This window comes from Mucilaginibacter sp. GW822-FHT03E02 (assembly GCF_058801545.1).
The window spans coordinates 2,766,766-2,824,436 of the sequence record NZ_JBXANJ010000001.1 but is presented as its reverse complement, the minus strand read 5'-3'; the positions used below and the strand labels follow the sequence as shown (position 1 = coordinate 2,824,436).

Here is a 57,671-nt window from a genome sequence, read left to right as displayed (position 1 = left end):
AGAAACCGATGATCAGCAAGGTCTTGCCCACTTTACCGAGCACATGGCCTTTAACGGCACCCGCGATTTTCCTAAAAACCAAATGGTTGATTACCTGCAAAAATCAGGTGTGAAATTTGGCGCCGATTTAAATGCTTACACCTCATTTAACGAAACCGTTTACCAGCTACCCATTCCTACCGATACGGCAGCTATTTTTAATAATGGCTTTAAAATATTGGCCAACTGGGCAGGCTACGTAAGCTTCGACCCCGCTGAAATTGATAAAGAACGCGGTGTTGTTTTAGAAGAGCAGCGGCTGCGTGGCAAAAATGCCCAGGAGCGTTTGCAACAGCAGGTATTACCCGTGTTGCTTAATAACTCCCGCTACGCCTTGCGTTTACCTATAGGTAAGGAAGATATCCTTAAAAACTTTAAACCCGAGACAATAAAAAGCTTTTACCATGACTGGTACCGTCCCGATTTGCAGGCGGTAATAGCGGTTGGCGATTTTGACCCCAAGCACGTTGAAGAGCTGATAAAGCAAAACTTCTCGGGCCTGCAAAACCCAACTGCCGAAAAACCACGCACAAAGTATACCGTACCTGCTACACCGGGTACTGCTGTTAAAATAGCTACAGATAAGGAATTTCCTTACACGCTGGCCGAAATAATTGTAAAACATCCTGGTACAACGGTTAAAAACACAGTTGACTATATGCAGAGTGTCAGGATACGGTTGTTTAACCAGATGCTGAATGCCCGTTTAGGCGAATTGCTGCAAAAACCAAATCCGCCGTTTTTGTTTGGCCGCTCAAGCTATGGTGGCTTTTTGGGTGAGCAGGATGCCTTTACTTCCATTGCTGTTGCAAAAACGCCTGCCGAGTTAGAAGGCGCCATTAAAGCCGTTGTTGCCGAAACAGAACGCGCCCGCAAGTTTGGCTTTACCCTTACCGAACTGGAGCGCGCCAAACAGGATGCGTTGGTGCAAATGGGCAATGCCTATAAAGAGCGCGATAAAACACGATCAGCAAATTTTGTGCGGGAGTATCAGCAACACTTTTTAGAAGGCGAAGCAATCCCCGGTATTGAGTATGAATACAATTATTATGTAAACAACATTAACAAGATCACGGTAGACCAGATGAATGCTTTGGCCGGTAAATTTATTGGCGACCAAAACAGGGCAGTGATTGTTGAAGCCCCCGAAAAAGACAAAGCTACCTTACCAACCGAAGCCACATTACTGCAATGGATAAGCGCGGCAGGACAAGGTGTTACCGCCTATGTTGACAATGTATCATCAGAGCCTTTGTTGAGTAAATTACCCGAGGGTACAAAAGTTGTGAATGCCGTTGTCGATTCTCTGATCGGTACTACTACATTGACCCTTGGTAATGGGCTTAAAGTAATATTAAAACCAACCGATTATAAAAACGACCAGATCCTGATTAACGGCTATGCCTTTGGTGGCTCGTCGCTGGCAAGCGATGATGATTTTACATCGGCTAATCTGGCTTCGTCTATCATTAGCAGCAGCGGTATTGCCCAGTTTAACCAGGGCATGCTCGATAAAAAAATGGCCGGCAAAAATGTGAGCATTACCCCTTACATCAGCGAATTTGCCCAGGGTATCTCGGGTAGCTCTTCGCCTGCCGATTTTGAAACCGCGCTGCAGTTAATTTACCTGTACTTTACCCAGCCGCGTAAGGATAACGATATCTGGCAATCAACCATTGCCCAAACAAAATCTGTATTGGCCAACAGGGGCCTCGATCCGCCGAGCGTGTTCCAGGACACGGTATCAGCAACATTAAGCAACCACAATTTCAGGGGAATGGTTACCACGCCCGAAAGGCTGAGCAAAGCATCGTTGGATAAAGCCTACAGCTTTTATAAAGCCAGGTTTGCCGATGCAAGCAATTTTACCTTCACCCTGGTGGGTAATTTTGATGTGGAAATGGTAAAACCCTACCTGGAGCATTATTTAGGAGGTTTGCCATCAACCAATAGCAAAGAAACCTACAAGAATTTGAACATTCAACCTCCGGCAGGAGAGATCATCAAAATAGTTAATAAGGGTGAAGCCGAAAAGAGCAGCGTGCAGCTGGTATTTAGCGGAGATTATGAATATAACGATGCCAATAACATCCAAATGGATGCGTTGGAGGAAGTATTAAATATTAAATTGATTGAACGCCTGCGCGAGCAGGAAAGCGGTGTTTACGCTCCAGGCGTAAGGGCCGGTTACCACAAAACGCCAAGCGGCAGGTATAGCATCACCGTTTACTTTGGATGTGCGCCAGCGAATGTAGACAAAATGATTGCTTCTACCCTGGATGAGATAGCCAAGCTTAAACAAAATGGTGCCCTACCAACCGATATCCAAAAATTTGTAGCCGAAGAAGCCCGCAGCACCCGCGAACAAATGAAAGAAAATGTTTTTTGGGCCGGATACCTGGCATCATCGTCACAAAATGGCGAAAACCCGGATCAAATTTTGCAACACGTAGGTAACCTTGAACAGGTAACCGTGCAAAGTACCAAAGATGCCGCCAACAAATACTTAAGCGGCAAAAACTTTATCAAATTGATTTTACTGCCCGAGAAGAAATAATTATTTCTTGCTCATAGTAAAAGCGCCCTGTTGGTTTACCCGGCAGGGCGCTTTTTGTTGACTCATCAATATGGTCTTTTCCTTTAATGCATGTTGATATAAGCAGAAGCCGCCTCATGTGCTTTGTGCACCACAACAGCTACACATTTTTTAGTAACATCGTCTACCTCGAAAGATATGCCCTTATCGGCATCAGTATAAACCTGTACATCGTGGCCATTGGCCTTATAGCTGGTAACAGGTTTTAACGAATAATTTTTTTTAACAGCATCTAAAGCAGTACCAACACCCAAATGACCGGCAGTTTTAAACCACGGCGATGTTACCAGTATTTTTTGGACACGGCTGATAGATTCATCTTTGCCACCCATGTTACGGTGCGAATAAATGCTGGTGCGGTAGCCTTTGGTGTCGTGTTTGGCAAACCATACCATTAATGAGCTGCCCATGGCAGCATCCGAGCTATCGGGCTTGCCTAATTGCTTCAAGGCCAGCTCCAGGTCCTGGTCAATCAGGATATGGCCTATTCCTTTTCCCGGCAAAATGAGGCGGTCGGTGGCAACGGGGCCCATAGTCGACGTATCTGATGATATCAGCTTATCGGCTGCAGAATCATCAACGATAGATTTATCGGTTAGGGTAGTATCAGCCGCCCCGGTTTTGGCGGTATCGGCAGTTGGTTGTTTATGGGCTGGCTGGTTACAGGATAACAGGCCTGTTGCCAGCAATATGATCAGGCTATTTTTTATCATACTATAGCTAACAGGATTTATCACTAATTTGTTGGCGCGTATTTGTTGCATTGGCTAACTAAACGCAAATTCAATTGTTAAGCAAAGGATGATTACAAAGGGCCGGCAGGTTATACAGCATTGGTACAAGCAAAAAAACTGGCAGCAATTCGCCTTTCAGCAGGAAATGGAGGCGGCCTACCTGGGCGGCTACTCCGGCTTGCTTAACGCCCCTACGGGGAGCGGCAAAACCTTTGCTTTGTTTTTGCCCTTCCTGGTCGATTTTATTAACAAGCACCCGGATAGTTACACCACGCAAAAAAACAATGGCTTGCTGATGCTATGGATAACCCCATTGCGTGCGCTCACCAACGATATTCGCAAAGCCATGCAGGAAGCCTGCGACGAAATGGGCCTGCCCTGGCATATAGCCACCCGCACAGGCGATACATCTGCAGCAGAAAAAGCCGCACTGAAACGGAAATTGCCCGAGGTACTGCTTACCACCCCCGAAAGCCTGCACCTGATGCTGGCCCAAAAAGAGTACCCCAAATTATTCAATAGCCTGCAGGTGGTAGTGATTGACGAGTGGCACGAACTCCTGGGCACCAAACGCGGCGTGCAGGTGGAGCTGGGGCTGTCTAAGTTGAAAGCCTTAAGTCCGAAGTCTGAAGTCTTTAGTCAGGTCCCCGACAAAGACTCGGGACTTATGACTCAGAACTTAAGACTCAAAATCTGGGGCATCAGCGCAACAATAGGGAACCTGGAGCAGGCGGCCGAGGTTTTGCTGGGCAATAATTTCCCGGCAGATCAGATCAGGATGGTGCGGGCCAACCTGGAGAAGAAACTGGATATCCAGTCCATCATCCCCGATAATGTGGAGAATTACTCATGGGCAGGCCATATTGGTTTAAAGCTGCTGCCGCAAGTGATGGAGATTGTGGCCAAAAGCAAAACCACGCTGATATTTACCAATACACGGTCGCAATCCGAGATCTGGTATCATGCTATTTTAGATAATTACCCGGAGTATGCCGGCATTATGGCCATGCACCATGGCTCGTTAGATAACGAGCTGCGCAACTGGGTAGAGCAGGCCCTGCATGCCGAGGCCCTGAAACTGGTAGTATGCACATCCAGCCTGGATCTTGGGGTCGATTTTAGGCCGGTTGATTGTGTGATACAGGTGGGCAGCCCCAAAGGTGTTGCCCGTTTTATGCAGCGCGCCGGGCGAAGCGGCCATCATCCGGGTGCGGTATCAAGGGCGTATTTTGTACCCACGCACTCGTTAGAATTGCTGGAAGGGGCCGCACTCAAAGCCGCCATCAAACGCGGCATATTTGAAAGCCGCGACCCTATGCTGCTTACCATGGATGTGCTTATTCAGTACATGGTTACCTTGGCCGTATCAGACGGTTTTAGGGCCGATGAGCTGTTTAACGAGGTAAAGGGTACCTATGCCTTTGCCGACCTTACCCGCAACGAATTTGGACAGTTATTGGAGTTTATAACCACCGGCGGCAAAACACTGGCGCAATACGACGAGTTTTTAAAGGTAGAAATAGAGAACGGCCTGTACAAAGTAAACAGCCGCCGGGTGGCCATGCGGCACCGCCTGAGTATAGGCACCATCACCAGCGAACTGAGCATCCGGGTAAAATGGCTGAGCGGCGGCAGCCTGGGCACTATCGAAGAATCTTTTGTATCGAAGCTTAAGCCAGGCAATACCTTCTGGTTTGCAGGCCGTAGCCTGGAGTTTATCCGGGTAAAGGAAATGACGGCCTTTGTCAAAAAATCAAACTCTACCAAGGGTTTAATACCCAGCTGGAACGGCGGGCGCATGCCCCTGTCGTCACAACTGGCTGCCGTGTTCAGGGATAAACTGGACGAGGTGGCGCACGGTATCGAAAAAGATGTGGAGGTGCTTGCCCTCAAACCTTTATTCAAATTGCAGCAGGAGTTATCGCACCTGCCCCAGAGCCACGAGTTTTTGATCGAGTCGTTTAAATCCCGCGAAGGGCACCACCTGTTGTTTTACCCCTTTGAGGGGCGACTTGTACATGAGGGGATGGCGTCATTGCTGGCCTACAGGATCAGTAAGATCAGGAATGCCAGCTTCAGCATCGCCATGAACGATTATGGTTTCGAACTGCTTACCGACGAGGACGTACCCATTGAGGACGTACTGGAAGATGCCGGCTTTTTTTCGATAGATAACCTCATTGATGACATCCAGCATAGCCTGAATGCCAACGAGATGGCCCGCAGGCGGTTCAGGGATATAGCCCATATTGGCGGGCTGGTATTTACCGGCTATCCCGGGCAGCAGGTGAAAAACAAGCATTTGCAGGCATCAACCTCCTTATTGTTCGAGGTGTTTACCGAGTACGAGCCGGATAACCTGCTGGTGCGCCAGGCTTATAATGAGGCACTGGCCTTCCAGCTGGAGGAGTTTAGGCTGCGTGCGGCTTTGCAGCGGATAGCCACCCAAACCATCATCCTGAAAACCATTGAGCGGCCTACGCCATTTGCCTTCCCGATAATGGTTGACAGCCTTGGCAGGGAAAAACTGACCACCGAAACTATGGAAGAACGTATTGCCAAAATGGCCCGCCGCTACGGCGCCGAAGGCGTTGGCGAAGTTGATGAAACCCGCAAAAACCGCAAGCCCGGCATCACCCGGAAGAAGGGATTTTAAAGTGCCTGTAAAACCTGCACTTTACAAATACCCACCTGTAGTTAATTAAACATACCATGTAAATAAAAACTGTTTAGCAGCGCGGTATATCATCCCGTAGTTTTATATTTATAAGCAGTAAATCACCTCAAAAACCTATCGCTATGTCATCAAAAATCAGCTTCAATACCGGTAAAATACCGCGTTTAAACACCTTTATTCCACAGGCTGTAATAGCAGGCGGCTTAATATACGTTTCGGGCATGGCGGGGCTTAATCCCAAAACCGGCAAATTGATCGACGATACTTTTGAAGGGCAGGCCCGGCAGGCTTTTGCAAACATCCAAACCATACTGCAGGAAGCCGGCAGCAATATGAATAACATTGTAAAAACCACCATCTGGATGGTTAGCGGACAGGACCCAAGCTTTGCAGCCATTAATAAAGTTTATGCCGAGTTCTTCCCCGAAAACCCACCGGCACGCAGCGCCCCGCAGGTAATGCCTTTTCCGGGTGGTATCTTGGTTTCGGTGGAGTGTGTGGCGCTGGTGTAAGGGAGATTGCAGCACATCACGTTATAATTTGCAGCGCAAATGTTTGGATTGTTTAAAAAGAATAAAAAACGGAGAACCTGGCCGATAACCGAATGGGAAATGTGCATCATGTACAATGCCCTAAACCAGTTGCCGGCCGGGTTTGCGCACCTGAAACAGCAACTTGAATACCCGCTGTTTACAGTAGCTTCTACCGGCAATAGCACATACGATCCTGATTATATATCATTCAGCTTCGACCCGGATATCTACCGCGATTTTGAAAACCGGCGCGTGCAAGATTATATGATCAGCAATATCAAAGTATCCAACATCGATAAAAGGATTTTTGATTATAGCATTCTGGTTGCTGCCGATGTTATTTGCGGCTATACGTTAAAAGGCTTCGACCAGTCGGTTATCGACCTGAATAGCGTTGATGTGAGCGCCTATACCAAGGTTTACTACCCCAATGCCGACTTTGATAAACTGACCTCCCTGTTAAACGCCGATGATATTAAAGAAATTAACCCCAGCGAAGTATACGAAGTAGTTTTAAACGGAAACACCTATTACCACATTAAAGACCTGGAAGACGGCGATTTCATCGGCATTGGCACCGATAAAGTGATTTATACAATTACCCACGATCCGTTTGAGATTGTGCCACTGAATGAAAGTTTGAAAGAGATATTTAATGACGACAAATTCAATCAATAAAGGATTAAACAGGGCAATGCCTGCGGCCCGGGCTCTGCGCTCATACGCGCACAAGGCCTTAGGCGCGGGCCGGTACCCGCTTCTATCCCTATTGCATCTGCCAATAAACTGCAAACAAACAGAATAAAACTTGTTGATGAGGCATATATTTAAAAGACTAATACTACGCCCATGAAAAACGGAATAAACTGGGAAACCTCTTACGCCTTTGATTTTGTTATTCCAACCCTTGTTGAGAAATATAAACTTGATCATTTCAGCTACTCCACAGGTAAATTGCGAGGAATTGAAATTATTGATATCATGCAATTACAGAAGTTTTTGAAGCAAGATCATGAGTATATGTGTTCATGTCCTCAAAATATTGTTAACTTATTTTTTGGTGGAGATGAAGAAATGTTTATTCAAGCGGAAGCTGATGATTATCGATACATTATAAATGTTTTGGATTGCGCGGCGAAATCAATCCATAAAGATGGTAATTTAAGCCTGGCAGACGAGGCTTTTATAAGAACACTTTATTTCCGTAAAGCTACAACCGTATATGATCGTGCGTGGTATTTTTTGAAGAGAGTAAATTTTTCCCGGGAAACACTTTCTTCTGTTCTTCCAAAATTCGCATCTATATTGTATTCCGAAGAGTATATTTCTACCAACGAGTATTTTAAAAGGTTAGAAGTTGTAAATGAGCTTGCCCCCCCTGTGAGTGTGGAGGATATGATCAACCATGATTATCTCAGCTATGACTTTTATTATGCAGATGAGCTCCTTTTAAATGGTATTTCAAATGAAATCCATGATAAAGAAAATTTCGAGGGGTTCGATTTTGAACTGATGCTAAAACAGGCTATCGAAGGTAAAGTCCTTTTGTGCATTTTTAAATAAAACAGTTCTCACCTAATGCACGATGCTCAGGATCAAAAAATAATAAGATGGAAGATATCACGGATATTTATGTAGCTATTGAGTTTCCCAAAAGAAACGAAAGTATAGAGACATTCACCCAAAACTATCTAAATGGCTTTAAGGAGACTAACGGTTACTACGAATACCCACGTTTCAGAGGTGAAACCGAATTTGAAACGGATGATTATAAATTAATGTTATCATATGTTTTACAAAAGGAAAAGAGCAGTTTCTGTTTTTTCTTTAAAAATGAGGCAAATAACGAAGCGCCCTTCGCCATGATGTTTTTTAACGAAGACGGATCGTTGTTTTTAGGCCTCGGAGTTCATGAACAATTTGAGTCGAAATATGAACAGATGCTGAAAAATGATTTTAAATCGTCCTTAATTATGTTTTGTTATAACGTCATGCCGCCAGATAATTTGGCCGAATTTAAATCGATAATAAAAGGTATATGACAATCGTTGCTACCGCCCCGATGGTTAATCGGGGTGATTCGTATGCTAAGTAATGAATATGCAATTCCCGGATGTTAAATTCATCGGGGAGTTTTTGTATTTTTAAACGGGACAAAAAAAGTAATACGAATGCATTAAGGTTAACAACAAACTTTGTTGATTGTCCTAAAGGCCTGAGGTATACTTAGCATGCGGACGCACAAGCCAGGAGGCGGCAGCGGGATTAAAATTCCAAGTGGGATAGCAAGTAAAGAAGCAATTACCCAAATATTAGAAGAGTTACCTAAATTAAATGAGAAACAAATACAAACATTTTATCAGGAAGCATCAAAAATAGTGAAACAAGCCGCAGAAAAATGAAAATAGTTAAATACGATATAGTTATATTGGGAATAGTATCCGCTAAAAGTAACGAGCTCGTCGCTAAGGGTTTTAAAAGGCATTTTGATGAAAGTTCCTCTTTATGTTTGTTTTGTGATTACGCGAGTTATGATATTCCTATTGGAGCCGAGTTTGATTGCCTGGTAAATTTGCAAACACAAAAAGATTATGCTATCAATGCAACCTTAATTGATGTTACTCAGCAAATGGCGATCTCGTTTGATGCAATACCAAATGGATGGAAAACAGTATCGCGCTTCATGTTTTCACAAAAAGATTTAAATTTAATAAAAAGAGAGATGCGCGTTATTGATGTATGGAGGGGCTTTACTGAAAAGTTTAAATTGATTTGTAGAGGATAGTGTGTCTGTGTCCCGTAACTGGCGCAAGCATGCAGTGGTGGCCGTGAGAGGTGGCGTACTTGTGCCTGGATGCAAGATGCAGGTAATTTAAACATACAAAGCGTATGTAGTATATAAGCAAGGCGGATAGGCACAAGTACTCCAGCTCCCGCAAGCGCTTTTCGCTGCCGCCTCCAGGCCTGTGCGCCCGCTGATAAGTAAACGCCATGCTAAGTAATGAATATACAACTCCCGGATAAGTTTATACGCGCCCCTTCCGGTCTTTAATTTATCCCCCAGCCTTACAACATTAACTGTTTTTTAACGTTAGCATTACCTCAACCTTATCAAACGGCAATGAACCGGTCAATTCTGCTATTTTCCCTTTTACTGCTTGTAAGTTGCCGGCAAGCAAAAACTCCTGAGGTTGTTACCGTTTACGATACCATATTTCAAATCCTGCGCGGGCGGGTAAAGCAATTAACCGAATATAGCTACCCTAAATATCACAACGTGGATTCCATAGCAACTATCTTCAACAAAAAGGGAGACGCTATTGAAAGGAAAACATGGGGCAACTGCTCCTGTGCCATTACCATGTTTTACAAATACAACAAACAGGGTAAAAAAGTAGCTATCAATATAAAGCAAGATGGTGAAGAACGCATTTTAAAAACCTTGTATAAGTTTAACCGAAACAACCGTATTGCAGAAGAAATAACGCCCACAAAATTGTTGGATGTAGTAGATAGTACTTTAGCCAAATATGATGCAGCCGGAAATACAATACAGATAGACCACTATCGGGGTACAGACCACAACCAATGGAGGTTCCGCTATAATGACAAGAATTTGCTGATCGAAACAGATCGGTTTGATCATTGTGTTAACGTTAACAATAACCCCATGCCAGGTACCATTGATAAGGCGAAAATACCCAATAGCAGGATAGTTTACCAGTATAAAACTTTTGATGCCATGGGCAACTGGCTAAAACGATTGGCTGTCGACCATCAACACCCTACCTTTTATGTTGGGAACAAACCGGCGGATAGTGTAATAACCATTGTAGAGGTTAGGAAGATAAGTTATTATTAAGCGGAAACGATTTAAACATTAAACTTAAATAGGCATTTTATTTGGACAGCCACCGATATTATTTTATGATGTGAGTTAAAGAACATGGCCGATTATTTATACAAAAACAATGAAACGATGAAAAACAATCTGAAATCCGCAGTATGTGTAATTTTATTACTAATAACCTGCTCTGCCGGGCAGGTTTTGGCCCAAAGGCCCGTTAGGATGGGCCCTGCATCTGATGGAGAAATAAAAAATGCCAGAACAGCACTATTGGCTAACATGGATGATCAGCATGCACATACAGCTTACATATACGCGATGGGTATGAGCAATCCGCTTGTTATAGAACAGTATAAAGAATGGATGAAAAAATATCCGAAGAATGTGAATATTCCACTGGCAATAGGTACAGTTTATTATAATGCTGAAATGTCGGAAGGAAAATATTTTTTGGAAAAAGTTGCTGCAATGGAACCCCAAAACGCTAAGATATGGTTTATGCTTGCGGTAGACGCGGCCAGGAGGGGGCAAGACAATTTGTCGGTTGGGTATATCATAAAAGCAACACTTGCCGATCCGTCAGATGCGGGTTATGCATTTGCTTATCTTTTTTCTTTAAAGGATACTGACCCGGATTATCCTCATAAAGTTTTTGATTTTACAAAGCGCTTCCCGGCAAGTGAAAGCGGTGCCCAGGCCTTATATTGGTTGGCAGAATACGCCAAAAGAAGGAATGACAAGATCACTTATTTCGAGGCACTCCGTAAATTATATCCCGCGCAAAAGTTCAGGTGGTCAGCAGAAGGTATGATTAACTTAGCCGACATATACCTGCAAACAGACCCTGAAAAAGCCTTGGTATTGATCAATGAAATGGCTGATGACAAAGATTGGCAGATGAGGCGACAAATTGCCGAATCGTTGTTGAAAATCAATCAATTGGAGCGGGAGCAAAACTATAACGATGCTATCATTATATTGAACCAGGTAAAACTTCCGGCGTATAATCAAATTAAAGATTTCATTGCATTGAAGAAAGCTGCTTTGCAGGAAAAAGCCGGTGATGTTAAAGCAGCCTACGACAGCTTGTCGGTAAAATTTGCTAAACTACCCACCGACCAGCTTGATACCGCACTTGAATGGTATGGAAAAAAAACAGGTAAGGATAAAGCGGGTATTGCGAACGATATTCAGGCGATCAGGAATAACACAGCCGTTGCTGCTTGTCCATTTGAGTTGGGCCTTTATACCAGTAAAGGCAAATTAAATTTGAAAGACCTTAAGGGCAAAGTAGTATTGCTTACATTCTGGTTCCCGGGTTGCGGCCCCTGTAGAGAAGAATTTCCACATTTCGAGGCGGTTATTAATAAATTTAAGGGAAAAGATGTGGCATATATCGGGATAAATGTATCGCCTGAGCAAGACCCATACGTGATCCCCTTTATGAAAAACAACAAATTTTCGTTTATCCCTTTACGCGGCAGTGCGGAGTTTGCCCTTAAAAATTATGGTGTGCGGGCTGAACCCGGAAATTTACTGATAGACAAGGACGGAAAGATTATTTTTAAGAATTTTCTTATCAATAACGACAATCAGCGCACACTCGAGTTGATGATATCTTCATTATTGCAAAAAGATGGGCAAAGCGAATAATTCGCTTTGCCCTTGCTGCAAGGTACTTTTGCGCCTGCTGACAGGTAAACGCCACGCTAAGTAATAAATATGCAACACCCGGACGATTAATTTCATCCGGGTGTTTTTGTATACCGGCGGTTCGCAATAGGGATAGCAGCGAATACCGGCCTCGCGCTTAATGCCTGAGGCCGTATAAGCGAAAAGCCCGGGCCGCAGGCATTGCCATAATTTTCAAGTCGAAAAAAACACGGAGTCAGAAGACAGTGCCGGGCAAGCGCTGCGCTATTAAAGTGTCACTTTCGCTGTTTCAACCATCGGAGCCACAGCGAAAGGATAACCATGAACTAATATTGCCCTCTTCCTTTGATAATATATAAGCTTTAAGTAACTTGGCTATACCCAACACTTAAATCTGCACCCAATCACCAATTCAAATAAATATGAAAAAGCTGCTTCTATTGTTGCTTACCGCGCTGGCGTTGCCGGGTTACGCTCAAACCAAATCTGTACTTGTATTATCGGATGTGCATGTTAATTTAAGCTTAGGTAATGATAACTCCTATCATTTAGACGCCGACAGTACGCTTTTTCTTTCGGCAATTAACAGTGTTGGCTCTCAAAAATTTCCCTTCATCATTTTGCCCGGTGATATGCTGTGGCACGAGAAAGGACCAGCAAAAAAACATGATACTACCGTTATGAAACAAACATTTAAGTATGTGCTTGACCATTTGAAAAAATTAGATAAAAATGCGGTTATTTTACCTGCCCTGGGCAATAATGACTGCATCGATCATGATAGTAGTGACAGGGCAACCAATGCCTTGTTTTATAACGCAATGTTACGCCCGATAGACCATAACCATGCGATATACAGGGATTTTATGGCCGGTGGCTATTACAAATACAGCAAAGGCGATTGGACGTTCATTATGCTTAACACCGTGATTTTTTTAAGTTCGTCATCCGACCCGGATGGAAAGGCAAAAAAAGAATTATCATGGTTGGGCGCGGCGTTACAGGATGCTAAACGGACGCATAAAAAGGTTTGGATGGTTTATCATGTGCCGCCTGGAATGGACAGGTACGGCAATACACCGTCATGGCACAATAACATCCAAAGCATGTATTTGGATACCATAAAGAAATATGCCCAGGTTATCCGGTTTCAATTGGCCGGACATACCCATATGGACGACTACAGGCTAATAACAAATAAGGGAAGGCTAATTTCTTACATCGATATTGCTCCGGGATTATGTTCAAGAAATGGGAACAATCCCGCTTACCAGGTTATACAATATAATAGCACGAGTAAGGTTGTAAACAAAGTGAATACTTACTACACGGATTCTTTACATCGCGACTGGCATGCCTTCGATTTCAAAGATTTCAGTTTTAAATTCCTGATGTCGGCCTATGATACTGCAAGTGTGGAAGGCAAGCGTTTTGTAGAAAACTATTTCACCAACAGGAAGCAGAAAGCGCCAAAAACCGGCGAGGCAGTAATAGCCTGGGACCCTCGCTTTTATCAGCAATCGACAATTAAAATAAAGTAGTTTTTACGAAGGGGGAGCATCATTTTTCTTGGACTTTGTTGGAGTTGTCTCCATAGGTGTTCGGAAGAAATAAAAAAAAGCGCAGGGAATGCGCGATTCCTTCCCTGGGGAAGGAGGAGGTAGGGGTTAAATCAGGCCGTCTGCTGGGCACTTTACGGTCGTACTGTAAAACCACCTATCACTGCCGCGCCGATAGTTAATCGGGGTTCGCTTATATGCTAAGTATTTTAAGAAAAAGGTTCCATGAAAGTATTAAGAATAGTGCTATGCTTTAATATAGCGTTAAGTTTATCTTCTTGCGCCGCGCAGTCCGATGTAAAAGAATGCCGTGAGAATTTTAGTTTTAAAAAGAAATTCTTCTTCAGCATCTCCGTTTTGGAAAAATATACTACGGAAAGTACAATTGTGCAAAAACATACCATCTCCGAACAAGACTTTTTAAAACATTTGAACTTCGTTTCAAAATGTACCAAAGTACCGGTGGGCAACGTGTACAATTATAATATTGGATACCTGAATTTGGAAGCGTTTAATAAGCAAAAGAAGGAATGGCTCAATTGGTACGAACTTAACAAATGCAATAATATACATTGAGCTTTTGGTTAAAGATAAAACAGCGACTAAAGTAACTTACAGATCAATTTAAGCAGAAATGAAAAAGAGCTTCCTGGTAATATTACTGCTGAATATCGCGCTATCCAAAACTTCTTTTGCACAGTACTTTAAAGTTAAAGAATTTGACTATTGTTACGGCGAGGCGCTTGTACAGGTTAAACATCACTCATTTAAAATCCAGCGTAATGGTCAGGCATATATTAACATGCATTACCCATTGGTAGTGGATAACGGAAAGTTAACCGAAAGGGATACAATTGCAATGATAGGCGAATTATTAAGGTTTAAAGGCGATAGCCGGGTTTGTGTCTTCCCGGTAATGTGTTACGAGCCCTCATGGTCGCAAATTTTCATGGGCGAAACAAAACAGTATTCCTTGCAGGTTGAGGCGTTATTTATAATTAACCAATTATATTTTAAACACCCTTTTAAATATTCCCCTTTTTCGGCATTGGTAAACACCGGTACTGAAACTGTTTCCACAATAAAAGGGAAAGACGTGAAAGAGGCCTATAGGCAATACACAACATGGTTTAAACAAATTGAAAAAATTGGTTTGAATAAAGCCAGGGAACAAGATTTAGTGCCGTTGAATGGTGGTGTGAAGTGGTATTAGGAGGGATGCCGTGCGCATGACAAGCGAAGTATGAAGCAGCTGACAGCATTCAAATAATATTCCAACAGCGGATGACTGTGGACACTCCAACTCCCGGTACAATAGCCGCGCTAAAAATCGGCTTTTGTAAACCTTACCCTAAAGCGCTATCATTTTTTTTACGCCAACGTAATAAAGGTCGAAGCCGCCTTTGCCGCCCGGGCGGTTGGACGAAAAGATCATAAAATCATTGGTAAAGCCGGGCATCGATTTTATAATTGGGCGGTATTCGTCGCTGATGGTGTTAATAGCCGGGCCAAAGTTTACCGGTGCCGACCATTTGCCGTTGACCAGTAACGAATAATACAAATCGAAGCCACCATATCCGCCGGGACGGTTCGAGGTAAAAACCATCACATTGTTAGCTATGTAAGGGCACTTATCGTCGGCCGCCGATGATAATACGGCATCCCTGGTGATTGTTTTTGGGGTGGCATCGTCAAGGTTGGTTATAATATCCTTGCTTTTGTCAAGGTCTGTTTGGTAAATATCAAAGTTGCCATCCCTGTTTGAGCAAAAGTAAACCGACGAAAAATCCTGCGTAAACGTGGGGTAAGCATCATCTTTTAGCGAGTTGAGGAATTTAACAGGCTTGGGCGTGGTGTAGCTTTCCTGGTTAAGGTTTTCGGTGTATTTGATATCCAAATTGCCGCTTTGGTTGGTGGCATATAACAATATATAGCTGTTATAGCGCTTATTCATGTTGGTGCTGCCCGTAAATTTCATGCCCTGGCTTATTAAATACGGCCCCAACTCATCGGCCGGTGTATTGATGGTACCCATGGCATTATTCAGGTTGGCGTTTTCGATAACAATATCCATCAGGTTGCTTGATGTGTTTTCGGCAACGGTTAATTTACCATCAATGCGCGAGGAGTATATATCCAGCATTTTATAAATGATATCAAAATTGCCGCCGCTGCTGTTCCTTTTTGAGGAGAAACATAAAGGCGAGGTTGAACCAATTATAGACAGGGCGGAGTTATAATCATCAAACTCAGAATTAATATCGCCCATGTTTACAGGCGATTCAGGAAAAGTGCCGGATGTGAAGTTGAATTTATGGTCTTGTTGGCATGCTGCAAGCAGGAAGGCAAATAAAACAGGAACAAGGAATTTGTTTTTCATGGTTAGGTTTAGTTGTGATGTTTAGAATAACAAACGTAATATATAGCTATATACGATGAAGATGTTATGTTTATAACACTGCATTTGAAATTTAGGTAAGGAACTAAGGCCAAATTAATATCGAACACCGAATGTCCAATTTCGAATATTGATTGAAAAACTTCAGTGTTGGGTATTCGAAATTCAGTGTTCGATATTATTTTTACTTCTATTTCTCTTAACTTAAATCAGATGCCGGTATACCATGACCATCCTGAAGTAATATCAGGCCCCGGATCAGTGAATTTATCAGTCACCACAATACGCTGCAAAAATTTAACGTTTTTGTAGCCCAGCTGCGTTTCTACCCTCAGCCGTAAAGGGGCGCCGTTACGTGCGGGTATGTCTTCGCCGTTCATGGTATGGGCCAGGATGGTTTGCGGATGAAATGCATCAAGCAGATCAATGCTTTCGGCATAGTTGTCGAAGCCGTATAGGGCTACATAACGTGCGGTCTTTAAAATGCCGGCATCTTTTAGTAGGGCGCTTAGCGGTACGCCTGTCCATTCGGCAATGGCGCTCCAGCCTTCCTCGCAGGTGTGCCGGGTTATTTGGGTTCGCGCACCCAGTTTCTTAAGGTCATCCATCGAATATTTACGCGGTTTGGCCACGCAACCTTCTACAACAAGTGCAAAATCTTTAAAATTATTGAGTTGCAGTTGCTGATAGGCTTTGCTGTAGGCTTTTTTGCTCGCCGGGTCGGCAGGGTCGCCAATATCGGTTACCGGGAAGCTGGTTATCTCGCTTTTTTGATACTCCATAGCCAGGGCCCGCTGCGAAAGCAGGCCGCGCTGGGCAATGTAGGTTAAATCGTCGCCCATGCGCAAAATACTGCCATAGGTGGGCGGCGCTTTTTTAAGGCAACCCGAAAGCAAAAGCGCACCTGCCGAGGTAAGTCCTGTTAAAATGGCCTGGCGGCGGTTCATCAGTAGTTTTCTTTTCATAGCTACCTGCCAAAAGTTATCGCCCAAATATTTCGTTTAAAGCCCGATCTGATAACCATAACCACATGTACCAGTAAAAACAGCAACAGTAAAGCAGCCGCAAAAAAGTGGATGGTGCGTGCCGATTGATGTCCGAAGAATATTTTCAGTAAAAAGGGATAAGATGCGGTAATAGCCGGCGACATGGCAAAGCCGGTTAAAATAACCACCGGAAACAGCAAAAAGATAACTGATAGATAGGTGATCTTTTGCAATAGCCCATATTTGCCCGTATAATGTAGGTGCCTGCGCAGATGCGCGGCAACATCTCGCCAAAGTAGCCTGAAGCTAAATTCGTGGCGGCGCGGCACCAGGTTACGCCAAAAATGCCCGCTGTAAAACCCTGCTATAAAATAGATGATGCCGGTTAATACCATAAACCAGGCGGCCAAAAAGTGCGTACTGCGGCCCCAGCCATTTTCATTAAAAATATCGTAAGTGCGGGCGGCGGTTACCTGGCCGGTTACGTGTTTAAACGGTATGCTTTTATCCCAGCCGCCATGGTGGTAGTTGCGGCTTATCGGGAGCTCAAACAATGCCGGGGTAAGGTCGTTACCTGCCTTGCCCCAGTAAAGCCTGGGGTGCGACATCAGGATAACAAAACCGCTAACTGTAAGCGCCAGAAAACTTAGGGTGATGATAAAGTGCGCGCCTTTAACCCAGGGTTTGTGTGGTACAGCTTCGGTTTTAGGGCTTTGCGATAAGTTCATTCCTGCGGCGGTGATAACTACGTTTATATAAACAGAATAAATATAAAGTTATTCGTTTAAAATATCAAAAAATCAGGGACTTGCCGCAGGGTAAACACATCTAATTGGGTTAACATAACTTAACACATTTCAGATGAAATGTTTATAAGTAATTTATAATGAGAGTTTTGTATTTTATCATGGTTAGCACTAAACTGACCGTATTCGCTGCCTCCAGGCTTGTGTGCCCGCTGATAGTAAACGCTATGCTAAATAATACATATGCAACTCCGGGATGTTTAATTTCATCCGGGAGTTTTTGTATTTTTAAACGGGGCATAAGAGTAATACGAAAGCATTAAGGTTAACAACAAACATTCTTGATTGTCCTAAAAGCATGGCGTGTACTTAGCACGCGGGTCACAAGTGAGGACACTTGCGGTAGCTGGGGAGAAGGGCGAAAAATAAACAAAGCAGATATGCTACATGCTCTCAGGGAAAAATGCACAGTAGCATGAAAGTCGGTTTTGTATAAAATAAAGTCTATTTGGAGTAATTCAGCATGGGAGACTTTATATAGTTTTGTTTTAATCAAATAGCCCGACTGACCAACATATGAGTTATTTGCAAAAGCCTTTAAAAGCCAACCGATAAATTACCACACTTTAAAAACAGCCGCGACCGGTATTGAAACGAAGCCTGTATTAATTGTGCAGGGTTTTTATGGATACCAGCCAGCTCAGTGTTTTCACAACCAGGCCATGCGCCTAAATTTTTCATCGGAGTTGATATGACAATTTTTAACGCTAAGTCAACCAGTTCAACTATAAATAGGCGAAAAGATGGCCGCGTTGGCCAATTATTTAAATAGTTCAAATTTTGAAACCAAAATGGTATACAAACGAAAAATAACGATTAAGGTGACCGGCCTGTTGGTAATGCTATTGAGCCATTCTTTTGCCGTAAAGGGCCAGCAGATGGGCGACGCAGAAAAAAAATCAATGGAGAAAGGAACCATCTACACTGCATTAAAGGGTGCGGGGCAAGGCGTATCGGGTCCGGGTTCCAATCTTCCGCCCGAAAAGATGCAATGGTGGGAAGATCAGAAATTTGGAATGTTCATACATTGGGGCTTATATGCAATTCCGGCCACAGGCGAATGGACCATGTTTAATCAAAAAATACCGGCTGAGGAATATGCCAAACTTGCCGGTCAGTTTGATCCGAAACACTTCAGCGCTGCGGAATGGGCAAGGGTAGCCAAAGAAGCCGGAATGAAATATATGGTAATGGTTTCCAGGCACCATGATGGTTTTGCCCTTTGGAACAGCCCGTCAAGTTACCGGCATTTTGATAGTTGGGAAACTGCCGCCCACCGCGATTTTGTAAAAGAGTACACCGATGCATGCCGTAAGGCGGGCCTCCATGTAGGGATCTATTACTCGCCGCTGGATTGGCGCTTTCCCGGTTATTTCGACCCTAAGGGACTTCCTGACAATGCCGCGCTGCTTAAGAAACAAACCTATGGGCAGGTAGAAGAGCTAATGAAAAATTATGGCAAAATAGATATTTTGTGGTACGATGGCGGCTGGTTGGCACATAAGGGTAGCGATGCGGATGCAGCCTGGTTTTGGGAACCCTTAAAACTTAATGCAATGGTACGTAGCTATAACCCGGATGTGGTTATTAACCCAAGGTCGGGAATGGTTGGAGATTTCCAGACCGACGAAGGCGGCGCGGATGTTAAAGGGCCTATTATCCCGTTTCCATGGGAAAAATGCCTCAACCTTAATTCAACAAGCTGGGGGTATAATAGAGCTCAGCAACTGATGCCCTTGAAACAGATTATAGATATGCTTGTTAATACGGTTGACCGCGGGGGAAATATGTTATTAAATGTTGGACCAGACCCGGATGGTGTCATTCCTCCTACTCATGTGGAGCGCCTGAAAGAAGTGGGGCAGTGGTTAGCCAAAAATGGCGAAGGTATATATCAAACGCGTCCGGGGCCGTTTCAACCCGTTGATGATTTTTATGGAGCTACGTACAGAGGTAATAAAATATATATCCACCTGCTAAAAATTCCTGCAGGAGCTACCAGCATTAAATTACCACCAACCAGGCAGATTATTACAGCGTGTACGGTTCTGCATGGTGAAAAAGTTAAATTTCACCAGGACGCAACAGGCATCACCCTTAACCTGGCTGCAGTACAATTAGATTCACTGGTAACCACCCTGGTATTAAAAACAAAAGACAGATAACTGCCTCCGGCTCCCGCAAGCGTTTTTCGCTGCCGCCTCCGGGCTTGTGTGCCCACTGATAGGTAAACGCCATGCTAAGTAATGAATATGCAACTCCCGGATGTTTAATTTCATCCGGGAGTTTTTGTATTTTTAAACGGGGCATAAGAGTAGTACTAAAGCATTAAGTTAACAACAAACATTGTTGATTGCTCTAAAGGCATGGCGTATACTTAGCACGCGGGCCACAAGTGAGGACACTTGCGGCAGCGGCGGGGGGCCCTCCTGGCTTGTGCGTGCGCTGATAGGTAAATGCTAAGTAATGAATATGCAACACCCGGATGTTTAATTTTCGTCCGCGAGTTTTTGTATTTTTAGATTAAAGTAATGGGATGTAGATAACTTAAAACGATGATCTGTCCTAAAGGCATGGCGTATACTTAGCATGCGGGCGCACAAGCCCGGAGGCAGCGGGTGGGCTTTAAATTTGCAAAAAGAACTTTGAAACAATAATTACACGATGATAGCAGAAGCACCAAATATAAATCGATGTATTGCTAATGACAGATATGCTGAGATTCTCTTTGATAAGCTTAGGGTGACATTTTCTTCAAGTTCGTTGAAAAAAATAAAAGCACTTGGTCTTATTTTGGAAAGTGACGGAATTACATTTATTGTAAAACGGACGACATTATGGCGATGGAAATTAATAATGGAAATTCCTATACTTGCTAAGTATAATGAAGATGAATACCAAAATATACAAGGTAAGTTTTTTTTATTAGCATCCCGTTGTTTTGTACATTTAGTAACCACTCTTTTGATAGGTTGAGGGAGCGTATCAATCCTAGTGCAGATGTCCCCCCGCTGCCGCAAGCGTTCCCTGGCTCCAGCCTTGTGCGCCCGCTAATAGGTAAACGCCATACTAACTAATAAATATGCAACACCCGGATGTTTAATTTCGTCCGGGAGTTTTTGTATTTTTAGATTAAAGTGATGGGATGTAGATAACTTAAAACGACGATCTGTCCTAAAGACATGGCGTATACTTAGCACGCGGGCCACCCCGATTAAGCATCGGGGCGGCAGCGGGGGCTGACATCCAGCGAATCAACTACGTGGTTAACTACACCTACCAGATTATGTTCTTCAATTAACTCATCAAACGAAGGCGGTAATAATAAAATTTGTTGTGGTTGGTAGCTTTTGAATTGTGCTGAACTTTGTATCTTAGTTATATAGTAAATTTCTTTCGCACTTAAATTTACTAAACAGCCGCTGCTTTTTCAAGCAACGGCTGTACTTTTTTTAACCCTTTTTGGTCAACCCCAGCAAAATAGTTTAAGCGTAGACGCTTAAATTTTTGTATTTTACCCTCTTATAATTAATAACCTAAAAATACTACTCCCGGTTTCAAAACCCGAAAGCCTTGCCTGAGAGGTTATTGGAGTTTCCCTTTAAAACAATTATGCGCATGAGAAAATTCGCTCTACTTCTATTTTCGATACCATTTTTGAGTACAACATTGTGTTTAGCACAAAATGATTGTGTGTATACCGCCGGTTTTACAAGTGATGCAAGCGGTCGCCAATATGCAGCGTATTGGAAAAGCGGCCAGATAACAAAACTTACTAATGGCACTACCAGAGACGAAGCCCGTACGATTGCCGTTTCAGGTTATGATGTGTATGCCGGTGGCTTCAAAATTAACGGTGTGGACCGAGTGGCGGCATATTGGAAAAACGGACAGCAAATGCCACTTAATTTGATTGGAAATTATTCGCGTAGAGCTACCGAAGTACATGCAATAAAAACTGTAGGTAGTGATGTTTATATTTTTGTTACACAACCAAACAGGCTGAATGCAAGCGACCCTAATAACTATTATTATTACAAAAATGGAAGCCGTCAAACATTGTTGCTTTCAGACTACCAGGCTGTAAATTACGTCTTAAGTAACAGCGAATCATATTTCGTAACCCGCAGCGGAGATATTTATATAGTAAACCCCACCTTAATTGATGGCAAAGTTACGTACTGGAAAAACGGAAACCGGGTAGCAGGCAGTCAAAGTTATTCTGATCTAAACCGGGTGGACTTCACTGCTATTTTTATTTCAGACAATGGGGATGTGTATATTGCCGGAACCAAAGTTCTTAGGGGGGGTGGCGCAAAGGCTGCGTATTGGAAAAATGGAAATGAAGTCAATCTTTCTTATGATTCCTGGAACACTTATACTACTGGTATATGTGTTGACGGTAGTACCGTATATGTAGCAGGCTCTGAAACTAAAGCATACTCCCGTTTTTCGGCTGTGTACTGGAAAAATGGATATAAAACAGTACTTCACAACTACGATACAGATTCATATGATGCCACTGCAACGTCAATAGCCTCGGTTTATGGTACAGTATATGTGGCTGGTATGCACAAAAATAATTTATATTGGGTAAATGGTAAGGAGGCAAAATTAGACCAGGGGTCTGGCCAGGTTTATGCAATGGCAATAGTAAAAGGTGGAGGGTGTTCTAACAATACACAGGGTGTTAGTGCAACAACCCCAAATTACCAAAGCAGTGGCTATACCAATCAGGTAACACAACCAAAGCAACAATCATTGAGTCAGGATGTTGCACAACTTGCTGTAGGCGTTTCCGGTCTTATTGCATCTTTTAAGGCAGATAAAGAGCGTAGGATAGCCGAAGAAAAGCAAGCCGCACTTGAAAAAAATATTGCCGACCGGCAACGACTAACGGATGCCGACAATGGCATTTACAAAGCACAAATTGAAACGGCTGAAAAATATTTCTCAGAAAGGAGATATTCTCTTGCTGAAAGCTATTACATAAAGGCATTTGAAAATCCCAACGCACCTGCTAATCAAAGAAATGAAGTACTGGATGAATTAATTGGCACTTTAGCATTACAGGAAAAAAAGAAACAGATTTTTGAAATACTTGATTATGTAAAAACAAATAAAATAGAAAATTACAATATAGAAGAGCTATTGCCTGTGCTAAAATTGCATTGTAACGAGTTTTGTGTTGGCTATTTAAATTGTAGCGATAGTATTACGCAGGATGGAATTAATGGACTAAAAAAAATAAAAGATAGAAATGACCCCAAAGCATTATATGCTTATTTTCAGGTAACAGGAAACTATGAAAAGTTTGGAATACCTAAAGATGAAAAACAAGGGTTGAAAACACTTGAAGATATTATAGATGCCAGATACGGTTATTATAAACCAAGTGCCTGTTATTATTTAGGAATGATCTATTTAAATGGTACCGCAACCATTAAAGCAAATGAAAAAAAAGCATTAAACCACTTTAGGAAAGGTTATTATGGCAAAGAAAAACAATATCATTTAGTGCCGGCTTATTCCCATTACGATGCAAATGATGCCTATTTTAATTATGATTTACTCAATTATATAAAAATTGCAATCTTATATTCTAAAAGTGAAGACAAAGATGATAGTGAACTAGGGCAAAAAATGCTTGCTGTCTTTTATAGACGTTATAAGAGCATGATCCCAAATTCTGATAAGGAATATTTTAAAGCGTATTTTTAAAAGTAACTTTAGTTAAATAAGCAAGCCTATATTGGAAATCGCGGATATCAGAGAAGCGGCCAGGACATAGCGCATGAAACGCAATGCACCGGGGCTGACCAAAAAAGATTCCTCCTTTTTGCCCCAGCTACCGCAAGGTCTTTTCCCAACTACCGCAAGGTTTTCGCTGCCGCCCCGATACTTAATCGGGGTGGCCAGCTGATAGGTAAACGCCATGCTAAATAATGAATATGCAACACCCGGATGTTTAATTTCATCCGGGAGTTTTTGTATTTTTAAACGGGGCAAAAGAGTAATGCGAAAGTATTAAGGGGAACCACAAATATGGTTGATTGCCCTATAAGGTATCGTGCGTACTTAACATGGGGGCTACAGACAGCGGGATAAATTTATTATGCATGAACCATGAAACTAATTAAAGAGATCAATATTGTGATATTATTTTCGCTAATATTTTGCTCATTTTCGACAAGCTTATTAGCACAAGCGCCCTCCCTATATGTTAAAGCTTTTAAGTATATTAAAGGCCAATATAAGGGAGAAAGGCTTTATGTTTCGGACACGATTATCCATCCAGCTTTCGCAAATTTTTCAAAAGAGGTGAGTCTCGAGTGGGGGGAAAATGAATATAAAACCCTTAAGTATCTGGATAGTGTTGACCGGGAGCTCGCATTCTTTAAGGAAAAAACAAATGCCTTTAATCATCTTAATACAAATGAAAAAGACCCCTCAAAAATATTTTTCTTCTCAGAGATTTTCAAGAATATGATTATTGTCGAGGTTTTTGAAAGTAGGCCTAATCGCGCATTTACGATAGCAGGTCAAGCAAGTTTTAACACTTCTTCACAATATTTATTAATATTTGATAGCCGAAAGCATGTTAAAAAATGTTACTGCATAGAAGTTCAATACGATTAAATTAAATCTTTCGCTGCCGCAGCCTCCAGGCTTGTGGCCCGCTGATAGATAAACGCCATGCTAAATAATGAATATGCAACACCCGGATGTTTAATTTCATCCGGGTGTTTTTGTATTTTTAAACGGGGCATAAGAGTAATACTAAAGCATTAAGGTTAACAACAAACATTGTTGATTGTCCTAAATGCATGGCGTGTACTTAGCACGTGGGGCGCACCCCGATTAAGCATCGGGGCGGCAGCGGGGGGCAAACGTTATAGCAACAGATTATTAACGAATATTATGAAGGCGATCACATTAAAAGTAAAAGATATTAAAGAATATATAAACGCAGATTTTGGCCAAATGATGGCCGCCGAAGGGTTTGAATATAAAAAGACCAACAACGAATACTATTATAAGAGAGGGGGATATACATACAGGTATAATTTATTGCTAACCGCATGGAGCGCAAGTTATTCCATAACCTTACGATTATATATAAGTCAGAGTCAAATAGAGGGTATTTATGAGTCGGTATTGGGAAAGTCCCGCCATGGGTTGACATTTTATCAGAGTATGATAGAGCGACTTTATTATAGTCCAGACGGCAGGAAAAATGGTAAAGGGGATGGTTTAACTATAGATATTGTTAATAATGAAGATATTTATACAACAATCGAAACGCTGAAGAATTATTATCACCAAATTGCAAAACCCTATTTTGACCGGTTTAAAACCCTGGAAGCCTTTGATGATTTTATAAATAACCCTCCTTTTGAATATAGCCCAGCGTATGTTGGCTGCAATACCAATGAACGTTGCATGAAAGGACTGATTGTAGCCAAGTTGGTAAACAACTCTAATTATGAAAAGTTGACCGCCATTTACGACGAACTTATTAAAGGAACGCTAAGTGATGTACAGTTGGATTCAATAACTAATTATAATAAGGTAAAAGAATATTTAGCTGATAATTTTTAGTGTGATGCTAACAAACACTGTACTCGTCTGGCTAAGTATGCCCGGATGTTCGTAGCGTTCCGCTTTTCGGATGTCTACGACTTTGAACGGCTATGCTTGTAGTTTACAACTACTATATTTTCGCTAAATAAATATGCAAAAACACCCAGATGTTTAATTTCATCCGGGTGTTTTGGTATACCGCAGTTCGCGTAAAGGATTGGCGTGGATACCGGCCAGGTGGCTAAGGCCTGTGTAGTATGAACAGAAAGCCTGACCGCCGCTTCTACCAGCGGGGGGAACGCCCAGTTTTAAGTCAAAAGTGAAAATTCAAAAGTCAAAAAGTTTGTTGGCGTGGGGGCCAGTGCCAAATGCCAATATTTTTGAACCAACCCACCCCCCACCCCCGCGCCCCATTACGGCGCGGTCAACGTTTTCCTTGAAATTGGGTGCACGCTGAAATAGCCCAACGCGCCGCCGGTAACGTTGCTAAGCGGGTTGGCCGGTGCGGCGTTATTGCCGTCGCCGGTAGCGCCTGTGGTAAGGCTGAAAAAGTATTTGTACACAGCCGGATCAATGCTTTGCATCTCGATGGTAACCTGGTTGCCCGGGCGGATGTCGCGGGCCGGGTCGTCATTATTGTTGTCGAAATTAAGGCGGGTGTTTACTTCCTGGCCGTTGGTAAATTCATCGTTATCCAGCAGTACCGATTCTTCTTTGCGGTTGTTTACATATTGCACAAAACGGTAGTAGTTTTTGGTAGCCACCGGGTCGTGGTATTTTACGGTCACGTATTTACGGATTGTGCCATCCTTGTTGTTGCCAAAATCGCTTTTTACCAGGTAAATGCTATCCAGTGGTACCAGCGCGGGCATGGCGCAGGTTGATGTGAACGTTTTGCCCGCAACAAGCACATTCAGTTTATAAATATGGCCATAGGCCCCTGTCAGGGTGCTGTTTTTATAAATACCGCCGCCCGATGCGGTAAGCGGGTACACGGCATTATCGTCGGTAATGGTTACCTGCGCGCCATCAACACCTACTATATCGTTATTATCGGTAAAGTTTTTGGTTTGGCTCAGGGTTACTTTGCACCCGCCGGTTTCGTTGGTGAGCACGCCTTCAACAACGTATTGGGGCGTGGTATCTTTCAGGGTCAGGTTAATGGCCTTTTCGCACGAGCATAGCGCAATGGCAAACAGGGCAGGTATCATATATTTTATAGCGGTGTGCATACAGTTAAAATTTAAAGTTATAGGTGATGGAAGGCACAAAAGTGAACAGAGTAGTCCTCACGGCTTCGGTGCGGCTGGCATCGTCTTTATTATTGCGGAAATAAATGCGGTAAGCGTTGTGGTTACCCAGGGCATTGTACAGGCTAAAAGTTAAATCCGATTCAAATTTGCTGCTCTTTTTTAGCTGGCGGGTGGCGCCAAGATCAAGCCTGTTGTAGGCCGGCATCCTGTCGGCATTGCGGCTGGTGTAGTAATAATAGTTGGCCCCATCTACCTGGTACTTGCCGTTGGGGAAAGTTACGGCATCGCCGGTGTAGTATATGAAATTTGCCGATAGGGTCCACTTTTCGGTGGCTTTGTACATGGCTACAATGGCCAGGTCGTGCGTGCGGTCTTGCCGGGCATTGTACCATTGGTTGTTGTTAATGCCATCAATCTGCCGTTCGGTTTTGGCCAGGGTATAGCTTACCCAGCCGGTTAAGCGTCCGGTTTTCTTTTTAAACAGCAACTCAGCCCCATAAGCGCGGCCTTTGCCATAAAGCAGTTGGGTTTCAATAGGTTGGTTGGTAAAAATATTGGCGCCGTTACGGTAGTCGACCTGGTTTTGCATTTTTTTATAATAAGTTTCAAAGGTGAACTCATATTTATGGTCGCCGAAATCGCGGTAATAGCCGACCGAAAACTGGTCGGCCAGTTCGGGTTTAATAATATTGGTGCTGGCCACCCATTTATCCGTTGGCGAACCCGAGTTGGAGTTGGAGATAAGGTGCAAGTTTTGCGCGTTGCGTGCATACGATGCCTTTACCGAACTATAATCATTGAGCGAATAGGCTGCCGCGATGCGTGGCTCGGGGTTAACATAGGTTTTAACCGCCTGTCCGGTTGAGTAGTGTTTTGTGCCCGTAATATTGCCATCGGCATCAAGGGTATAATAATCGCCCTGCCCCAGGATGGTAAAGGCTGACAGGCGAACGCCGTAAGTAAGGTTAAAACGATCAGACGCTTTCCAGGTATTGGTAGCATATAACGAATTTTCAAGCGCGTACCTGTTTTGCAGGCTCTGCGATATAATACCCGAGTTGCCGGTTGATGAAATTTCGCCGGGCTTAATGGTATGATAAATGGCGTTAAAGCCAAAGCTGATGGTGTTTTTATCGCCGGCATAATATTGCAGGTCTTCCTTCAGGTTAAGGTCTTTTATCTGCGAGAAGATCTGGAACTGGTTTACATCCTCTTTAATATTAATCTTATAATCGTAATCGCTGTAAATAACCGAGGTATTTGAAAATAGCTGGCTGTTAAAAATGTGGTTCCAGCGCAGGGTGCCGGTGGTATTGCCCCAGTTAATGCCTGCTATATCGCTTGCCTTTAGTACATCTTTACCAAAATACCCGGATAAGAAAATCCTGTCCCTATCTCCCAAAATATAATTGGCCTTGGCGTTGATATCATAAAAATACAGCTGACTTTTTTTGGCGATAGAATCCTTAGAAAAAGCCAGGAAAGCATCCGCATAAGTACGGCGGGCCGAGATCAAAAACGATGATTTATTTTTTTGGATGGGACCTTCTACATTAATGCGGGCGGCTATCAGCCCAACGCCGCCGCTTACGCCAAACTTTTGGTTGTTGCCTTCGTTCATTTTAATATCCAGCACGGATGATAGCCTGCCACCGTATTGGGCCGGCATATCGCCTTTATAAATGCTGATGTTTTTGATGGCATCGGAGTTAAAGGTTGAGAAGAAACCCAGCAGGTGCGATGCGTTATAAACAGGCGCTTCATCCAGCAGGATCAGGTTTTGATCGGATGCGCCGCCGCGTACATAAAAGCCGCCGCTGCCTTCGCCGGCCGATTTGATGCCCGGCAACAGCTGTATGGTTTTGATGATATCACGTTCGCCCAGCAAAACAGGGATGTTTTTGGTTTCCTGTACGCTTAAATGTTCAACCCCCATTTGCGGGCTGGCCAAATCGCGGGTGCCGGGTGCTTTGGCACTGATGGTAACCTCCTGCAGGGCATGTTCATTATTATCCATGCTGATGTTGAGCTGTTGGTTGGCTGTCAAATTTACCTGCACAAAAGCGCTTCTTTGGCCAACAGCGCTGATAGCCAGCTGATGGCTGCCGGCCGGCAGGGTAATGGAGTAAAAGCCGTACTCGTTGCTCGAGGTACCCTGGCTTGCGTCGGGCACCCTGATGGTGGCGCCAATAATGGTTTCGCCGCTTTGTTTTGATTTAACGGTACCGCTTAGGGTGAATTTGCCGCCTACCACGGCGGCCGGCAACTTTTTTATTTTAGCCGCATCATATTTAATCATCACATCCTGATCCAACACCGAAAAGCTGAAGGGGGCCGATGCAAAAGCTTGCTTTAGCACATCGCCTAAAGGCTGGTTTTTGGCGTCGATGCTGATTTTTGCGGGGCTTTGCGCAACGGTTTGGTTATAGGTAAACCTAATGCCGCAGGCAGCGGTTATTTTATCTAAGGCCTGCTTAACAGGCTCATTATTTATGCTGATAGTAACGGTTTTGTCCAGGGGGCTTTGAGCGTAAACCTGTTGGCTTGCTATCAATAAAACGATGGCGCAAAGTAACGTTCGGAACAGGATAGGTATTTGCAGTACAGCGCAAATCAACATGGATAACCATGTGGGTTTGGTTTTATTCATTTTGTGTAGGTTTTTTAAATGTGGGTAAGCCGGTAAAAAGCTTCCCTGGTTTGAGTTGATTTTCATGCCCGGCAATTAGCCGGGCTAAAGGTTAATGTTTAGCTATAATTTCCCGGATGTAATACTGGTTGCCCACTTTTTGCCAGCGGGTGTTGTCCATTACGGTACAAAGCACATCAAGCTCGGTGCCGATAAGGCGTGTGGTGTTTAAGTGCCCATAGTACAAACTATTGGCAATGCGCGGGTCAACGTTTATTTGCACGCCATACTGCCGGGCCAGTTCATCGGCAACGGTTTGCATTGATGCACCTTCAAAATCATAATTACCATTGCGCTGGCTAAGGAATTTTGCGGCATCGGGATAGTTTTCTTTCACCAGCAAGCCATCAGTTTTGTTGAATACCGCCCGTTGCCTGGCTGTCATGATCTGCCGCTGGTTTTTGCCGCTTGCCGATGTGAGTACGCCCACCTTCCCGCTTACCACCGTAACTTCGGCAGTTTTTGCATCGGTATAAGCCCTTACGTTAAAGCTGGTACCCAACACAACAGTTTTGATGGCCCCCGATTGAATAACAAAGGGATGCGCGGCGTCGTGCTTTACATCAAAAAAAGCTTCGCCATCCAGTTTTACCAAACGCTGCGCCCCCCTGAAATTATCAGGGTAGCTAATGTGGGTTGAAGGGTTTAGCCACACCAGGGTTCCATCGGGCAAACTGATTTGCCTGTGCTGGCCTGCTTTGCTCAATAAATCCACCTGTTTTACCGGGGCGACAATATCCAGGATGGCGTTTTTGTAAAAGGCGGCAAAGGCAACCAATAACACTATAGCCGCTGCAGCAGCTATGTTACGCCATAAGGAAATTACCTTACGTTTTGGTTGCACCGGCGCTTCCATTTGCGATGCAATACGATTAAAAATACTATCCTTAAGTTCATTGGTGCCGGAGTGCCTGCTGCCCGCAAGCAACACTTCTTCATCATTAAACCCCTGGTACCATTGCTCAAACCAGGCCATTTCTTCGGGAGTAATGGTTCCGTTTTCAAGCTTATGGGCAAGCTCTTTAACATCGTAGGCTTTGTTTTCCATCGTAAAATATGTATACCTTTTGTACATATAGTCAACGGCGGGGGCGGATACCCTTAGTGGGGAATGAAATTTATTTTGAGGGGGGGCAATGTCATTAAGTTAAGGAAAAAGAAAAAACAATATCGAACACTGAATTTCGAATGTCCAACACCGAAGTTTTTCCTTCATTATTCGAAATTGGACATTCGCTGTTCGATATTAAATCGAACTTAAATCCTTAACTCAATAACATGGGAGGACCTAATGCGGAAAGATACCTACCGGCGTTAAAACAACATCAAAGGTCATTGCCTTTAATCGATGCTTCTACTTCTACCAAGGCTTCTTTTGCATTTTGAAGCTTAATTTTACCTTCCTGGTGTAATTTAATTTGTTCAAACGACGCTTTCAGGCTGTTGTAAACACGCAGTTCAACTTTACTTAAAGGAGGTTTAGTCGGGTTGATTTCGGCTCTTTGTTCAAATTCTTTGTTATTGATATCTACAGATGGCTTCGTCATGTCCCGAATATATTAGCTGTTTATCTAAGGTACTAATTTCGCTCTACAAAAACCGGTCTGCATTGAGCAATATGAGAGCCAGTACGGGTGCCGATACACCCAGGGTCTCCCTTAATTCGCGCAGGGCTTTGCTCATGTGCGCTTCTACTGTTTTTTGCGATATGTTCAGTTCGGCGGCAATTTCGGCGTAGGTTTTATTTTCGTCGCGGCTGAGCAGGAAAACAATGCGGCATTTTTCGGGGAGCTGGCTGATGGTTTTCTCTAACAATTGCCGCAATTCTTTTTCATGCAGCCAGTCGGCAGTGCTGTCGGCAACAACCGGCGATGTGATGGTAAGTTCATCATGCTGCAATTGCCGGCGGTGCTGTTTGGCCAGGTGATTAATCACTTTATATTTTACGGCAACAGCAAGGTAAGTGGCTACCGTATGTGTAAGCTGCAGTGTAGCCCGCCGCTGCCAGATGCTTAAAAACACTTCCTGTACCACTTCTTCGGCCTCGTGTTCGTCGTCAAGGCGGTGCAGGGCCACGGCATAGGTTTTATCCCAGTAACGGTTGTACAGTTCGGTAAATGCACCGCGGTTATCCGTCCTGATCAAATCCAGGAGCTGCAGATCGGTATAGGGCTTAGTGAGGGTCAAAATGGGCATGTTTTACTTATAGGATGCCCCAATTTGTTATTGGGTGATGTATTGATAGGACGAAGTTAAACGGCTAAAGTTACACTAAACGTAAATAATGGTAATTTTATATGCGTTACTAAAAAGAAATGTACCCTGGCGATTTAGCGGTATACCAACGGTCGTGGCCCGGGCCATTTATCAAGAGAATAGATAGTGCACGTTAAAAATAAGTGTTATTATAACAATCATTGGAAACATTCTTTATCTTAGTAGCGCTAACCGGTTTCCAATTTTTACCGCCAATATTATAACATGATTAACAGGAGAATTACCCATCCTTTTTTATACTTGTGCTTAATAGCTATGGATTTTATATTGCCGGTGCAAACACAGGCACAATCTTCATTGCATGCATTTAAGCTGCAGCAGGTGGCCTTATTGCCTGGCGTGTTTAAGGACGCACAACAAACAGATATGGCTTATATGTTGGCCTTAGATCCCGACCGCTTGCTGGCCCCTTATCTTACAGAAGCCGGTTTAAAACCTAAAAAGAAAAGCTATGGCAATTGGGAAAACACAGGTTTAGATGGGCATATAGGCGGGCACTACCTCTCGGCATTATCAAACATGTATGCATCTACCCGCAATGCCGAAATGAACAGGCGCCTTGATTATATGCTGGAACAATTGAAACGCTGCCAGGACAAAATAGGGAGCGGCTACCTTGGCGGCACACCCGGTGGGGCGGCCATGTGGAAAGACATAGCAGCCGGCAAAATTGAAGCAGATACCTTTGCCTTGAATAAAAAATGGGTGCCCCTTTACAATATCCACAAACTTTTTGCAGGGTTAAGGGATGCATATATGATTGCCGGAAAGCCACAGGCTAAAGAAATACTGGTACGACTAACCGATTATATATATGGCGTTTCCGGCAAACTGACAGATCAGCAAATTCAAACCATGCTTATTTCAGAGCATGGCGGGCTAAACGAAGTATTTGCCGATGTAGCGGTTATAACCGGGCGGGATAAATACCTAACGCTGGCCCGCAGGTACTCTCACAAAGCCATTTTAAATCCGTTAATAAATGGACAGGATGAGCTTAACGGACTGCACGCTAATATGCAGATACCAAAGGCGGTTGGGTTTCAACGGATATCCGAAGTTGGGGGCGACAAAGATTATGGCAAGGCTGCCGAGTTTTTTTGGGAAACAGTAGTACATAACCGCACGGTGGTAGTTGGTGGTAACAGCGTAAATGAGCATTTTAACCCAACGGGTAATTTTAGCAAAATGATTACGGATGTTGCCGGTCCCGAAACCTGCAATTCTTACAACATGCTTAAATTAACCCGCCATCTTTTTGAAAAAGAGGGAGAAGTGAAGTATATGGATTTTTATGAACGAGTTTTATACAACCATATTTTATCGAGCCAGCACCCAACACACGGAGGGTTTGTTTATTACACCTCTATGCGGCCACGGCATTACCGGGTATACTCGCAGCCACAGGAAACCATGTGGTGTTGTGTAGGATCGGGCATGGAAAATCACGGAAAATACGCCGAACTCATTTATAGTTACCGGCAAAAAGATTTATTTGTAAACCTGTTTATTCCTTCGCGGCTCCAATGGGCCGCACAAGGTTTGGTGCTTTCGCAGCAAACCAAATTTCCCGACCGCCAAACCACCAAGCTTTTGGTTGAGGCGGCAAAGCCCGGTGCTTTCAGTATTAATATTCGTTATCCGGGCTGGGTAGCGGCTGGTAAACTGCAAATTAAAATAAACGGTACCGAAGTACCTGTTGAAACCCAACCAGGAAATTATATAAAACTTAACCGGGCCTGGAAAAAGGGCGACGAAATTGCGGTGTATTTGCCTATGGAAGTAAGCACAGAAGCATTGCCTGACAGTTCGGGCTACGTAGCTTTTTTACACGGCCCCATTGTATTAGCTGCAAAAACCGATACTACAGACCTGGATAATTTAATTGGAGACGCTAATCAGTTTGGTGGCTACCGCGCAAGAGGCAAAATGTACCCGCTGGACGAGGCTCCTTTTCTGGCCGATAATATTGTTAATATTGCCACCTGCCTGAAACCTGTTAGCGGGAAAGATCAAACCTTCACGGCGCCGCAATTGATAAGCCCCGCCCGTTACAATAACCTGGAGTTAATTCCTTTTTATAAACTGCACGACGCCCGTTACATGATTTACTGGCACCAGGGACAGTTGAAAACAAACTGAAATTTATTGAAGTTTATCTTGTTTTAGTTTCAAAATTTGGGCGGCAGCGGGGAGAACAAATGTTTTATTTTTGTGAACAGGGCTGTAGCCTGTGTTGCAATTTTAGCAACCGTTTAATAAATGCCTTTTTGAGTATAAACAATGATAGACCAACAATTTGCAACCCAATTTGCCGCCGAATGGATAACCTGCTGGAACAAGCAGGATTTAGATACGTTGATGGCACACTACACCGATGATTTTAGCATTCAAACACCATACGCCCTGAAAATATACCCCGACTGCGGCGGTGTCATATCGGGTAAAAAGAACGTGAGGCTGTACTGGGAAACCGCCCTGAGCAAACTACCCAACCTGCATTTCGAGCTATTGGAGGTGCTTACCGGCGTAAACAGCGTCAGCATATATTACCATAATACCGATAGCGGTAAAAATGCCGTCGAAAATTTATTTTTTAATGGTGATGGTATGGTGGATAAGGTTATTGTGATGTATAATTAGAGGGGTAATCCTTTAATAATAAAACAGGCTGCCTCGCCCCGATTTTTATAGCTGATATACGGTATATTTAGAGACATCAAAAACCTCGTCATGATTAAAAATAAAGCGCTGTTAATTTGCGCTGCTGTTTGCTTTTTAGGGATAAACACTACTTATTTTTGGGAAGGATCGCTGGGGTTTCTGATGTTTCCGATGCTTTTTGTGCTCATTATCTCGATGCCAATTATGGCTATACTTTGGTTGAGGCAACTTTATTTTGTGGTAAAGGAAAAATTTAGCGATAGGCCAAGAATTTACTCCATGCTCTGTATGGGTATTTTGCTGGGATGCATAATTGCGGAGCCTTACGGGCTTATAGACTTTGAAAAAATGGAAAGTAAAGACGTTTTGTTGGCAGATAGGGAAGGGGTTGCAGGCTGTCAGAGCTATATCAAGCTGAAAAAGGATATGAGTTTTTATGTTAAAAGTATTTGTTTCGGGGTTAATAAAGTTGGCGGCACTTATGCTGTCATCAATGATACCATTAGGTTTAAAACTTCGGCCGCTAATTATTTTAAATTTGGCGTTATAAAGCAGGATACAGCTATTTCGAAGAAAAAAGGGCCGGATATCTTATACCTGTACAGATCTGTAAAAGATACTATGCCACTGCCTATGGGTGTAACGCTGAATGAATTGACGAAATGAGTTATTTAGATAATACGATGAGCTGCCTATCGCAGCAACTTTGTACCAAAGAAACTATTGTTCCTAAATACCCTCGGCTACCCTGATATAATACCCGTTGATATCAATAAACGCAAATTCCCTTAATCCATATGGATGTGTTTTCAAGTCATCGGCTATTTCAACGTTTCGTTCCTGTAGCTCGGCATAAACCTCGTCGATATTATCTACAAACCACATCAGGGGCAGGCGGTGTTGGGTATTATTAATAGCTGCGGTAAACCCGGCATCTTCAGCAAACAGCAGGCGCATGTCATCGCGCCTTATTCCGCCGTCTTTATCGCCTTCGGTCCACTCATCGTAAAAGCCGAGGGTGTCCCGGTAATAATCAAGGGTGTGCTTTAAGTCCTTTACCGGCAGGTGCGGGCCGCAACGGATAAATTTTTTTGTTTTCATGAACGGAGGGATTGATTACCGGTAAATTTAATAAGCTCTTTTAATCGGAACAAAAAACAGGTGTCAGTAACCAAAAGATTGCGGCGTATTATGCCGCAGCTTTAACAGCTTTTTATCTTTTAAATAAACCATCCAGAATTTGGCGCGATCATCGGAATTGCAGCCATATACGTTTGCGGAGTTACATAGTTTGGCAGGGAAACCCAGGGTGGTATTAAACTTTAGCTCGAGCATTTTTATTACTTCGTAAACTTCGTTATCCCTCATACCGCCGCCGCCACCTACAAAAGCACTACCCACGTTATATTTCAAAATATCATATATTTTGTCGTAATTATAAGAGTGGTCGGCATTCTGGTAATCAATACGCTCAACTGCCAGGTAATGGGCATATACCATCTGTTCAGTATGGGTGGAGTAGTAAGCTAAAAAGTTATCAACCGTTTTGTTATTGTCAAAATCGTTAAGTGTGAAGCCAAAATCGCTATCCAAAAAATTGTATTTATCTGCATAGTCTGCTTTAAATTTATAGGTTTTTAACAGCTTACACAGGGTGCCTATCTGGCTGTAATTAATCCTGGAGATAAGGTCCCACATTTTATCATCCCTTTCTTCAGCGTCCTTGTTGTTGGCAATAATTGCGGAATATGCTTTTGGTAAATTTGCTATCGGGGCTGCGGGAAAATTGCCATTGTTTGTTTTTTTTATCGTTTTTAAACCGGGTTGTTTTTTAACGGCAATTTTAATAGCTGCCTTGATTTGGAGAGTAATATTACTATCGGCCGAAATATTTTTTTTAAGTATTTGCAGGCTTACCGGACTGCTGCCGGCGAATTTTTTCAGGTAATTGTTACAAATGCCGATGATCCCCAGGTTGTTATATAAAAACGATTTTTTGAGATAAAGGTCGAGCTGCTTTTTGTTTTTTACGATGCTGTTCCAGTTGTTGGAATAAAATACATCAAGTATGCGACCTGCCGAGTAGGTAAACTCGAAGTCCTGTTCATAAATCAAGCTCCAATATTCAAAGGCAGTAATGCTGACGGGGGTAAGGTTTGTAATAAGTTTGTTTTCGAGTTTACGACGGGTGGTAAAAGGGATTGTTTTTCGCAATAGGGTTATGTCCTGCCGTAATTGTTTTGAACCTGTAAAATCAATATGATGCACTTTACAATAGGCCGTTAACAACGCGATCTGTCTCAGAGATTTATACGGGAACATGGGCACAACATTATTAATATCTGTACCAGCCCTTTCAAATTCGCTGGCCAGGGCATCAACCCTGTCGGGATCGCGGTTGGTTAATTTAATAAACGCATTCATTGCAACCGAGTCGGTTTTTGAACTCAGTTGTTGAAAGTAAATTAGCTCGTTGCCTGGCTCTTTGAGTCTTACATTTGCATTCGCGAAAAAGCCGGCTGTATTATCCCAGTGATAATTATAGTAATTGTTAGCCAGGTAAATAAGCAGGTTAAGGCGCGGCTTGTCGTAGTAATTGGCATTAATATGGTAATCAATTTTTTGGGTGTCGCCCTCTACACCTATTTCAGTCCCGGTTAGTAATTCCAGCAAATCGGTATAATCCTCTCCCCGTTGGTTGTAATAATTAAACCGGTTTCGATCCTGGTAAAACAGCGCGGCTATTTTGTAAAGGCATAACGGGTTCCTGTCTTTATAAAGCCGGTCTATTCCTTCCCGTTTTGCCCAGGGTGTTGCCAATAGCGCCTGGGCCTTTGCCCTTAGTTCGGCTTTCCGGTTTGGGGATGTGCCTCTTATCTGGAACCTGGCCTGCCTGGCGGTTAACGGTGTAATCAAAAAAGCGTGTGTATCCCAATCGAATTTTATCTTATCAAAATTCTGGTTTAAAAATGCTACAAATTCGGCGGTACTTATTTGGGGGGTTAAAGCAATCTCGCTTTTTAAAAATATGCAGTTCTCGTCAATCAATCGCGCGGCTATAACACGCTCGGGTGTTTGCAGTATATGGTAACCAAGGTATTCTGTCAGGGTGCGGTTGCTGTCAAGGTATAGGGCAACATGGTAAAGGGCGTCTTTGCTGCCCATGCCCAAGCTGTATTTGATGCTATCCAGAGCGCTCCCCCTGAGTGGGCTGCTGGTGTTATTGGACGATTGCGCCGCAGCAATTACTGCATAAACAATAAACCATAATACGAGTGATAATTTTTTCAAAATGGCGATTTGTAATTGTTGAAAAGAATAAAGGTTTGTACCAAATTTAATAAATCCGGCCCGGAATCATAACGCATTTTTTCAACGAAATATACAAGGGCGCCATCATTATGATTTATCAATAAATAATGATAAGTTGGTATTCATTTCCATATAAACCGGGGATCAGCATAATGGAGGATAAAAAAGGTCGCAGAAGCTTTTTAAAAAAAGTGGGTGTTGGCGGAGCTATGGCCATGATGCCGGCCGCCGTTATAAATATTGCAGATGCCAAAACGTTAGACGAATCCGCTGAAGATGTTAACGATACTTCGGGCAAACCACTAAAGCGGGCATACAATACCGCCTATACTGGCGATCATTTAAACCGTGTTGCATTCCCTATAGGCGGTATGGGCGCGGGTATGTTTTGTTTGGAGGGTACGGGTGCTGTTTCGCATGTTTCAATACGCAATAAGCCCGATATTTTTAACGAACCGGGTGTGTTTGCCGCCATTCATGTAAAGGGTGTTGCCAGGGGAGCAAAGCTTTTGGAAGGCCCCGTGCCCGATTGGAAAAAGTTTGGCCTCCGCGATGCGGGCAATGGCCTTACCGGTTCAACTACCGGCTTGCCGCGTTTTCACGCCGCCGAGTTTAAAACCGAATTTCCGTTTTGCCACATTAAGCTTATTGACCAGGATATCCCTTTATCTGTTGGTATTACCGGGTGGAGCCCCTTTATCCCTACCGATGACGAGAATTCGAGCCTCCCTGTCGGGGCCATTGAATATCAATTTACAAATACGGGCACATCAAAAGTTAGTGCGGTGTTTAGCTTTAACGCCCGCAATTTTTGGGGCGATGCAAAAGGAAAGGACGCGGTGCTACCCGCAAAAAACGGGTTTACCGCTACAGCTACCGGCAACGGCGAAACCAGTTTTCCTTTAGATTTTACGGTATTTACTGATGATGACCATACTGTTGTTGATCATTGCTGGTTCAGGGGCGGCTGGTGGGACCCGTTTACCATGGCCTGGAACGCTATAAAAGATGGTCGTGTGGTTGATAACCCTGCGGTGCCTGCCAATGCCCCCGGCGCCAGCCTTTATGTGCCTTTTGATGTAGCACCCGGCAAACAAAAAACAATAAAGGTGATGCTGGCCTGGTATTCGCCGGAAACCCGGTTAACGTTTGGTGCCCCAGGTAAAAAGAAAGAGGGTTGCGACCCGGCCTCGGGCTGCTGTAATTCGCCGGCAGATATTGGTTTGGATAAGTACGATAAAGATTTTGACGGTAAATTTTATAAGCCCTGGTATAGCAGCCGTTTCGAAAATATAGATGGGGTAAGCAGCTACTGGCGACAAAATTATAACGACTTAAAAGCAAAGTCGCGGTTGTTTACAAAGGCGTTTTATGCCAGCACTTTGCCGCCCGAAGTTATTGAAGCGGTAGCCTGTAACCTTTCTATTTTAAAATCGCCAACTGTAATGCGGCAGTACGATGGCCGCCTGTGGAACTTTGAGGGCTGCGGCGACGACTCGGGCTGCTGCCATGGTTCATGTACCCATGTTTGGAATTATGCCCAGGCCATTCCACATTTGTTCCCCGCGCTGGAACGTAGCCTGCGGGCTACTGAATTTTGCGAAGACCAGGCCGAAGACGGTCACCAAACTTTTAGGGCCAACCTGCCTATAAACCCGGTAACGCATGATTTTCATTCGGCTGCCGACGGGCAACTTGGCGGCATCATGAAGGTTTACCGCGACTGGCGCATCAGCGGCGATAACGGGTGGCTTAAAAAGATATTTCCTATGGTAAAAGTAAGTATGGATTACTGCATCAAAACCTGGGACCCACGCCACAAAGGCGTGATAGAAGAACCGCATCACAACACCTACGATATTGAGTTTTGGGGCGCCGATGGCATGCATACCAGCCTTTACCTGGGTGCGCTGCAAAGCTTTATAGCGATGGGCGGGTTTTTAAAGCAGGATGTTGGCATTTACCACGATTTGCAGGTCAAAGGCAAGGCGATGATAGAAAACGCGCTTTACAACGGCGAGTTTTTTATACAGGAAATTAACTATACCAGCCTTAACGCCAAAGACCCATCCAAAGAAAAATCATACGGCGGCGAATACTCAAAAGAGGCCGAAGCATTGCTGCATAACGAAGGCCCCAAATATCAATACGGCAAGGGCTGCCTGAGCGATGGCGTACTTGGCGCCTGGATAGGCCGCATGTGCGGATTGGAGGATGTTATCGACAGCAAAAAAATAAACAGTCACCTGCAATCGGTATACAAATACAATTTTAAAACCGACCTGAGCGAACATGCCAACCCACAGCGCCCATCATTTGCGTTGGGTAACGAGGCCGGCCTGCTGCTTTGCACCTGGCCCAAAGGCGGCAAGTTATCGTTGCCTTTTGTGTACAGCGACGAAGTTTGGACGGGTATTGAACACCAGGTGGCATCGCACTTAATGCTCACCGGCAATGTAGCCGAGGGCTTAAACGTGCTGCGTGCCTCACGCAACCGTTATGATGGCAAAGTGCGCAACCCATTTAACGAGTACGAATGCGGCCACTGGTATGCCCGCGCCCTATCAAGCTACGGTTACCTGCAGGCACTCACTGGCGTAAGGTTCGACGCGGTTACCGGCGTATTACATATCGATTCAAAAATTGGCGATTTTACAAGTTTTCTATCAACAGCAACAGGTTTTGGTACAGTAACACTTAAGGCAGGCAAACCATCCTTAAATGTTGTTTACGGCAGCATTGATGTGAAAAAGGTAATGGTGAGCGGGAGGGAAGTTGCGATGGGGTAACTGTATTTTTTGTTGTAAATATTTTGTTTTTAAGATTTCTGTGTTAGCTTTATAAAAACTGTTAACCTATATCTTAATCTCACATACCTGTAAACACTGTCTATGCGCTTAAAACAAAAGCTGCCTGTTAGCTATCTCCTGTTCACTTTTAACGGACGAATTTCGAGAGGAACCTATTGGCTGGCGGCTATTTTTTATTGGTGTACTTTTTATGTGCTTTACAACCTGTTGATGTTTACCACAGGCCCGTCATCAACATTTATTTTATATCCCATGCTTTTCTGGATCATCGTGGCCACTTCAATTAAAAGGCTTCATGATCAAAACTGGTCGGGCTACTGGTTATTTGCATTGCTGGTGCCGGTTTTAGGTCCCGTTTGGTTGTTTTTCAGGCTTGGGTTTAAAAAAGGGAATTACAACAATAATTTTTATGGCGCGGTACCCGGTTCGGCACCTGATTACTTAAAGAATGACCAGGGGCAGCCCATCCCTCATTTAAAAACTGACGAGCGCATTATTGATGATGTTACCAAACTTAACCCGGTGCTGGTATCGGGAATTATAAGGCCAACATCGGTACAGGAAATATGCGATGCGGTAAAAAATACAACGGGCGCCATTTCAATTGGTGGCGGGCGTTTTAGTATGGGCGGGCAAACCGCGAGCTCGCACAGTTTGCATTTGGATATGCGCGGCATGAACCAGGTGCTTGATTTTTCGAAGGAGGAAAAATGGATAAAAGTACAGGCAGGCATCCGCTGGTGCGATATTCAGCAATATGTTGATCAGCACGATCTGAGCATTAAAATTATGCAAACCTATGCCAACTTTACCGTTGGCGGGGCCTTAAGTGTAAACGCGCACGGCCGGTACATGGGCCTGGGGCCGGTAGTTTTATCCGTACGAGGCATTGATGTAGTTTTGGCCAACGGCACTTTGGTACACGCCAGTAAAACGGAAAATAAAGAAATTTTTTATGGCGCAATAGGCGGCTACAACGCCATCGGCATTATTGTGCAGGCCGAGCTTGACCTTGCAGATAACCTGGCGATAAAACGGATAGATAAAAAGATGAGCGTGGAAGATTATAAAGATTATTTCTTCAAAAATGTCCGCGAAAACCATAAAGCAGTGTTTCATAATGGCGATATATATCCACCCAAATACAAATCACTTCGCGCAGTAACCTGGATAGAAACTACCAAAAAGCCAACCGTGAAAACCCGGTTAATGCCTTTAAAAGAATCGTACCCGCTGGAGCGCTACTTCTTGTGGTCGTTTACAGAAACGCCATTGGGCAAATGGCGGCGCGAATATTTAATTGACCCCTTGCTTTTCAGAGGGAAAAAGATTTATTGGCGTAACTATGAAGCAGGTTATGACGTAGCCGAGCTGGAACCCCGGTCTCGTACGGATAGCACCTATGTGTTGCTGGAATATTTTGTGCCTGTGCAGCGTTTTGAGGAATTTGAAAAGCAAATGGCCGAAATTTTTATCCGGTTTAATGTCAATGTGCTCAATGTATCTATCCGTCATGCCAAAGCCGATCCCGGTACGTATATGGCCTGGGCGCGTGAAGAGGTATTTGCTTTTGTGGTGTATTACAAACAACGCACAGATGCCGCATCTAAAAATGCCGTCGCTGTTTGGACACGCGAGCTTGCCGATGCGGTTATAGCTGTAAATGGGGCCTATTACCTGCCATACCAGGTACACCCAACTGCTGCCCAGTTTCATAAAGCTTACCCAAACGCACGGAAGCTGTTTGCTTTGAAAGATAAGCTCGACCCTGCATATAAATTCAGGAACACCCTTTGGGATACTTATTATAAACCTTTAAATCCACAAAACAATGGCTAATACCAAATCGGAATTTAAAGCGGTATTTAATGATACCAAATGGAGCGACGATTTTTACCGTTTTTTACAGGTGATATTCCATTTATATCCCGAGGATAAGTTTCATCAACTGATCAAAGAAGAAACGGCGGCTAACAAAACCGACGAAGAGATTTATAAATCGATACAAAGCAAGCTGCCCGGAATAAAAACGTTTCTGTCGGAACTTACTTACGCCTTGCCCGCCTTAAAAAAACAAAAAAAAGAAATTACCCGTCAAACACTCGGCTTGCTGGGCGGTGTTAAACAGATTGACGGTTATGCCGAGATCGGTTCGACGGGGCGGTACATCAGCCAGTTACGAAAGGAAGTAAATGTACTTGAACCGATATACCTGATTAATGACCTGGCGCCAACCAATTCGCCGGGCGACATTATGGAACGTGGGCAATTGGGTAAACTGGGCACTTTTATTAATGTAAATAATTATGAACCTATAAACCGTGCCGATATTGCGGATGAAAGCCTTAACGTAGTTACCTGTTATATTGGCTTGCATCATTGCCCCGTGGCTAATCTGGCTGGTTTTGTGCAATCTATTTACAGAATTCTGCGTCCGGGAGGTTCGTTTATTATCCGCGATCACGATGTTAAAACAGCCGAAATGGCCGCATTTGTATCATTGGTACATACTGTTTTTAATATAGGGTTGAATGAAACATGGGATTTTGAAATGAGGGATTTCAAGAATTTTAAATCTGCGGATGAATGGTCGGCCATTATTAGCGAAGCAGGCTTTAAAGATGCCGGGAAACGTATTTTACAGGATAAAGATCCCTCGGATAATACATTGATGTTATTTACAAAGGCATAATATGAAAAGGCTGCGGATATTAACATTGATTTCGGTATTGCTGGCTATGCTGGTGTTTTTTGTTAAAAATAAAAAACCATCAACCATACCCGCAGGTGATGGGTTATTGGTTGACAAGGCCTGGCTTACAACCAATGCGCAGCCGCTGATACCGCAAAAAGATGTACGCCCGCCCGACCAAACCTTTTTAACCTTTCCCGAATGGTTCCTGGTGTTTAGCCCGGCAGAACAGGCCGATTATTTTAAAACCAATACATCAACTACATTCCCTTACATGAAACATATTGACCAGATGTGGGGAGGATATGGTATTGTTTATAACCAGATTAAAGGGAATTATCCGTTCAATACAGGCTACCATGTTATGATTATGGTTATTGCCGGCAGCACAACGGTTGAATATGGCATCAAATCTTTTTATGAAACAATTGCAGGCCGGATAACCGATACAAAGCAGGGCCAAACAATGACCGGCGAGGATAAATTTAACGCGGCCTATGAACTTAGCTACGTTAAGTTTATTGAGGATTTGCCCTGGTACGAATATGACTTTAACCATCAGCTTAAAATGCTGTGGGGTAGCACACCATTATCAGGACAGCATATGTTGCGTAAACTGGAGCGAAGATACTACCTCACTACCGAATTACTGGTGAAAAGCGGTTATGGCTATCTGATAAAGCTTGCCACAAAATCGGCTTATGATGTTGCCGCTTTAAATACAACGGTGGTTGTTGATAAGAAACCCGCTACCGCCGATGCTCAACATGCAAAGGAACTTTCAGGCGGCCTTTGGCAAACCGATTTGCCGCGTTACGCCCGCTTTAATTACACGGTTCAGCAATTGGCTGCAAGTAATACTAATTTAACAGAAATTGCGGGTAACAAAGGCAGTATTATGCTTACGCTGTTAACACCTCAATCTTTAAAAGAAAACCCACAAGATTTTAAAATATTGTTTACCCAGCCCATTTTTACCAAACCTGGTTTAAACCGGATTGCTGTTGTTACAACTGTTAATGAACTTAGTAAATTGGTGAAAATGCTTGGAGAAAATCATATTACCATTGAGCATATTTATGATTATTGATTGGTAAAATAAAAAGCCCTTCGCCGGTTTCGGAAGGCTCAAAAATTTAAAATGCTCCCTTAAAAGACTTGCGAAGTTTCTGAAACTTCGCAAGTCTGGCATTATCATGGTCTTTACGCCGTTAATTCCGCTTCTGCCAGTTTCGTTCCCTCAATCCTGGCTTTTATTTTCGCGAAGGCGGTTTCGCGGCTTGTTGATACATCGTCGCAAAATGGCGAGAAGCCGCAATCATCGGTGGTGCCCAACTGGCTGGTGTTGATAAAGGCTGCCGCTTCAAGCACCCTGTCGCGCACTTCTTCTGCGGTTTCAATTACCGGGTTAAGTACATCTATCACGCCAATAAATACTTTCTGATTGGGCTTAAGGTATTGTTTAATAACCTTTAAAACTTTTACCCTGTCGGGCTCGCTGGCCAGTTGCAAATAAAAACTGCCTGCGTGCAGTTCAAACAAATCGGGTAAAAAATCGGCATAATCAATATCGGCACTATGGGTCGAGTCGTGGTCGCCGCCGGGGCAAACATGTACGCCCAGTTTTTGCTGTTCTTCAGCGGTAAAACGGTCAAAAACCTGGTTGTTAAGGCCAATGAAGTGTTTTAATACGCCGCCGGATGGATCGAGCTTTAACGATAGCCGTCCTTCGGTAAAATCCATTTGTACTTTATATGCGCCCTGCTCCAGGCACAGCCTGATGTCTTTTTCGCATTCATTTAATAGATCGGCAATAAACTCAGCCTGCGGATAGCCTTCAATACCATCCGCCGGGTAAATTAAGCTAAGCGCGGATGCCGATATGATGGCTTGCTTAACGCGCAGACTGGTTAGTTTTTGAGCTGCGGCAAGGTATTTTGATGCATAATTGCCATACCTGAAAGGCCCTTTGGTAAGCAATGGCAACTGGCGCGAGTGACCATCCTCAAAATTGATGGTCATGCCTCCGGATGTTAGGTTGGTTAGGCCTTCCAGAGGATAGGTAACAAAGCTTGATTTGGTTTGCTCACCATCGGTAATAACGGGCGAGCCGGTTTCTTCAAACTCTTTTAAGGTGTCGGCAATAGCATCTGTATAAAGTTTATGGAGTTGATGGGCATTGGCTTGCGTGGTAATTGCCGTTACAAGCTCAGGTGACCTCGGAATGCTCCCGATAGGTTCAGTTAGGATTTTCATAGATATAAAATTGGGTTTATAGATTACATAAATCTACAGCAATTTTATATGGAATAAAAAATATTGCCTGGTAATTATTATAATAACTTGCCCGATGCTTTTAATAACCCTAATTAAATATAGTTACTGAACCGCTAAGCACCTGTTTTGCGCCTTTTGTGCTGATGACATAATAGTATACCGAAGCGGGTAATTTACTGCCGTTATAGGTGCCATTCCAGGGCGTGGCATAACCTTGCGATTGAAATACCATGCTGCCCAGGCGGTTATAAACCCTCACAGTTGTGGTCGGGTCGCCTTCCAGGCCGGCTATTACCCAGGTATCATTATGGCCATCGCCGTTGGGGCTAAATGCATTTGGGATATGGATATCGTCGCAGTGGCTGCTTATGGTAATGGTTTGAGATGCCTGGCACCCATTGTTATCAGTTACCGTTAACCCAACCGATCCTAATTTATTGGTTGTAAATGTATTGGCGCCGGGCTGCCCGTTCCATTCGTATTTAGCAAAGCCGGCGGGGGCGGTAAGCGTAATACTTTCATTGGTATACTGGCAAAGCGTAGCCGACGGTAGGTTTAATGTTGGGTTTGGAAAATATTGCACCGTAGCAGATTCATCTACCGTACAGCCAGCCGCTGTTCTAACCGTAGCTTTGAATGTACCCGAGTGCTGGATGCTTATTTTGTCGGATGTAGCGCCGGTACTCCAGGTAACAGTGCCGCTTGTATAGCTTGCTTTAAGATCAACCGTTTGACCATCGCATAAGGTGGTATTCACAATTTGTTGAATACTGACAGTGGGCGGTGGGGTAAATCCTAAATTATAGGCAGACGATGCGATATTGCAGGAACCAGCACTTACAACAGTTACTGTGTAGTTGCCGCCTATATTGGTTGTGATGCTTGCTTTATCCTGTTCGTCTGCCAATACATTTCCGTCCCTGAGCCAGTTTACCGTGGTAAACGGGTCTATATTAACATTCGCGGTTAGTTGGGCCATATCGCCAATGCAATATGCCGGTTTGCTTGCCGTGATACCAGGTTTTGGCAGTTTAATGAAATCGATCTGTAACTCGGCAGACGAAACTGAACCCGAACAACCGGTTACCACCACTTTATATTTACCCGGCTGGCTCACGTTTATTGATGCAGCGCTGCCGGTTATGGGGTTGTCATCTTTATACCAGGCGTACTGGTAACTTGTCCAATTCAAAATAGCCGAAGCATCAATAGGCACATTGGCCGATAGTGTGGCCTGGTCGCCATCGCAGTAGCTTACCTTATCGGTGGTCAGAAACGGTGTTGGGATATTAATAAAGTTTACCTGTACCTCTTTTGATGCTACCCAATTACCCGCACATGCGCTTACTTCTACTTTGTATTTACCGGTTTCGGTAATATTATCAAGCGTGGCTGTTGTATTGCCGTTTAATATGCCATCCTTATACCAGCGATATTGGTAACTGGGTTTGTCGTCGGTTTTTAAGGTCGCTGATGAACCGGCGCAGTAGTTTAATACATCGGGATAATTAAAGCTGAATTCGGGCGCGGCTGCCTGGGTTACCGTTAAATGATTTGATTCGAAATGTAAGGCCGAGCAGGGGTCATAAATAATCATATAGTATTCGCCCGGATCTTTGATGGTTAGCGTGGCGTGGCTTTCGTTCGGTATCTCTTTGCCATTTTTAAACCATTGCAACGGTACTGCGCCGTTTGTATAATTATTTGCCAGCGCATTGATAGAGCTGTTAGCACAAATTTCTATTTTATTTACGCTGGGGTCTTGTCCGTCAAACTGAACGGCTTGTAGTTGTGTACTCGAATTAATATATGGTCCATAATCGGGTTTTAATAAATAGAGGCCATCATCGGCTGCTACCCAGGCTCCATCTTCGCAGTTGGTTACAGGTACTGTATAAGAAATAGCATTAACACAAATATCATTTATTGTTTTATTACCCAAGCCATCATAATGAGTGAACATGGTTTCGGATAGCGAATATGCATAGGTTGAATTTGAAAAATATAACCCTTGCGTTGAGCCGATCAAAAGATTTTCCCGGGTATATAAATTAAAATTATTTAAACCATATATAGAAGTGATCTTATTGATATTTACTCCTTCCAGGTAATGTTTATACCCAAAATTTTCACGATATGAATAATTCCAGGTATTCTTAAATAATCCATTCTCCGTTGCCCAAAACTGACTGCCAAATATCGAAAATCCGGTATTATGATAATACTCACCGTTGTTATAATATGCTGACTTAACCGTGTGGCCAAATACGTTGCCTTCCAGGTTTATGTATCCGGCATAAGATGCTGAATATGTTTGACATAGAGTTGGGTAATATACAAACTCATCCGGCCAGGGTTGCCGTGTAACAATATATGTGTACATAGCTGTACGCACAGTGCTTTCAAATATTTGGCTATTACCTGAAGGTAAATTAGGTTGAGCTATTTTGCCGTCTTTCAAAACATACCTGAAAATACCAACGCTTGTAGCAATCAATAGCTGATCATTACTAATGTCGCCATTCATGTTGGCATAAATCCCCGTTTTTGTGTAATCAAAACCTATCGAATTAACGGTGCCTAATAATCCGTCAATTGTTCCGATAAGGCTTAGAACATCGTTGTTGTATCTAATTACGTTTGATGAGTTGGTGGCAATAAATACAGCGTCTTTACTATCCCCGGCTATATCAATAAATTTATAGGAGCTATAAGTATTAAACTTAGTGGTAAAATCATCAATAACCTTTGTAATGCTGTTAATACGGTAAACTTCGTTGTTTTGAGCCAGCACCCACAAATAAGGATCGGTAAAATCCCGCTTAACTTTAAGTATATTTTTGCCCGCCAAAAAGGTGTCACTCAAATGCAGGTCCATATCCTGTTGAGCATGAGCTTTATAAAAAGTGACAATAAGGATAAATAGCAGCAAATAGCGCAAACGGGACATGACAAGGCTTTACAGGCAGAAAGATAAGATAAATATTAAAATATTAAAAACACTATTCTTTCCACCTGGCTGCTATCCCCCATAAATATTATGCTCCAGAAACGCGTTTCGGAATTTACCATGCGGGTCATATTCGGCAACCACCTTTTTAAAATCGGCTATTTTTTCATAACGTGAGGCCAGCACTTTCGGATCGAGCGTAAATACTTTACCCCAATGCGGCCGGGCATTGAAAGGGGCCAGAGCCTTTTCAATAACGGGGAGTAGTTTGGTAACAGCTTCTGTTTCGGGTTTCCAGGTAAAGTGAATAGTTACCGAGGTTTGATTATGGCAGGGGCTCATCCACAGGTTATCTGCCGCTATGGTACGGATCTCGGTTATAAATAAATGCGGACCAACCTGCTTGCCTAATTTGGCAATCGCTTCAATGGCTGCTACTGCATGTTTTATCGGTACAAAATATTCTGCCTGTAACTCTTTACCGCTGCTTGGGGTAAAGCCCATTTTAAAATGGGGCAAACGCTCGTACCATGGTCCGGGTACACCTAACTGGTCGGTGCAGCTTTCGGCGGGGTGGTCATAAATAGGGTGCAGGTTTTTGGTGGCGGCCCTGGCGCCATAAAATTCGGGGCCATCATGATCTTTTTCGGTCATGCGGCTTTTTATCCAAACCTCGTTTACGTAATCGTTTTGCCAATCGGTAAACAGGCTTACACTGTAACCGGCAGATACTATCGCCTCAAAATGCTGCTTTACCTGTGCCATGGGCAGTTTTAAAAACACGCGCTGGCGCATCATATAAGTGAGCTCAATGGCCAGTGTAACTTTGGTAATAATACCTATGGCGCCCAGCCCAACAACTACCGCGTTAAACTTTTCCGGGTCGGCGGCTTTTGAAAAATGAACTATGCTGCCATCGGCAACAACAACTTCAAGCGCTGTTACGGCGCTGGCCAGGTTGCCGTTTTTTACACCACTACCATGCGTAGCCGTGGTGATTGAACCTGCAACAGAAATATGCGGCAGCGAAGCCAGGTTGTGTAAAGCATATCCTTCTTTATGCAGGTAGGGGGCCAGCTCGCCATATTTTATGCCGCCTTCAACAGTAACGGTCATGGCTTTTTTATCGATAGATATTACTTTATTGAGTTCTTTGGTTGATAGCAGGTCGTCCTTGCTATCGGCAATGCGGTTAAAGCAGTGCCTGGTACCCAGCGCCTTTAGCTTGGTGTGTTTTTTTATGAGCTGCTGTACCTCGGCCACCGTAGCCGGATACTGCACGTTAGCCGTGCTGTAAGTAAGGTTGCCTGCCCAGTTTTGTAAAGGTGCCTGGCCTGCCAGGCTGATAGCAGGAGATAAAAAAGGTGTAGCCATAAGTGTGCCGCCTAAACGGATAAAAGTTTTTCTTTTCATAACTAATTGGTTGATACAAGGTAGGATTTTAATTGCCATAAAAAATTAAAATTATTCACGAATATGGTTGACTTTGTCAACCATATTCGTGAACTTAGCTTCGTAACTGCATTATTTAAATGGAAACAAAGTTGTCACCGGTTCAGCAAATTCGGGCATTTAGCCGTTTTTATACAGATATCATAGGTTTGCTGGATAAACACTTGCTGCAAAGTGATTACTCGCTGGCCGAGGCGCGTATCCTATACGAGCTTCATGCGGCCAAAAGCATGCAGGCCTCGCAGATCATCTCGGCCATGTACATCGACAAAAGCTACTTAAGCCGGTTATTAAAAAAACTGGAAAAGGATAAACTGGTAGTCCGTAAGCCTTCGGAACATGATGCAAGGGCGATGATGCTTTCGCTTACAGATAAAGGAATGGCTGAATTTGAAAAACTTAACCAGGCATCAGATAAGCAAATTAACCAATTGATAAAAGATTTGCCTGCTGCCAGGCAGCTGGAACTGGTAGCGCATATGCAACAGATCATGACTATTTTAAAATAAACAATGAATAACGAAAAGGGCACAACGTTAAACATCAGCGATATTAACATTCGGACAGTATTACAACCCGGCGACCTGGGCTATATAGCGTACCTGCACGGAGATATTTATGCCAGAGAATGTGGCTACGGCCTTAACTTTGAGCGTTATGTATTACAAGGCCTGGCCGATTTTGCCAGCCAATACAACGCCGGTAAAGACAGGGTATGGATTTGCGAGCACCGGCAGCAAATGATAGGGGTGCTGGTTGGCGTTAACCGCGGCGATAGTATACAACTGCGCTATTTTATTTTCAGGCCCGAATACCGGGGGCTGGGCCTGGGCAAAAAGTTGATGGATGGGTTTATAAACTATATGCAGGAATCGCAGATAAACAAATCATACTTATGGACAACCAACGAGCAACATGCAGCCATCTCGTTGTATACCCGGTATGGCTTCCGGTTAACCGAAGAAAAGGTATCTAACGGGTTTGATAAAGAGCTTACCGAAAGGCGGTATGACCTGGAACTTAACAATAAATATTGACTACCCAATGCCGAACCCATGGGCATTGGGTAGTCAATATCGATATCAATTGGCCGTCAGTGCCACCGGCGCCAGCTGCCTTGGCGAACCATCTGGCCCAACTGCAATAATATTATCAAAAATTACCCTTGAACCCGGCTTAATACTGTTAAGTGACGCCGTCATGGAATCATTCAGGGTATTGCCCGATCCAACCTGTACCGATGCGTTTTCGCGCGGGTTGGCTATAATGAGGCTAAACCGGGTGATTTTGAACCTGGCGTCAAAGTCAAAATTATCCAACATGGCAAAAATAGCATTCTGAGCTTTTAGGGCCACGGTAGGTACGCTGCCGCCTGACCGGCCCGAAAACCTGGCAACAGGATCTGGAATGCGTTTGGCCCTGAACTGGGTATGGCTTAATACCTGTACTTTACCCGGCGCAATTTCTGCCGATACCGAAACGGTAACCGTACCCGGAGTAGTAACCCTGGCCACATACTTCCCTTCGGAACCGCTGAGCGTACCGCCCGAAATACCTATCCTGATGCTTTTTGATGGGATCCCTGGTACAGACACTGATACCGGGTTATCTACCCCGATATAAAATACGTTCATCTTATCGGGCGACACCACTGCCGATGGCCTTGAAACAATGTAACGCTGCTCGGGCGTGGTATAGGTTTTTATAGTACCATCGGTTTGTTTTACGCTGATGGTACCCTTCCAGTTAAATACCCCTTCGCGGCTGGTATTCACATTGTACACCCCCCGGCCATCCTTAACTGATATCGGGCTGCCGCCAACCTGTACCGTTGGGGTTGACCGTGAATCATATGCAGTTAAAAATACCTGCGCGGTGTAAGGCTGTCCTTGTATCAGGTACGATGTTGGCGCCACGGCCACTGCCTCAAATTTATCCAGGTTCACTACGGCCTGGTCCATTTTGCCCAGTATCTTTTTCACCACTTCCGATTCTGCATTTTTGTTATCCGCCTGGATGCGTGATAGTATCGTAAACGTAGCGGTTAAGGGCACGCCTTCGCCAAAGTTAAGTTCTTCCCAGTTGCGGTGGCTGGGGCCTCGTTTTACCGGGTCATCGGCATTAAGATTGAATGATACCGTTTTGCTATCCTGCGGGCCTAACAAAGTGAGCAGCCTTTCGCGGGTATCATTAATTTTTTGCTTTAGCGCGGTAGCCCGCTTTTTGTTAATCATTACATCAAAGCCGATATCAAGATTATCGCGCTGTTTTAAGTCGCCGGTTAAAAGATCGTACCCGTTGCTTTGATTACTAAGTTCTGCTTTGATGTCCCTGATGTAAGTATCCAGATCTGTTGTTGCTTCCCTTGCCTGTTTTGCTTTTTCATATACAGGTTTGGCCCTTTCGGGCGATTCCTTAAGGCGGGTTTGCTCAAAAGTGCTGAACAATTGCTGTACCGAATTGCCCACATTTGCCGCCGAGGCGGTTAAGCTATCGTTTATGGTTTTAAACGCGTCCAGTATGGTTTCTGATACATTCAGGGCCAGCATTGCCAATAAAACCAGGTACATGATATTGATCATCTTTTGCCTGGTGGTTTCTTTTCCTGCAGCCATTTTTTTAAAGTTTTAATTTGATTTATTTTTTATTTGATAGGGTTGCCGGGTGTATACATCTTGTGGGATGTTGTTACCCGTAGTGTATTGGGGTTATTAGAACTATCGGTTTTGAACGCTGGTTAAGACTCACCCCGGCTACGCTGCGCTGGCCGACCCTCTCTCCGGCTGCGCCGCAAAGAGGGTTGAAACTCATTTTTCTTTTTTTGCCCCCTCTATGCGCGAAGCGGAGAGAGGGGTGACGAGCGTAGCGATGTCGGGGTGAGTCTTCGCCGCCCTACCTATCCACCATCTTCCACCAGCGTTCCAACCCGAAAAGTTTTACTGCATCCGCTGCTGGTTCATAGCCGAAAGCATATTGGCGTAGTAAACATTAAGCGATGATATGTTTTGCACCAACTTGTTCACCTCATCCTTAAACACCCGGGTTTCGCCGGCCGACTCGTGCAAACTATTCAGGGTGCCGGTTAGGCCCTGGTAAAACTGGTTAATGCGGCGCAGGTTATTATCGGCACCGCTCAGCTCGCTCTCGTATAATGAGTTTAAATGTGCCAGGTTATGGGTAAGTTTTAAAACCTGTTGCTGGTAGGCATGGGCATCATCGCGGCTATCGGCAATGGTGGCAAAGCCTGCCGATGCTTTTTCGAACATGGTACCCAACAGATCAAACTTGGACGAAGCGTTTTTTAGCTTCGCCGCAAATTCGTCTGTCCCTAATGAAGCATCAGCTATCGCATTTATCCGGCTCATTTTATCCGAAAATTGTTTTAATCCCTCGCCGAGGTTGTTAATTTTTTCGGGGCTTAGGTCGGCATGGGTAAGCAAACCGTCAAGGGCTGCCGTAACGCCATTGGTTTGGTGAACTGGCCTATGACTATGCCTTGGGAATTCGCCGGCATAATCAACTGCCAGTTCGGGATATACCTTTTCCCATTCCGGCTCTTCGGCCGGAGGGAAAAAGCCAAGGGTAAAAAACAGCAGGGCTTCTACCGATAAACCAAGCCCTATCATATAGGTGCCAAGTTGGCCACCCCAGTGATTAATTTTAAACATTGCACCAAGGATAACTATGCTGGCGCCCCAGGAAATGGCTACATGCAGCCAGTTGATTTTTTTGCTCTTTAACATGATATTTGATTTTAATGGTTTTACAGATCAGAATTTTACATAAATGGTTACGGCCGAATTAAGGCCAGGCAGCAGGCCCCGTAACCCGCTGCTTACTTTGCTGGCCTTATCGTCATAGGTTGATGTGGCCGAACTGGTTGGTATAAACCAACCCAGATCCGTACGCATACCTATGTTTTTGAACAGGTGGATATTACCCAGCCCGGTGCCGATATAGGGTCTTACCTTCGACATGTAAATAGTGTAATTGGGCGTAGTACCTATCCCTTCCCTGTATACATTATTTGAAAAATAATAAGCAATACCGGTAGATATGTACCACTTACGGGCCAGCCAATCGCTTTGGCCGTACAGGGGCTGCCAATCGGCAATGGCAAATACCGATGTGCGGTTAAACTGCGCATCGCGGCCGTTGTATTGCACCGTCATCCCCGGGAAGGCATTGAAACCTATCCTGGCGTTAAATGATTTCAAAAAACTATATGATCCCTGGATGCCTAACCCCTGCGTACCAACCTGTACGCCAAATGATGATGTTGGGAATGCACTGTACTCGGGCAGTACCTGGGCGCTGGCCTTGCCGCAGCAAAACAACAGTCCCGATATGAGCATCATCAATAAAAACTCTTTCAATAATTTTGCTTGCGTTGTCATAGCTTGTCCTCCTTTTTGCTATCTGTTTGTGCTAAATTTTTTGCGTTTATCCCCTTAGGGTTTTGCCAGATATGTTTTTTCAGATCGGCAATTTTTTGTTCAAGTAATACCGCTTCGGTGCTGCCCGGTTCCAGTTGCCCGCTTTGTACCCCACCGGGCGATGCTTGTTTTACCAGGTAGGCCGAAAATTTGTGCTGCATAAACACATCGTCCAGTGTAAAATCAAAAATGTCCTTATCCGGGTTACTTACATCCTCCTGCACCAACGTGTACCGCAACTGCGGAAAATAAAGCCAGAAGGCCGGGGTAAATGCCAGGTTATCTGCCAGGTCGGCCGATGTGCTGATGTGCATCATGGGAGCCAGCGCTACAATGCGGGTATCAACCCGGCCGCGTTGCCTGTCAAAAAACACATCTTCCTTAATCCGGAACCGGCGTACTTTATCGGGATTGAACTCGTTAAGCGCCATTCTTGAGCCGGTTTGGTTGCCATCTTTATCAAAAATTGGAATCAGCACCGAGTCGACAAAGCGTAGTTCCCCTTGTTTGGCGCTGAGCTTCTTTTTCAGGTCCTCTTTTTCGTAAGGCGTAAGCTTGCCAGCTTTTATCCCCTTCATAATATCCTCCATAAGGGATTTGCCGGGGATAGTAAGGATGCTGTTGCCCGAATCGGAAAGATCGATATCCCGCCAAACCTGCGCGTATAGCCTGATATTAGCAGCATTAGCCTTTGGATAGGGAAAAGGCTTTGCTTTCCCCAAATCGGCCGATTTGATTAAATTATCATATGCAGGCAGGGTGTCTGTTAATGTACTATCGCTCACTATTGCCTGCGCAAAGGCCATACCCCTGCCGAAACCGATCAGCAGAAGGGTTTCAATCACTATTATTATCTTTTTCATACAATTATCGTTTAGCGTATTTTCTTGTTTTTACCTGCTCGCCGGGGAGTTCAAAGGCGGCCATCACGCAGCGGAAACCTATGTAGGAGTGGGCGTTGCCCTGGTCTTCAAAACTGCGGGTATCACTATTCAACATCTCACCGTTATCTTTCCATGATCCGCCGCGCACTACCTTTCGTTTTAGCAGGGGCGAGTCTTTATCGGTAGCATCATAAAGCAATGCCGGGTTTAAATCATTTACCAGCTGTGATGCAGATGGGCTGAAGGCATCAAGCACCCATTCGGAAACGTTACCGGCCATATTGTAAATACCAAACGCGTTGGGCGTGTAAGAAGTAACCGGCAGCGTAAATGTCGATCCATCGCTGGAGTAAGCGCCCTCGCCCTGTTTAAAGTTGAGCGAAAGTTTTTCTTTACCGGTAGCTTTATCAATAGTGGTTTTCACTGTACGCTCTACGGTATCAGATGGATCGAGCTTGGCTTCGGCGGCGTATTGCCATTGCGCTTCGGTAGGCAAACCAAAACTTAGTTTAAAATTTTTGAGATTGGGATTGTTCCTGATGAGCACCTTTAATTGCGTACTGCGCCAGTCGGCATAAGCACGGGCCTGTTTCCAGGTTACTCCGACTACGGGGTTATACTCGTAAATTTTATTGCTGAAGTAGTTGGCATCCATCACCGTCATTTGCGCGTTCGGAAAATCCGTCGACCATACATGCTCGTTAGGATAAACTCCAACTGTATCCATTACATACTGGTTGTTTTTTTCGCCATCCATACGCACATAGTAAAAACGGTAGTTCATTAATGCCGGGTCTGGCATACGCTGGCCATTGAGCAGGGTCATCATCCCGGCCAGTTTTTCCTTTACGTCTGCCGGTGCGCGTTTCCATAGTGGCGAAATCTTGTGCACTTTATCCCAGTCTATCAGCCTGATCTCCTTCCGGTTTTTACCCACGGTTGCCCCTGTGGATGGCAGGTAAAAGGAATCATCGTGCAGGTAATCGGTAATGGCTACCGAATCGGCAACCCAGTTTACAAAGGCCTGGTATTGCTTGTTGGTTACTTCGGTTTTATCAATAAAAAAAGCGCTTACGCTTACATTACGTTTTTCGGATTTATCATCATCATCCTGCAGTTTGTATTGGAAAGTGCCTGATGGGATATACACCATGCCTGCCGGCGGAATGAGGCGCTTTACAGAAACAGCGCGGGTGGCCGGGGTATTGTATAGTTTTGACTGGCAGGAGCTGAGCACTATTAGCAGCAAGCCTGTAATTTGAATTGACGATCTCATAATTGACTTATCGGGGTTTTAAATGAAAATAAATAGTCGATGTGAGATCATAGCGTTTTTTTTAAGTGGTGAAACAATGACTCAAATATGGGAGGTGTGCACCCAAGGCGGCATTATGTGCCGATGAACAGACTAAATAACTCGATAAAGAAATTGCCGGGTAAAAAGCGGAATTTTTAGTTGGCTGTTTAAACAATATAAGTGTATCAACCATCGTTTTTAGGCGCTCCAAAGCTTAGTATACAGTAGTTTAGCTGATAAATTTGGCTTTTTTTCTGAAACTAAGCTTAATTTAAGGCAGGTGTTAACTTCATAAAATGTTTTAAGCAACCGGACAAACGCATCTAAATAGTTAATGGCGATAAGCTTGTGACGTCGGGAGATATAAGTATCAACGATACCTCATTTTATTGCCCGATTCTGATCAAATGATCGAGATACCGAGGGACTTGTATAGGCCAACACCAGGCAAAAATATTTGGATGCGCCTAAAATTGCGCGACCAATCTGATGTTAACCTTGTTGTAATGTAAAATATTGATTATTAGGTATTTGTGAAATTATTATCTGAAATGTGTTAAGTTATGTTAACCCACTTCAGATGTTTTCACTGCTTAAAAGATGGATAAGGATGCCGCTCAGTTAGTGGTTTGTTATCTTCGTTATCCCGTGGCATACTAACCAAACAAACACCGTTTATGTATAAAATTTCCGTGAGCTGTTTTATAGCCCTTTTATTAGGTTTAAACGCGCCCTATGCACAGGTTAAAAACCTGAAAGCTGGTTTTGTTCATCCGCCTAACTCGGCCAAACCCGGTGTTTACTGGTACTTTATGGATGGTAATATGTCGGCAAAATCCATAACCGAAGACTTGGAGGCAATGAAAAAGGCAGGTATTGGCAACCTTGTATTTTTGGAAGTGAATGTGGGTATCCCCCGCGGCCCGGTTGATTTTTTGAGCGAAGAATGGCAAAATATGTTTGCCCATGCGGTAAGCGAATCCAAACGCGTGGGCATTGAAATTACCTTGGGTATTGGCCCGGGCTGGACGGGGAGCGGCGGGCCCTGGGTGCCCATCGGGCAATCAATGCAGCATTTGGTAAGCAGTACCATAAATGTAACTGGTGGCAGCAAACAACCAATTGTTTTGCCGGTGCCGCCACCTAAACCGCCCTATTTTGGCGAAGGCGCGTTTAGCCCCGAACTAAAAAAACAATGGACTGATTTTTATGAAGATGTTGCTGTGCTGGCCTATCCAACACCGGCAATTGCATTACCTAAAATAA

49 protein-coding genes (2 of these 49 only partly in view) are annotated in these 57,671 nt (G+C 43.9%); 28 read left to right on the top strand and 21 right to left on the bottom strand.

Features of this window, described 5'->3' with window-relative positions:
* Positions 1-2,596: the 3' portion of a M16 family metallopeptidase gene (locus tag AC1RM2_RS11890; protein ID WP_492985296.1), read on the top strand. It extends 269 nt beyond the left edge of the window; only the last 2,596 of its 2,865 coding nucleotides appear in the window; its start codon lies off the left edge, out of view; it ends in the stop codon at positions 2,594-2,596.
* An 83-nt stretch (positions 2,597-2,679) separates the two neighbouring features.
* Here AC1RM2_RS11890 and AC1RM2_RS11885 read toward each other — a convergent pair whose 3' ends face one another.
* Positions 2,680-3,348, bottom strand: a complete 669-nt coding sequence (locus tag AC1RM2_RS11885; protein ID WP_492985295.1) for a hypothetical protein — start codon at positions 3,346-3,348, stop codon at positions 2,680-2,682.
* Positions 3,349-3,436: 88 nt separating this feature from the next.
* Between AC1RM2_RS11885 and AC1RM2_RS11880 the strand changes: the two genes are divergently transcribed.
* From AC1RM2_RS11880 to AC1RM2_RS11825, 12 genes are all read left to right on the top strand, one after another.
* The gene (locus tag AC1RM2_RS11880) at positions 3,437-6,025 is read left to right on the top strand and encodes a ligase-associated DNA damage response DEXH box helicase (RefSeq protein ID WP_492985294.1); all 2,589 of its coding nucleotides are present in this window, start codon (positions 3,437-3,439) and stop codon (positions 6,023-6,025) included.
* 143 nt (positions 6,026-6,168) lie between these two features.
* Complete coding sequence (locus tag AC1RM2_RS11875; protein WP_492985293.1) at positions 6,169-6,558, top strand: RidA family protein; 390 nt, start codon at positions 6,169-6,171, stop codon at positions 6,556-6,558.
* A 39-nt stretch (positions 6,559-6,597) separates the two neighbouring features.
* Positions 6,598-7,257, top strand: coding sequence for a hypothetical protein (locus AC1RM2_RS11870; protein ID WP_492985292.1), 660 nt, complete (start codon positions 6,598-6,600; stop codon positions 7,255-7,257).
* A gap of 171 nt (positions 7,258-7,428) precedes the next feature.
* The gene (locus tag AC1RM2_RS11865) at positions 7,429-8,142 is read left to right on the top strand and encodes a hypothetical protein (RefSeq protein ID WP_492985291.1); all 714 of its coding nucleotides are present in this window, start codon (positions 7,429-7,431) and stop codon (positions 8,140-8,142) included.
* 47 nt (positions 8,143-8,189) lie between these two features.
* Positions 8,190-8,621: a hypothetical protein gene (locus AC1RM2_RS11860; protein WP_492985290.1), complete on the top strand. Its 432-nt coding sequence runs from the start codon at positions 8,190-8,192 to the stop codon at positions 8,619-8,621.
* A gap of 189 nt (positions 8,622-8,810) precedes the next feature.
* Positions 8,811-8,981 carry a hypothetical protein gene (locus AC1RM2_RS11855; RefSeq protein WP_492985289.1) on the top strand — a complete coding sequence of 57 codons (171 nt, stop codon included), beginning with the start codon at positions 8,811-8,813 and terminating at the stop codon, positions 8,979-8,981.
* Positions 8,978-9,364, top strand: a complete 387-nt coding sequence (locus AC1RM2_RS11850; protein ID WP_492985288.1) for a hypothetical protein — start codon at positions 8,978-8,980, stop codon at positions 9,362-9,364. The genes AC1RM2_RS11855 and AC1RM2_RS11850 overlap by 4 nt, the downstream gene beginning before the upstream one ends.
* A 336-nt stretch (positions 9,365-9,700) precedes the next feature.
* A complete protein-coding gene (locus tag AC1RM2_RS11845; protein WP_492985287.1) occupies positions 9,701-10,441 on the top strand; it encodes a hypothetical protein in 741 nt (246 codons plus the stop codon).
* Between the two features lie 117 nt (positions 10,442-10,558).
* Entirely contained in the window at positions 10,559-12,079 is a 1,521-nt protein-coding gene (locus tag AC1RM2_RS11840) for a redoxin domain-containing protein (RefSeq protein ID WP_492985286.1), read from the top strand.
* A gap of 422 nt (positions 12,080-12,501) precedes the next feature.
* On the top strand, positions 12,502-13,620 hold the full coding sequence (locus AC1RM2_RS11835) for a metallophosphoesterase family protein (RefSeq protein WP_492985285.1): 1,119 nt from the start codon (positions 12,502-12,504) through the stop codon (positions 13,618-13,620).
* 243 nt (positions 13,621-13,863) lie between these two features.
* Positions 13,864-14,214, top strand: coding sequence for a hypothetical protein (locus AC1RM2_RS11830; protein WP_492985284.1), 351 nt, complete (start codon positions 13,864-13,866; stop codon positions 14,212-14,214).
* A 58-nt stretch (positions 14,215-14,272) separates the two neighbouring features.
* On the top strand, positions 14,273-14,851 hold the full coding sequence (locus tag AC1RM2_RS11825) for a hypothetical protein (protein ID WP_492985283.1): 579 nt from the start codon (positions 14,273-14,275) through the stop codon (positions 14,849-14,851).
* A 138-nt stretch (positions 14,852-14,989) separates the two neighbouring features.
* Here AC1RM2_RS11825 and AC1RM2_RS11820 read toward each other — a convergent pair whose 3' ends face one another.
* From AC1RM2_RS11820 to AC1RM2_RS11810, 3 genes are all read right to left on the bottom strand, one after another.
* Positions 14,990-16,018, bottom strand: coding sequence for a TolB family protein (locus AC1RM2_RS11820; protein ID WP_492985282.1), 1,029 nt, complete (start codon positions 16,016-16,018; stop codon positions 14,990-14,992).
* Between the two features lie 227 nt (positions 16,019-16,245).
* On the bottom strand, positions 16,246-17,001 hold the full coding sequence (locus AC1RM2_RS11815) for a molybdopterin-dependent oxidoreductase (RefSeq protein ID WP_492985281.1): 756 nt from the start codon (positions 16,999-17,001) through the stop codon (positions 16,246-16,248).
* A 2-nt stretch (positions 17,002-17,003) separates the two neighbouring features.
* Entirely contained in the window at positions 17,004-17,750 is a 747-nt protein-coding gene (locus AC1RM2_RS11810; RefSeq protein WP_492985280.1) for a cytochrome b/b6 domain-containing protein, read from the bottom strand.
* Positions 17,751-18,571: 821 nt separating this feature from the next.
* On the opposite strand from AC1RM2_RS11810, the gene AC1RM2_RS11805 reads away from it, so the two are divergent.
* From AC1RM2_RS11805 to AC1RM2_RS11795, 3 genes are all read left to right on the top strand, one after another.
* Positions 18,572-19,993 (top strand): alpha-L-fucosidase, encoded by a 1,422-nt coding sequence (locus AC1RM2_RS11805; protein ID WP_492985279.1) that lies wholly within the window; start codon positions 18,572-18,574, stop codon positions 19,991-19,993.
* Positions 19,994-20,492: 499 nt separating this feature from the next.
* A complete protein-coding gene (locus tag AC1RM2_RS11800; protein ID WP_492985278.1) occupies positions 20,493-20,804 on the top strand; it encodes a hypothetical protein in 312 nt (103 codons plus the stop codon).
* Between the two features lie 642 nt (positions 20,805-21,446).
* Positions 21,447-23,549 carry an SEL1-like repeat protein gene (locus AC1RM2_RS11795; protein ID WP_492985277.1) on the top strand — a complete coding sequence of 701 codons (2,103 nt, stop codon included), beginning with the start codon at positions 21,447-21,449 and terminating at the stop codon, positions 23,547-23,549.
* A 12-nt stretch (positions 23,550-23,561) separates the two neighbouring features.
* Here the strand turns inward: AC1RM2_RS11795 and AC1RM2_RS11790 are convergent, their stop codons facing one another.
* Positions 23,562-23,837 carry a hypothetical protein gene (locus AC1RM2_RS11790; protein WP_492985276.1) on the bottom strand — a complete coding sequence of 92 codons (276 nt, stop codon included), beginning with the start codon at positions 23,835-23,837 and terminating at the stop codon, positions 23,562-23,564.
* A 117-nt stretch (positions 23,838-23,954) separates the two neighbouring features.
* Between AC1RM2_RS11790 and AC1RM2_RS11785 the strand changes: the two genes are divergently transcribed.
* Complete coding sequence (locus tag AC1RM2_RS11785) at positions 23,955-24,467, top strand: hypothetical protein (protein WP_492985275.1); 513 nt, start codon at positions 23,955-23,957, stop codon at positions 24,465-24,467.
* Here the strand turns inward: AC1RM2_RS11785 and AC1RM2_RS11780 are convergent.
* Positions 24,464-24,598, bottom strand: a complete 135-nt coding sequence (locus AC1RM2_RS11780; protein WP_492985274.1) for a hypothetical protein — start codon at positions 24,596-24,598, stop codon at positions 24,464-24,466. The two genes, AC1RM2_RS11785 and AC1RM2_RS11780, sit on opposite strands and share 4 nt — an antisense overlap.
* Before the next feature lie 151 nt (positions 24,599-24,749).
* Here AC1RM2_RS11780 and AC1RM2_RS11775 point away from each other — a divergent pair, with 151 nt between their 5' ends.
* Entirely contained in the window at positions 24,750-25,430 is a 681-nt protein-coding gene (locus AC1RM2_RS11775) for a hypothetical protein (RefSeq protein ID WP_492985273.1), read from the top strand.
* Between the two features lie 395 nt (positions 25,431-25,825).
* Here the strand turns inward: AC1RM2_RS11775 and AC1RM2_RS11770 are convergent, their stop codons facing one another.
* The 5 genes from AC1RM2_RS11770 to AC1RM2_RS11750 form a co-directional block, all read right to left on the bottom strand.
* Positions 25,826-26,644 carry a DUF4249 domain-containing protein gene (locus tag AC1RM2_RS11770; protein WP_492985272.1) on the bottom strand — a complete coding sequence of 273 codons (819 nt, stop codon included), beginning with the start codon at positions 26,642-26,644 and terminating at the stop codon, positions 25,826-25,828.
* Positions 26,645-26,648: 4 nt separating this feature from the next.
* Positions 26,649-29,315, bottom strand: coding sequence for a TonB-dependent receptor (locus AC1RM2_RS11765; protein ID WP_492985271.1), 2,667 nt, complete (start codon positions 29,313-29,315; stop codon positions 26,649-26,651).
* Between the two features lie 91 nt (positions 29,316-29,406).
* Positions 29,407-30,402 carry a FecR family protein gene (locus AC1RM2_RS11760; RefSeq protein WP_492985270.1) on the bottom strand — a complete coding sequence of 332 codons (996 nt, stop codon included), beginning with the start codon at positions 30,400-30,402 and terminating at the stop codon, positions 29,407-29,409.
* A gap of 277 nt (positions 30,403-30,679) precedes the next feature.
* On the bottom strand, positions 30,680-30,901 hold the full coding sequence (locus AC1RM2_RS11755) for a hypothetical protein (protein ID WP_492985269.1): 222 nt from the start codon (positions 30,899-30,901) through the stop codon (positions 30,680-30,682).
* 43 nt (positions 30,902-30,944) lie between these two features.
* Positions 30,945-31,550, bottom strand: a complete 606-nt coding sequence (locus tag AC1RM2_RS11750) for an RNA polymerase sigma-70 factor (protein WP_492985268.1) — start codon at positions 31,548-31,550, stop codon at positions 30,945-30,947.
* Between the two features lie 285 nt (positions 31,551-31,835).
* On the opposite strand from AC1RM2_RS11750, the gene AC1RM2_RS11745 reads away from it, so the two are divergent.
* The 3 genes from AC1RM2_RS11745 to AC1RM2_RS11735 all read left to right on the top strand — a co-directional run bounded on the left by AC1RM2_RS11745 (position 31,836) and on the right by AC1RM2_RS11735 (position 34,961).
* A complete protein-coding gene (locus AC1RM2_RS11745) occupies positions 31,836-33,773 on the top strand; it encodes a glycoside hydrolase family 127 protein (protein WP_492985267.1) in 1,938 nt (645 codons plus the stop codon).
* 141 nt (positions 33,774-33,914) lie between these two features.
* Complete coding sequence (locus AC1RM2_RS11740) at positions 33,915-34,274, top strand: nuclear transport factor 2 family protein (protein WP_492985266.1); 360 nt, start codon at positions 33,915-33,917, stop codon at positions 34,272-34,274.
* 90 nt (positions 34,275-34,364) lie between these two features.
* A complete protein-coding gene (locus AC1RM2_RS11735) occupies positions 34,365-34,961 on the top strand; it encodes a hypothetical protein (protein WP_492985265.1) in 597 nt (198 codons plus the stop codon).
* A gap of 63 nt (positions 34,962-35,024) precedes the next feature.
* On the opposite strand, the gene AC1RM2_RS11730 is transcribed toward AC1RM2_RS11735, so the two are convergent.
* Both AC1RM2_RS11730 and AC1RM2_RS11725 read right to left on the bottom strand, forming a co-directional pair.
* Positions 35,025-35,396 (bottom strand): VOC family protein, encoded by a 372-nt coding sequence (locus AC1RM2_RS11730; RefSeq protein WP_492985264.1) that lies wholly within the window; start codon positions 35,394-35,396, stop codon positions 35,025-35,027.
* A gap of 63 nt (positions 35,397-35,459) precedes the next feature.
* Positions 35,460-37,586: a hypothetical protein gene (locus AC1RM2_RS11725; RefSeq protein WP_492985263.1), complete on the bottom strand. Its 2,127-nt coding sequence runs from the start codon at positions 37,584-37,586 to the stop codon at positions 35,460-35,462.
* Between the two features lie 173 nt (positions 37,587-37,759).
* Here AC1RM2_RS11725 and AC1RM2_RS11720 point away from each other — a divergent pair, with 173 nt between their 5' ends.
* From AC1RM2_RS11720 to AC1RM2_RS11705, 4 genes are all read left to right on the top strand, one after another.
* Positions 37,760-40,396 (top strand): GH116 family glycosyl hydrolase, encoded by a 2,637-nt coding sequence (locus AC1RM2_RS11720; protein ID WP_492985262.1) that lies wholly within the window; start codon positions 37,760-37,762, stop codon positions 40,394-40,396.
* 102 nt (positions 40,397-40,498) lie between these two features.
* A complete protein-coding gene (locus tag AC1RM2_RS11715) occupies positions 40,499-42,256 on the top strand; it encodes an FAD-binding protein (RefSeq protein ID WP_492985261.1) in 1,758 nt (585 codons plus the stop codon).
* Positions 42,249-43,109 carry a class I SAM-dependent methyltransferase gene (locus tag AC1RM2_RS11710; RefSeq protein WP_492985260.1) on the top strand — a complete coding sequence of 287 codons (861 nt, stop codon included), beginning with the start codon at positions 42,249-42,251 and terminating at the stop codon, positions 43,107-43,109. Before AC1RM2_RS11715 ends, AC1RM2_RS11710 begins: the two co-directional genes overlap by 8 nt.
* 1 nt (position 43,110) lies before the next feature.
* Positions 43,111-44,199 (top strand): hypothetical protein, encoded by a 1,089-nt coding sequence (locus tag AC1RM2_RS11705; RefSeq protein ID WP_492985259.1) that lies wholly within the window; start codon positions 43,111-43,113, stop codon positions 44,197-44,199.
* Between the two features lie 113 nt (positions 44,200-44,312).
* Here AC1RM2_RS11705 and AC1RM2_RS11700 read toward each other — a convergent pair whose 3' ends face one another.
* The 3 genes from AC1RM2_RS11700 to AC1RM2_RS11690 form a co-directional block, all read right to left on the bottom strand.
* The gene (locus AC1RM2_RS11700) at positions 44,313-45,365 is read right to left on the bottom strand and encodes a cobalamin-independent methionine synthase II family protein (RefSeq protein WP_492985258.1); all 1,053 of its coding nucleotides are present in this window, start codon (positions 45,363-45,365) and stop codon (positions 44,313-44,315) included.
* A gap of 109 nt (positions 45,366-45,474) precedes the next feature.
* Positions 45,475-48,336: a T9SS type B sorting domain-containing protein gene (locus tag AC1RM2_RS11695; RefSeq protein WP_492985257.1), complete on the bottom strand. Its 2,862-nt coding sequence runs from the start codon at positions 48,334-48,336 to the stop codon at positions 45,475-45,477.
* Positions 48,337-48,408: 72 nt separating this feature from the next.
* Positions 48,409-49,749 carry an FAD-binding protein gene (locus AC1RM2_RS11690; protein ID WP_492985256.1) on the bottom strand — a complete coding sequence of 447 codons (1,341 nt, stop codon included), beginning with the start codon at positions 49,747-49,749 and terminating at the stop codon, positions 48,409-48,411.
* 119 nt (positions 49,750-49,868) lie between these two features.
* Between AC1RM2_RS11690 and AC1RM2_RS11685 the strand changes: the two genes are divergently transcribed.
* Complete coding sequence (locus AC1RM2_RS11685) at positions 49,869-50,297, top strand: MarR family winged helix-turn-helix transcriptional regulator (RefSeq protein ID WP_492985255.1); 429 nt, start codon at positions 49,869-49,871, stop codon at positions 50,295-50,297.
* Between the two features lie 3 nt (positions 50,298-50,300).
* Complete coding sequence (locus AC1RM2_RS11680) at positions 50,301-50,825, top strand: GNAT family N-acetyltransferase (RefSeq protein ID WP_492985254.1); 525 nt, start codon at positions 50,301-50,303, stop codon at positions 50,823-50,825.
* A 45-nt stretch (positions 50,826-50,870) separates the two neighbouring features.
* On the opposite strand, the gene porM is transcribed toward AC1RM2_RS11680, so the two are convergent.
* From porM to porK, 5 genes are all read right to left on the bottom strand, one after another.
* Positions 50,871-52,403 (bottom strand): type IX secretion system motor protein PorM/GldM, encoded by a 1,533-nt coding sequence (gene porM / locus AC1RM2_RS11675; protein WP_492985253.1) that lies wholly within the window; start codon positions 52,401-52,403, stop codon positions 50,871-50,873.
* A gap of 321 nt (positions 52,404-52,724) precedes the next feature.
* Entirely contained in the window at positions 52,725-53,531 is an 807-nt protein-coding gene (gene porL, locus AC1RM2_RS11670; protein ID WP_477446430.1) for a type IX secretion system motor protein PorL/GldL, read from the bottom strand.
* A gap of 27 nt (positions 53,532-53,558) precedes the next feature.
* Complete coding sequence (locus AC1RM2_RS11665; RefSeq protein WP_492985252.1) at positions 53,559-54,185, bottom strand: hypothetical protein; 627 nt, start codon at positions 54,183-54,185, stop codon at positions 53,559-53,561.
* On the bottom strand, positions 54,182-55,087 hold the full coding sequence (porN, locus tag AC1RM2_RS11660; protein ID WP_492985251.1) for a type IX secretion system ring subunit PorN/GldN: 906 nt from the start codon (positions 55,085-55,087) through the stop codon (positions 54,182-54,184). The genes AC1RM2_RS11665 and porN overlap by 4 nt, the downstream gene beginning before the upstream one ends.
* A gap of 4 nt (positions 55,088-55,091) precedes the next feature.
* Positions 55,092-56,384 (bottom strand): T9SS ring complex lipoprotein PorK/GldK, encoded by a 1,293-nt coding sequence (gene porK / locus AC1RM2_RS11655; protein ID WP_492985250.1) that lies wholly within the window; start codon positions 56,382-56,384, stop codon positions 55,092-55,094.
* Between the two features lie 698 nt (positions 56,385-57,082).
* On the opposite strand from porK, the gene AC1RM2_RS11650 reads away from it, so the two are divergent.
* A protein-coding gene (locus AC1RM2_RS11650) for a glycosyl hydrolase (protein ID WP_492985249.1) crosses the window boundary here: on the top strand, positions 57,083-57,671 show its beginning. 2,417 nt of this gene lie beyond the right edge of the window; 589 of the gene's 3,006 nt are visible here — the first part of the coding sequence; the start codon lies at positions 57,083-57,085; the stop codon falls past the right edge of the window.

Excerpts from the sequence above, each read along its gene's own strand:
- AC1RM2_RS11885 (WP_492985295.1), bottom strand. The coding sequence starts at position 3,348 with ATGATAAAAAATAGCCTGATCATATTGCTGGCAACAGGCCTGTTATCC.
- AC1RM2_RS11880 (WP_492985294.1), top strand. The coding sequence starts at position 3,437 with ATGATTACAAAGGGCCGGCAGGTTATACAGCATTGGTACAAGCAAAAA.
- AC1RM2_RS11875 (WP_492985293.1), top strand. The coding sequence starts at position 6,169 with ATGTCATCAAAAATCAGCTTCAATACCGGTAAAATACCGCGTTTAAAC.
- AC1RM2_RS11870 (WP_492985292.1), top strand. The coding sequence starts at position 6,598 with ATGTTTGGATTGTTTAAAAAGAATAAAAAACGGAGAACCTGGCCGATA.
- AC1RM2_RS11865 (WP_492985291.1), top strand. The coding sequence starts at position 7,429 with ATGAAAAACGGAATAAACTGGGAAACCTCTTACGCCTTTGATTTTGTT.
- AC1RM2_RS11860 (WP_492985290.1), top strand. The coding sequence starts at position 8,190 with ATGGAAGATATCACGGATATTTATGTAGCTATTGAGTTTCCCAAAAGA.
- AC1RM2_RS11855 (WP_492985289.1), top strand. The coding sequence starts at position 8,811 with ATGCGGACGCACAAGCCAGGAGGCGGCAGCGGGATTAAAATTCCAAGT.
- AC1RM2_RS11850 (WP_492985288.1), top strand. The coding sequence starts at position 8,978 with ATGAAAATAGTTAAATACGATATAGTTATATTGGGAATAGTATCCGCT.
- AC1RM2_RS11845 (WP_492985287.1), top strand. The coding sequence starts at position 9,701 with ATGAACCGGTCAATTCTGCTATTTTCCCTTTTACTGCTTGTAAGTTGC.
- AC1RM2_RS11840 (WP_492985286.1), top strand. The coding sequence starts at position 10,559 with ATGAAAAACAATCTGAAATCCGCAGTATGTGTAATTTTATTACTAATA.
- AC1RM2_RS11835 (WP_492985285.1), top strand. The coding sequence starts at position 12,502 with ATGAAAAAGCTGCTTCTATTGTTGCTTACCGCGCTGGCGTTGCCGGGT.
- AC1RM2_RS11830 (WP_492985284.1), top strand. The coding sequence starts at position 13,864 with ATGAAAGTATTAAGAATAGTGCTATGCTTTAATATAGCGTTAAGTTTA.
- AC1RM2_RS11825 (WP_492985283.1), top strand. The coding sequence starts at position 14,273 with ATGAAAAAGAGCTTCCTGGTAATATTACTGCTGAATATCGCGCTATCC.
- AC1RM2_RS11820 (WP_492985282.1), bottom strand. The coding sequence starts at position 16,018 with ATGAAAAACAAATTCCTTGTTCCTGTTTTATTTGCCTTCCTGCTTGCA.
- AC1RM2_RS11815 (WP_492985281.1), bottom strand. The coding sequence starts at position 17,001 with ATGAAAAGAAAACTACTGATGAACCGCCGCCAGGCCATTTTAACAGGA.
- AC1RM2_RS11810 (WP_492985280.1), bottom strand. The coding sequence starts at position 17,750 with ATGAACTTATCGCAAAGCCCTAAAACCGAAGCTGTACCACACAAACCC.
- AC1RM2_RS11805 (WP_492985279.1), top strand. The coding sequence starts at position 18,572 with ATGGCCGCGTTGGCCAATTATTTAAATAGTTCAAATTTTGAAACCAAA.
- AC1RM2_RS11800 (WP_492985278.1), top strand. The coding sequence starts at position 20,493 with ATGATAGCAGAAGCACCAAATATAAATCGATGTATTGCTAATGACAGA.
- AC1RM2_RS11795 (WP_492985277.1), top strand. The coding sequence starts at position 21,447 with ATGAGAAAATTCGCTCTACTTCTATTTTCGATACCATTTTTGAGTACA.
- AC1RM2_RS11785 (WP_492985275.1), top strand. The coding sequence starts at position 23,955 with ATGAAACTAATTAAAGAGATCAATATTGTGATATTATTTTCGCTAATA.
- AC1RM2_RS11780 (WP_492985274.1), bottom strand. The coding sequence starts at position 24,598 with ATGCCCCGTTTAAAAATACAAAAACACCCGGATGAAATTAAACATCCG.
- AC1RM2_RS11775 (WP_492985273.1), top strand. The coding sequence starts at position 24,750 with ATGAAGGCGATCACATTAAAAGTAAAAGATATTAAAGAATATATAAAC.
- AC1RM2_RS11770 (WP_492985272.1), bottom strand. The coding sequence starts at position 26,644 with ATGCACACCGCTATAAAATATATGATACCTGCCCTGTTTGCCATTGCG.
- AC1RM2_RS11765 (WP_492985271.1), bottom strand. The coding sequence starts at position 29,315 with ATGAATAAAACCAAACCCACATGGTTATCCATGTTGATTTGCGCTGTA.
- AC1RM2_RS11760 (WP_492985270.1), bottom strand. The coding sequence starts at position 30,402 with ATGGAAAACAAAGCCTACGATGTTAAAGAGCTTGCCCATAAGCTTGAA.
- AC1RM2_RS11755 (WP_492985269.1), bottom strand. The coding sequence starts at position 30,901 with ATGACGAAGCCATCTGTAGATATCAATAACAAAGAATTTGAACAAAGA.
- AC1RM2_RS11750 (WP_492985268.1), bottom strand. The coding sequence starts at position 31,550 with ATGCCCATTTTGACCCTCACTAAGCCCTATACCGATCTGCAGCTCCTG.
- AC1RM2_RS11745 (WP_492985267.1), top strand. The coding sequence starts at position 31,836 with ATGATTAACAGGAGAATTACCCATCCTTTTTTATACTTGTGCTTAATA.
- AC1RM2_RS11740 (WP_492985266.1), top strand. The coding sequence starts at position 33,915 with ATGATAGACCAACAATTTGCAACCCAATTTGCCGCCGAATGGATAACC.
- AC1RM2_RS11735 (WP_492985265.1), top strand. The coding sequence starts at position 34,365 with ATGATTAAAAATAAAGCGCTGTTAATTTGCGCTGCTGTTTGCTTTTTA.
- AC1RM2_RS11730 (WP_492985264.1), bottom strand. The coding sequence starts at position 35,396 with ATGAAAACAAAAAAATTTATCCGTTGCGGCCCGCACCTGCCGGTAAAG.
- AC1RM2_RS11720 (WP_492985262.1), top strand. The coding sequence starts at position 37,760 with ATGGAGGATAAAAAAGGTCGCAGAAGCTTTTTAAAAAAAGTGGGTGTT.
- AC1RM2_RS11715 (WP_492985261.1), top strand. The coding sequence starts at position 40,499 with ATGCGCTTAAAACAAAAGCTGCCTGTTAGCTATCTCCTGTTCACTTTT.
- AC1RM2_RS11710 (WP_492985260.1), top strand. The coding sequence starts at position 42,249 with ATGGCTAATACCAAATCGGAATTTAAAGCGGTATTTAATGATACCAAA.
- AC1RM2_RS11705 (WP_492985259.1), top strand. The coding sequence starts at position 43,111 with ATGAAAAGGCTGCGGATATTAACATTGATTTCGGTATTGCTGGCTATG.
- AC1RM2_RS11700 (WP_492985258.1), bottom strand. The coding sequence starts at position 45,365 with ATGAAAATCCTAACTGAACCTATCGGGAGCATTCCGAGGTCACCTGAG.
- AC1RM2_RS11695 (WP_492985257.1), bottom strand. The coding sequence starts at position 48,336 with ATGTCCCGTTTGCGCTATTTGCTGCTATTTATCCTTATTGTCACTTTT.
- AC1RM2_RS11690 (WP_492985256.1), bottom strand. The coding sequence starts at position 49,749 with ATGAAAAGAAAAACTTTTATCCGTTTAGGCGGCACACTTATGGCTACA.
- AC1RM2_RS11685 (WP_492985255.1), top strand. The coding sequence starts at position 49,869 with ATGGAAACAAAGTTGTCACCGGTTCAGCAAATTCGGGCATTTAGCCGT.
- AC1RM2_RS11680 (WP_492985254.1), top strand. The coding sequence starts at position 50,301 with ATGAATAACGAAAAGGGCACAACGTTAAACATCAGCGATATTAACATT.
- porM (WP_492985253.1), bottom strand. The coding sequence starts at position 52,403 with ATGGCTGCAGGAAAAGAAACCACCAGGCAAAAGATGATCAATATCATG.
- porL (WP_477446430.1), bottom strand. The coding sequence starts at position 53,531 with ATGTTAAAGAGCAAAAAAATCAACTGGCTGCATGTAGCCATTTCCTGG.
- AC1RM2_RS11665 (WP_492985252.1), bottom strand. The coding sequence starts at position 54,185 with ATGACAACGCAAGCAAAATTATTGAAAGAGTTTTTATTGATGATGCTC.
- porN (WP_492985251.1), bottom strand. The coding sequence starts at position 55,087 with ATGAAAAAGATAATAATAGTGATTGAAACCCTTCTGCTGATCGGTTTC.
- porK (WP_492985250.1), bottom strand. The coding sequence starts at position 56,384 with ATGAGATCGTCAATTCAAATTACAGGCTTGCTGCTAATAGTGCTCAGC.